Source organism: Bradyrhizobium xenonodulans (genome assembly GCF_027594865.1).
Classification (GTDB): domain Bacteria; phylum Pseudomonadota; class Alphaproteobacteria; order Rhizobiales; family Xanthobacteraceae; genus Bradyrhizobium; species Bradyrhizobium xenonodulans.
Genome location: NZ_CP089391.1, coordinates 7,738,943 through 7,793,707 on the forward strand (window position 1 = coordinate 7,738,943; position 54,765 = coordinate 7,793,707).

59 protein-coding genes and 1 tRNA gene (2 of these 60 only partly in view) are annotated in these 54,765 nt (G+C 65.6%); 18 read left to right on the forward strand and 42 right to left on the reverse strand.

All coding sequences use genetic code 11. The features are described 5' to 3' along the window. The 4 genes from hisD to I3J27_RS36525 form a co-directional block, all read right to left on the reverse strand. A protein-coding gene (hisD, locus tag I3J27_RS36510; protein WP_270163644.1) for a histidinol dehydrogenase crosses the window boundary here: on the reverse strand, positions 1-10 show its 5' portion. The gene continues 1,286 nt to the left of window position 1, outside the view; 10 of the gene's 1,296 nt are visible here — the first part of the coding sequence; it begins with the start codon at positions 8-10; its stop codon lies beyond the left edge, outside the window. Positions 11-154: 144 nt separating this feature from the next. Then, positions 155-604 carry a DUF2948 family protein gene (locus I3J27_RS36515; protein ID WP_270163645.1) on the reverse strand — a complete coding sequence of 150 codons (450 nt, stop codon included), beginning with the start codon at positions 602-604 and terminating at the stop codon, positions 155-157. Positions 605-683: 79 nt separating this feature from the next. Next, a complete protein-coding gene (locus I3J27_RS36520) occupies positions 684-1,343 on the reverse strand; it encodes an NAD(P)H-binding protein (RefSeq protein ID WP_270163646.1) in 660 nt (219 codons plus the stop codon). Positions 1,344-1,369: 26 nt separating this feature from the next. Beyond that, the gene (locus I3J27_RS36525) at positions 1,370-2,308 is read right to left on the reverse strand and encodes an SDR family oxidoreductase (RefSeq protein ID WP_270163647.1); all 939 of its coding nucleotides are present in this window, start codon (positions 2,306-2,308) and stop codon (positions 1,370-1,372) included. An 84-nt stretch (positions 2,309-2,392) separates the two neighbouring features. On the opposite strand from I3J27_RS36525, the gene I3J27_RS36530 reads away from it, so the two are divergent. Further along, a complete protein-coding gene (locus I3J27_RS36530) occupies positions 2,393-3,022 on the forward strand; it encodes a TetR/AcrR family transcriptional regulator (RefSeq protein WP_270163648.1) in 630 nt (209 codons plus the stop codon). 147 nt (positions 3,023-3,169) lie between these two features. Here the strand turns inward: I3J27_RS36530 and I3J27_RS36535 are convergent, their stop codons facing one another. The 5 genes from I3J27_RS36535 to I3J27_RS36555 form a co-directional block, all read right to left on the reverse strand. Next, a complete protein-coding gene (locus I3J27_RS36535; RefSeq protein WP_270163649.1) occupies positions 3,170-3,994 on the reverse strand; it encodes an alpha/beta fold hydrolase in 825 nt (274 codons plus the stop codon). Positions 3,995-4,117: 123 nt separating this feature from the next. Beyond that, entirely contained in the window at positions 4,118-4,627 is a 510-nt protein-coding gene (locus I3J27_RS36540; protein WP_270163650.1) for a hypothetical protein, read from the reverse strand. 227 nt (positions 4,628-4,854) lie between these two features. Then, on the reverse strand, positions 4,855-5,163 hold the full coding sequence (locus I3J27_RS36545; protein WP_270163651.1) for an EthD family reductase: 309 nt from the start codon (positions 5,161-5,163) through the stop codon (positions 4,855-4,857). Between the two features lie 215 nt (positions 5,164-5,378). Further along, entirely contained in the window at positions 5,379-7,085 is a 1,707-nt protein-coding gene (locus I3J27_RS36550; protein ID WP_270172976.1) for an FAD-dependent oxidoreductase, read from the reverse strand. 57 nt (positions 7,086-7,142) lie between these two features. Then, complete coding sequence (locus I3J27_RS36555; protein WP_270163652.1) at positions 7,143-7,331, reverse strand: hypothetical protein; 189 nt, start codon at positions 7,329-7,331, stop codon at positions 7,143-7,145. A gap of 317 nt (positions 7,332-7,648) precedes the next feature. On the opposite strand from I3J27_RS36555, the gene I3J27_RS36560 reads away from it, so the two are divergent. Continuing rightward, positions 7,649-7,723: transfer RNA gene (locus I3J27_RS36560), tRNA-Thr, on the forward strand. 1,589 nt (positions 7,724-9,312) lie between these two features. On the opposite strand, the gene I3J27_RS36565 is transcribed toward I3J27_RS36560, so the two are convergent. The 3 genes from I3J27_RS36565 to I3J27_RS36575 form a co-directional block, all read right to left on the reverse strand. Continuing rightward, positions 9,313-9,789 carry a Crp/Fnr family transcriptional regulator gene (locus I3J27_RS36565; RefSeq protein ID WP_270163653.1) on the reverse strand — a complete coding sequence of 159 codons (477 nt, stop codon included), beginning with the start codon at positions 9,787-9,789 and terminating at the stop codon, positions 9,313-9,315. 162 nt (positions 9,790-9,951) lie between these two features. Next, positions 9,952-10,581: a ferric reductase-like transmembrane domain-containing protein gene (locus tag I3J27_RS36570; RefSeq protein WP_270163654.1), complete on the reverse strand. Its 630-nt coding sequence runs from the start codon at positions 10,579-10,581 to the stop codon at positions 9,952-9,954. A gap of 12 nt (positions 10,582-10,593) precedes the next feature. Next, positions 10,594-11,097: a peptidase associated/transthyretin-like domain-containing protein gene (locus tag I3J27_RS36575; RefSeq protein ID WP_270163655.1), complete on the reverse strand. Its 504-nt coding sequence runs from the start codon at positions 11,095-11,097 to the stop codon at positions 10,594-10,596. A 290-nt stretch (positions 11,098-11,387) separates the two neighbouring features. Here I3J27_RS36575 and I3J27_RS36580 point away from each other — a divergent pair, with 290 nt between their 5' ends. Beyond that, positions 11,388-12,395: an LLM class flavin-dependent oxidoreductase gene (locus I3J27_RS36580; protein ID WP_270163656.1), complete on the forward strand. Its 1,008-nt coding sequence runs from the start codon at positions 11,388-11,390 to the stop codon at positions 12,393-12,395. Here the strand turns inward: I3J27_RS36580 and I3J27_RS36585 are convergent, their stop codons facing one another. The 7 genes from I3J27_RS36585 to I3J27_RS36615 are packed head-to-tail and all read right to left on the reverse strand — an operon-like array spanning position 12,396 to position 17,600. After that, the gene (locus tag I3J27_RS36585; RefSeq protein WP_270163657.1) at positions 12,396-12,941 is read right to left on the reverse strand and encodes a hypothetical protein; all 546 of its coding nucleotides are present in this window, start codon (positions 12,939-12,941) and stop codon (positions 12,396-12,398) included. It lies immediately after the preceding gene. A gap of 50 nt (positions 12,942-12,991) precedes the next feature. Continuing rightward, positions 12,992-13,870 (reverse strand): amidohydrolase family protein, encoded by an 879-nt coding sequence (locus I3J27_RS36590; RefSeq protein WP_270163658.1) that lies wholly within the window; start codon positions 13,868-13,870, stop codon positions 12,992-12,994. A 13-nt stretch (positions 13,871-13,883) separates the two neighbouring features. Next, a complete protein-coding gene (locus I3J27_RS36595; protein ID WP_270163659.1) occupies positions 13,884-14,276 on the reverse strand; it encodes a RidA family protein in 393 nt (130 codons plus the stop codon). A 24-nt stretch (positions 14,277-14,300) separates the two neighbouring features. After that, positions 14,301-15,104, reverse strand: a complete 804-nt coding sequence (gene hpaH / locus I3J27_RS36600) for a 2-oxo-hept-4-ene-1,7-dioate hydratase (RefSeq protein ID WP_270163660.1) — start codon at positions 15,102-15,104, stop codon at positions 14,301-14,303. A gap of 4 nt (positions 15,105-15,108) precedes the next feature. Further along, a complete protein-coding gene (locus I3J27_RS36605) occupies positions 15,109-15,969 on the reverse strand; it encodes a fumarylacetoacetate hydrolase family protein (RefSeq protein ID WP_270163661.1) in 861 nt (286 codons plus the stop codon). 44 nt (positions 15,970-16,013) lie between these two features. Then, positions 16,014-16,631 carry a flavin reductase family protein gene (locus I3J27_RS36610; protein WP_270163662.1) on the reverse strand — a complete coding sequence of 206 codons (618 nt, stop codon included), beginning with the start codon at positions 16,629-16,631 and terminating at the stop codon, positions 16,014-16,016. Between the two features lie 3 nt (positions 16,632-16,634). Continuing rightward, entirely contained in the window at positions 16,635-17,600 is a 966-nt protein-coding gene (locus I3J27_RS36615) for a Bug family tripartite tricarboxylate transporter substrate binding protein (protein WP_270163663.1), read from the reverse strand. A 129-nt stretch (positions 17,601-17,729) separates the two neighbouring features. Here I3J27_RS36615 and I3J27_RS36620 point away from each other — a divergent pair, with 129 nt between their 5' ends. From I3J27_RS36620 to I3J27_RS36635, 4 genes are all read left to right on the forward strand, one after another. Beyond that, positions 17,730-18,524 (forward strand): IclR family transcriptional regulator, encoded by a 795-nt coding sequence (locus tag I3J27_RS36620; protein WP_270163664.1) that lies wholly within the window; start codon positions 17,730-17,732, stop codon positions 18,522-18,524. 125 nt (positions 18,525-18,649) lie between these two features. Beyond that, positions 18,650-19,945 (forward strand): O-acetylhomoserine aminocarboxypropyltransferase, encoded by a 1,296-nt coding sequence (locus I3J27_RS36625; protein WP_270163665.1) that lies wholly within the window; start codon positions 18,650-18,652, stop codon positions 19,943-19,945. Positions 19,946-19,949: 4 nt separating this feature from the next. Beyond that, complete coding sequence (locus tag I3J27_RS36630) at positions 19,950-20,732, forward strand: alpha/beta fold hydrolase (protein ID WP_270163667.1); 783 nt, start codon at positions 19,950-19,952, stop codon at positions 20,730-20,732. A 69-nt stretch (positions 20,733-20,801) separates the two neighbouring features. Continuing rightward, complete coding sequence (locus I3J27_RS36635; protein WP_270163668.1) at positions 20,802-21,305, forward strand: DUF6496 domain-containing protein; 504 nt, start codon at positions 20,802-20,804, stop codon at positions 21,303-21,305. Here the strand turns inward: I3J27_RS36635 and I3J27_RS36640 are convergent, their stop codons facing one another. Further along, complete coding sequence (locus I3J27_RS36640; RefSeq protein ID WP_270163669.1) at positions 21,306-21,509, reverse strand: hypothetical protein; 204 nt, start codon at positions 21,507-21,509, stop codon at positions 21,306-21,308. A gap of 392 nt (positions 21,510-21,901) precedes the next feature. Between I3J27_RS36640 and I3J27_RS36645 the strand changes: the two genes are divergently transcribed. Continuing rightward, on the forward strand, positions 21,902-22,633 hold the full coding sequence (locus tag I3J27_RS36645; protein ID WP_270163670.1) for an SDR family NAD(P)-dependent oxidoreductase: 732 nt from the start codon (positions 21,902-21,904) through the stop codon (positions 22,631-22,633). A gap of 180 nt (positions 22,634-22,813) precedes the next feature. Here I3J27_RS36645 and I3J27_RS36650 read toward each other — a convergent pair whose 3' ends face one another. The 9 genes from I3J27_RS36650 to phnG all read right to left on the reverse strand — a co-directional run bounded on the left by I3J27_RS36650 (position 22,814) and on the right by phnG (position 29,883). Further along, complete coding sequence (locus tag I3J27_RS36650; protein ID WP_270163671.1) at positions 22,814-23,425, reverse strand: pyridoxamine 5'-phosphate oxidase family protein; 612 nt, start codon at positions 23,423-23,425, stop codon at positions 22,814-22,816. A gap of 120 nt (positions 23,426-23,545) precedes the next feature. Continuing rightward, positions 23,546-24,142 (reverse strand): phosphonate metabolism protein/1,5-bisphosphokinase (PRPP-forming) PhnN, encoded by a 597-nt coding sequence (phnN, locus tag I3J27_RS36655; protein ID WP_270163672.1) that lies wholly within the window; start codon positions 24,140-24,142, stop codon positions 23,546-23,548. Beyond that, positions 24,139-25,296 carry an alpha-D-ribose 1-methylphosphonate 5-triphosphate diphosphatase gene (locus I3J27_RS36660; RefSeq protein ID WP_270163673.1) on the reverse strand — a complete coding sequence of 386 codons (1,158 nt, stop codon included), beginning with the start codon at positions 25,294-25,296 and terminating at the stop codon, positions 24,139-24,141. The genes phnN and I3J27_RS36660 overlap by 4 nt, the downstream gene beginning before the upstream one ends. An 11-nt stretch (positions 25,297-25,307) precedes the next feature. Then, complete coding sequence (gene phnL / locus I3J27_RS36665; RefSeq protein WP_270163674.1) at positions 25,308-26,006, reverse strand: phosphonate C-P lyase system protein PhnL; 699 nt, start codon at positions 26,004-26,006, stop codon at positions 25,308-25,310. 21 nt (positions 26,007-26,027) lie between these two features. Continuing rightward, positions 26,028-26,819: a phosphonate C-P lyase system protein PhnK gene (gene phnK / locus I3J27_RS36670; RefSeq protein WP_270163675.1), complete on the reverse strand. Its 792-nt coding sequence runs from the start codon at positions 26,817-26,819 to the stop codon at positions 26,028-26,030. Next, a complete protein-coding gene (locus I3J27_RS36675; protein WP_270163676.1) occupies positions 26,812-27,702 on the reverse strand; it encodes an alpha-D-ribose 1-methylphosphonate 5-phosphate C-P-lyase PhnJ in 891 nt (296 codons plus the stop codon). The genes phnK and I3J27_RS36675 overlap by 8 nt, the downstream gene beginning before the upstream one ends. Beyond that, the gene (locus I3J27_RS36680) at positions 27,699-28,802 is read right to left on the reverse strand and encodes a carbon-phosphorus lyase complex subunit (protein ID WP_270163677.1); all 1,104 of its coding nucleotides are present in this window, start codon (positions 28,800-28,802) and stop codon (positions 27,699-27,701) included. The genes I3J27_RS36675 and I3J27_RS36680 overlap by 4 nt, the downstream gene beginning before the upstream one ends. 3 nt (positions 28,803-28,805) lie before the next feature. Further along, a complete protein-coding gene (gene phnH, locus I3J27_RS36685; protein ID WP_270163678.1) occupies positions 28,806-29,414 on the reverse strand; it encodes a phosphonate C-P lyase system protein PhnH in 609 nt (202 codons plus the stop codon). A 4-nt stretch (positions 29,415-29,418) separates the two neighbouring features. Beyond that, positions 29,419-29,883 (reverse strand): phosphonate C-P lyase system protein PhnG, encoded by a 465-nt coding sequence (phnG, locus tag I3J27_RS36690; protein WP_270172977.1) that lies wholly within the window; start codon positions 29,881-29,883, stop codon positions 29,419-29,421. A gap of 119 nt (positions 29,884-30,002) precedes the next feature. Between phnG and phnF the strand changes: the two genes are divergently transcribed. Next, a complete protein-coding gene (gene phnF, locus I3J27_RS36695; RefSeq protein WP_270163679.1) occupies positions 30,003-30,731 on the forward strand; it encodes a phosphonate metabolism transcriptional regulator PhnF in 729 nt (242 codons plus the stop codon). A gap of 129 nt (positions 30,732-30,860) precedes the next feature. Here the strand turns inward: phnF and phnE (I3J27_RS36700) are convergent, their stop codons facing one another. From phnE (I3J27_RS36700) to phnC, 4 genes are all read right to left on the reverse strand, one after another. Further along, positions 30,861-31,709, reverse strand: coding sequence for a phosphonate ABC transporter, permease protein PhnE (phnE, locus tag I3J27_RS36700; protein ID WP_270163680.1), 849 nt, complete (start codon positions 31,707-31,709; stop codon positions 30,861-30,863). Then, complete coding sequence (gene phnE / locus I3J27_RS36705) at positions 31,706-32,590, reverse strand: phosphonate ABC transporter, permease protein PhnE (protein WP_270163681.1); 885 nt, start codon at positions 32,588-32,590, stop codon at positions 31,706-31,708. The genes phnE (I3J27_RS36700) and phnE (I3J27_RS36705) overlap by 4 nt, the downstream gene beginning before the upstream one ends. 85 nt (positions 32,591-32,675) lie before the next feature. Further along, complete coding sequence (phnD, locus tag I3J27_RS36710) at positions 32,676-33,611, reverse strand: phosphonate ABC transporter substrate-binding protein (RefSeq protein ID WP_270163682.1); 936 nt, start codon at positions 33,609-33,611, stop codon at positions 32,676-32,678. A gap of 63 nt (positions 33,612-33,674) precedes the next feature. Beyond that, complete coding sequence (phnC, locus tag I3J27_RS36715) at positions 33,675-34,484, reverse strand: phosphonate ABC transporter ATP-binding protein (RefSeq protein ID WP_270163683.1); 810 nt, start codon at positions 34,482-34,484, stop codon at positions 33,675-33,677. A gap of 173 nt (positions 34,485-34,657) precedes the next feature. Here phnC and I3J27_RS36720 point away from each other — a divergent pair, with 173 nt between their 5' ends. Genes I3J27_RS36720 through I3J27_RS36730 form a run of 3 tightly spaced genes read left to right on the forward strand, consistent with a single transcriptional unit; the run spans position 34,658 to position 37,227 of the window. Further along, positions 34,658-35,320, forward strand: coding sequence for a transferase hexapeptide repeat family protein (locus I3J27_RS36720; protein WP_270163684.1), 663 nt, complete (start codon positions 34,658-34,660; stop codon positions 35,318-35,320). Beyond that, a complete protein-coding gene (locus tag I3J27_RS36725; RefSeq protein ID WP_270163685.1) occupies positions 35,317-36,510 on the forward strand; it encodes an alpha-D-ribose 1-methylphosphonate 5-triphosphate diphosphatase in 1,194 nt (397 codons plus the stop codon). Before I3J27_RS36720 ends, I3J27_RS36725 begins: the two co-directional genes overlap by 4 nt. Before the next feature lie 18 nt (positions 36,511-36,528). Further along, entirely contained in the window at positions 36,529-37,227 is a 699-nt protein-coding gene (locus I3J27_RS36730) for a DUF1045 domain-containing protein (RefSeq protein WP_270163686.1), read from the forward strand. Positions 37,228-37,230: 3 nt separating this feature from the next. On the opposite strand, the gene I3J27_RS36735 is transcribed toward I3J27_RS36730, so the two are convergent. From I3J27_RS36735 to I3J27_RS36765, 7 genes are all read right to left on the reverse strand, one after another. Continuing rightward, the gene (locus I3J27_RS36735) at positions 37,231-37,824 is read right to left on the reverse strand and encodes a hypothetical protein (protein ID WP_270172978.1); all 594 of its coding nucleotides are present in this window, start codon (positions 37,822-37,824) and stop codon (positions 37,231-37,233) included. Between the two features lie 83 nt (positions 37,825-37,907). Continuing rightward, positions 37,908-39,308, reverse strand: coding sequence for a selenium-binding protein SBP56-related protein (locus I3J27_RS36740; RefSeq protein ID WP_270163687.1), 1,401 nt, complete (start codon positions 39,306-39,308; stop codon positions 37,908-37,910). 319 nt (positions 39,309-39,627) lie between these two features. Continuing rightward, positions 39,628-40,566 carry a dihydrodipicolinate synthase family protein gene (locus I3J27_RS36745; RefSeq protein WP_270163688.1) on the reverse strand — a complete coding sequence of 313 codons (939 nt, stop codon included), beginning with the start codon at positions 40,564-40,566 and terminating at the stop codon, positions 39,628-39,630. Positions 40,567-40,684: 118 nt separating this feature from the next. Further along, on the reverse strand, positions 40,685-42,760 hold the full coding sequence (locus I3J27_RS36750) for a methyl-accepting chemotaxis protein (protein WP_270163689.1): 2,076 nt from the start codon (positions 42,758-42,760) through the stop codon (positions 40,685-40,687). Between the two features lie 141 nt (positions 42,761-42,901). Then, positions 42,902-43,672, reverse strand: coding sequence for an enoyl-CoA hydratase (locus I3J27_RS36755; RefSeq protein WP_270163690.1), 771 nt, complete (start codon positions 43,670-43,672; stop codon positions 42,902-42,904). Positions 43,673-43,684: 12 nt separating this feature from the next. After that, on the reverse strand, positions 43,685-44,134 hold the full coding sequence (locus I3J27_RS36760) for a MarR family winged helix-turn-helix transcriptional regulator (RefSeq protein ID WP_270172979.1): 450 nt from the start codon (positions 44,132-44,134) through the stop codon (positions 43,685-43,687). Between the two features lie 148 nt (positions 44,135-44,282). Continuing rightward, positions 44,283-44,942: a TetR/AcrR family transcriptional regulator gene (locus I3J27_RS36765; RefSeq protein WP_270163691.1), complete on the reverse strand. Its 660-nt coding sequence runs from the start codon at positions 44,940-44,942 to the stop codon at positions 44,283-44,285. Positions 44,943-45,033: 91 nt separating this feature from the next. On the opposite strand from I3J27_RS36765, the gene I3J27_RS36770 reads away from it, so the two are divergent. Both I3J27_RS36770 and I3J27_RS36775 read left to right on the forward strand, forming a co-directional pair. Further along, positions 45,034-46,281, forward strand: coding sequence for an HlyD family secretion protein (locus tag I3J27_RS36770; RefSeq protein ID WP_270163692.1), 1,248 nt, complete (start codon positions 45,034-45,036; stop codon positions 46,279-46,281). After that, the gene (locus I3J27_RS36775) at positions 46,229-47,842 is read left to right on the forward strand and encodes a DHA2 family efflux MFS transporter permease subunit (protein WP_370691919.1); all 1,614 of its coding nucleotides are present in this window, start codon (positions 46,229-46,231) and stop codon (positions 47,840-47,842) included. The genes I3J27_RS36770 and I3J27_RS36775 overlap by 53 nt, the downstream gene beginning before the upstream one ends. A 122-nt stretch (positions 47,843-47,964) precedes the next feature. Here the strand turns inward: I3J27_RS36775 and I3J27_RS36780 are convergent, their stop codons facing one another. After that, the gene (locus I3J27_RS36780) at positions 47,965-49,635 is read right to left on the reverse strand and encodes a tannase/feruloyl esterase family alpha/beta hydrolase (RefSeq protein ID WP_270163693.1); all 1,671 of its coding nucleotides are present in this window, start codon (positions 49,633-49,635) and stop codon (positions 47,965-47,967) included. 302 nt (positions 49,636-49,937) lie between these two features. On the opposite strand from I3J27_RS36780, the gene I3J27_RS36785 reads away from it, so the two are divergent. The 4 genes from I3J27_RS36785 (at position 49,938) to I3J27_RS36800 (ending at position 54,420) form a co-directional block, all read left to right on the forward strand. Next, on the forward strand, positions 49,938-50,999 hold the full coding sequence (locus I3J27_RS36785; RefSeq protein WP_270163694.1) for a toxic anion resistance protein: 1,062 nt from the start codon (positions 49,938-49,940) through the stop codon (positions 50,997-50,999). 65 nt (positions 51,000-51,064) lie between these two features. Further along, positions 51,065-52,654, forward strand: a complete 1,590-nt coding sequence (locus I3J27_RS36790) for a substrate-binding domain-containing protein (protein ID WP_270163695.1) — start codon at positions 51,065-51,067, stop codon at positions 52,652-52,654. Beyond that, the gene (locus I3J27_RS36795) at positions 52,655-53,311 is read left to right on the forward strand and encodes a 5-bromo-4-chloroindolyl phosphate hydrolysis family protein (protein ID WP_270163696.1); all 657 of its coding nucleotides are present in this window, start codon (positions 52,655-52,657) and stop codon (positions 53,309-53,311) included. Continuing rightward, positions 53,311-54,420, forward strand: coding sequence for a hypothetical protein (locus I3J27_RS36800; RefSeq protein ID WP_270163697.1), 1,110 nt, complete (start codon positions 53,311-53,313; stop codon positions 54,418-54,420). The genes I3J27_RS36795 and I3J27_RS36800 overlap by 1 nt, the downstream gene beginning before the upstream one ends. Positions 54,421-54,517: 97 nt before the next feature. Here I3J27_RS36800 and serA read toward each other — a convergent pair whose 3' ends face one another. Then, positions 54,518-54,765 carry the end of a phosphoglycerate dehydrogenase gene (serA, locus tag I3J27_RS36805; protein WP_270163698.1) on the reverse strand. Its footprint extends 997 nt past the window's final position, so 248 of the gene's 1,245 nt are visible here — the last part of the coding sequence; the start codon falls outside the window, past its right edge — the gene reads right to left on this strand; it ends in the stop codon at positions 54,518-54,520.

The following is a 54,765-nucleotide window of genomic DNA, read 5'->3' on the forward strand; positions in this document are numbered from 1 at the left end:
GAACGGGCATTTTCGGCTTGGCTTCCGGCTGGTCTTTGGGGCGGATTGGCGTACCCGGCCCCTGCTCAATGGCGCGGCGGGGAAGCTGCGTCAACCCTCGCAGGGTGCCGTTCCGGCAGGAGCCCGAGCCGGTTGGGTTGGTATACAGGCAACCTCACGCCTCCCCCTCGATCCCCGGTCCCGTTCCCAGTTGGTCCGCCCCCAGATCGGTCAGCTCGCATTCCAGGCATTCGACATCGAGGCGGATGGCGCCGCCCTGGGCGAACAGCAGCAGAGCGCTGCCGCCGGGCTCCTCGTCGCGGCCATCCTGGGGGTGAAACTCGATGCCGACGAGGTCCAGCACCTTGTCCGGCGCGCCGAGGTCGATGTTGCGCGATTTGCAGGCGAGCACGCGGTCGAAGCGGAGTGCGGCGACCAGCCGGCGCGGCTCGGCCTCGCCGTCCAGCGTCTGCTCCCAGTCCAGCCGGCTCATGCCGACCACCAGCCGCTTCTCGCTCTGCCGCCAGACGATATCGGCGGCCTGGACGCGGGCGTCCTGCACATGGGTCGAGATCACGGCGAGGTCGTCGGCGTCGAGCGCGATCAGCTTGAGCTGGGGAGACATCACCGGTACTTCTCCTCGAGGGCGGATACGGCTCAACGCGCGCGGCCACGGAAATTTCCCTGACTAACGGTCCGGCCGGCTAGAGGCTATTGATATCCTCCATCTCCAGCACCTTCCGCGGGTACCCCTCGCGGGCGACGTGGATCATGGCCCGGCCGATCTGCTCGGTCGAGGTGACGAGCCGCGGCGAGATCCGGCGCAGCACCGACCACAGCGGCCAGCTCACGTCGTAGACGGCCTGCACCCAGGCGGTCTTGGAGCGGGCGCCGTGCAGCGGCTGGATCGCGCCGGGCCGGAACATGTAGGCCCCCTTGAACGGCAGCTTGAGCAGGTCGTTCTCGGTCTTGCCCTTGATCCGCGCCCACATCCGCGAGCCCTGCTCGGTGGAATCGGTGCCGGCCCCGGTGACATAGGTGAATGTCATCTGAGGATTCAGCCGCGCCAGCGTCGTCGCAGCGGCCAGCGTGATGTCGTAGGTGAGATGGCGATAGCGCTCCTCGCTCATGCCGATCGAGGAGACGCCGAGGCAGAAAAAGCAGGCATCGAAGCCGGTGAGCTGCGCTTCGATCGCCGAATAGTTCGTGAAATCGCCGTGTGTAATCTCGGTGAGCTTGGCGTTGCGCACGCCGGTCGGGCTGCGGCCCACCGCAACCACGCGCTCGATGCCGGGATCGATCAGGCACTCGCGCAGCACTCCCTGCCCGACCATGCCGGTCGCGCCGAAGATGATGACTCGCATCGGAACGTCCCCAACAGCGTCGCGGCTCATGCGGCGGCCGCGATCTCGTCGAAGGATACACCGGTCAGCGTCGCCGAGACATCCCACAGCATCGCTGCGGCGGCGAAATCCTTCGCCTGCCGCATGATCCTCGCAGCCACGGGCGGCCCCTTCAATTCGTAGAACCAGTTCGGACCGTAATAGCCGCCGGGCTCGGCGGCCGGCGAGGTCGCGGCGAACAGGGTCGGCAGCGCGCCCTCGGCGGCGGACTGGCTGATCAAGGGCTGGAGCCAGCGGCTCACACGCGACTGGAAGGAGCGCGTGCCCGGGCCGTTCGGAATGAGATCGGTGCGCGCGTAGCCGGGATGGGCGGCAAGGCTCGTCAGTCCCCAGCCGGCGGCGAGGCTGCGACGCTGCAATTCCAGCGCAAACATCAGCATCGCCAGCTTGGACTGGCAGTAGGCCCGCCACGGACGATAGGAATGCTTGGCTTGCAGATCGTCGAAATTGATCGCGCCGGAGCGGTGCGCGAGGCTGGACAGATTGACGACGCGCGCGGCCTTGGCGCGACGAAGCTGCGGCAGCAGGCGCGCCGTCAGCGCGTAATGGCCGAGATAATTGGTGCCGAGCTGCATCTCGAAACCATCCTCGGTCTGCTGCCGCTTCGGCAGCGCCATCACGCCGGCATTGTTGACGAGGAGGTCGAGCTGCTCGTTGCTGGCGGCGAAGCGCCTGGTAAAATCGGCGACGGAGGCAAGGCTGGCGAGGTCGAGATGCTCGTAGGCGATCAAGGCGTTGGGAAACCGCTCGCAAATGCCCTCGATCGCCCGCAGGCCCTTTGCGTCGTTGCGCCCGGTGAGTATGACAATGGCACCGGCGCCCGCCAGCGCCATCGCCGTCTCATAGCCGAGGCCGCCCGTCGCCCCCGTAATGACGACGGTTTTGCCGCTGAGAGAGGGGATGTCTGCCGTGCTCCAGTCGGTCATACCATGTCTCCGTTCGGGGCTGGAATGAGGCCCGCGGCCTGTCTAAATGTGCACTGAGTGCAACTTTGCAAGAGGTGAAACAATTTGAAGGCTTCGAAGGTTGCCCGGAAATTGCCCGCGGACGGAAAATCCCCCGATGTCACCGGCTTGCGCCAGCGCAAGCGGCAGGAGACCCGCGCGCGGCTGACCCGGGCGGCGATGGCGCTGTTCCTGGAGCGCGGCTTCGAGGCCACGACCATCGACGACATCGCGGTCGCGGCGGATGTGTCGCGCCGCAGCTTCTTCCATTATTTCGCGTCCAAGGAGGACGTCGTCGCCGCCTGGCAGGAGGGCGCAGCGGCTGCGTTGGTCGCCGAGATCATCGCGCGGCCTGCGGGCGAATCCATGCTGACCGCGGCCGAGAATGCGATCGCCGGAGCAATCAAGCGGATCGATCCGGCGGAAGCTGCGGCCATGTCGCGGCTCAAGCGCGACAACCCGGCGCTGCAGGCGCGCGACCAGCTCAAATACGAGAAGCTCGAGCGCGCTCTGGCCGAAGGGCTCGCCCAGCGCGCCCGAACCAAATCGGACAGGCTGAAGGCCCGCCTCGTCGCCATGATCGCCACCGGCGCGATGCGCGTCGGCGGCGAGAGCTGGATCGGCGAAGGTGCGCGGGAGAAGCCGGAGGTCTTCGTGAAGCGCACCTTCGACGCGATCAGGGCGATCTTGAAATAGCGCTCTTCCCTCTCCCTTGCGGGAGTGTCGTAGGGTGGGCAAAGCGAAGCGTGCCCACCACCTCTTGCGGGGTTGGATCGATGGTGGGCACGGCGCAAGTGCGCCTTTGCCCACCCTACGATCCCGGTCTCGCGGAGAGAGACCGCCTCATTCCTTGAAAAATGCCAGCAGGTCCGCGTTGATGGTTTCGGCGTGCGTGGTCGGCATGCCGTGCGGAAAGCCCTTGTAGGTCTTCAGCGTGCCGTTCTTGAGCAGCTTGGCCGACAGCGGCGCGGAATCGGCGTAGGGCACGATCTGGTCGTCGTCGCCGTGCATCACCAGCACGGGCACATTGATCTTCTTGAGGTCCTCGGTGAAGTCGGTCTGCGAGAACGCGACGACGCCGTCGTAATGCGCTTTCGCACCGCCCATCATGCCCTGGCGCCACCAGTTCTGGATCACCGCTTCCGACGGCTTTGCACCGGGACGGTTGTAGCCGTAGAACGGGCCGGCGGGGAGATCGCGATAGAATTGCGTGCGGCTGGCGGCGAGCTGGGCCTGGAGGCCGTCGAACACGCTCTTTGGCAGGCCGCCGGGATTGGCCGCGGTCTGCACCATCAGCGGCGGCACCGCGGAGAGGATTGCGGCCTTCGCCACGCGGCTCTCGCCGTGACGCGCGATGTAGTGCACCACTTCGCCGCCGCCGGTGGAATGGCCGACATGGATGGCGTTCTTGAGGTCGAGATGCGCCGTCAGCGCGGCGAGATCGTCGGCATAATGATCCATGTCGTGACCATCGGAGACCTGCGCCGAACGGCCGTGGCCGCGGCGGTCATGGGCGATGACGCGATAGCCCTTCGCGACGAAGAACAGCATCTGCGCGTCCCAGTCGTCGGCCGAGAGCGGCCAGCCATGGCTGAACACGATCGGCTGGCCACTGCCCCAGTCCTTGTAAAAGATCTCGACGCCGTCTTTGGTGGTGATGGTGGGCATGGACTGCTCTCTTTCGATGAAAACGTGGCACGCGAACGAGCACGCGCCGATGATCCGCAGATGGTGATGCGACGTCCGCAATGCGATGCCTCGCATCGATCCGGAACGTTGAGAATCGTGTGATCAGGCAAATGCCATCGGCCTGAAGCGGCGCCAGGCACCGATGGTCAGCACCACGAAGAACACCAGCACGACGCCCTGCACCACGGCGAAGACGGGGCCCGACGGCGGTGCCGGCGGCACCGCGGGTGCGAGCGCGGCGAGCGCCGGCACCTTCAGGAACGACTGGATCACCAGCACGAAGACGTTGAAATAGAGCGAGATCATCGCGGTCACGATGTAGACCGGCCGCCAGACGCCCGCGAGCTTCATGCCGTAGAGCGCGACGCAGGCGATCGCGAGCAGCACCAGCGAGATGATGCCGATGATGTGCGAGGGCAGCAGCTCCTCGAACGGAAACAGGAAGCCGGTGGCGCTGGTGAGGATCGTGAAAGCTAAGAAGATCGCGGTGAGGCGCGGCATCGGCTTGGAGCCGAGCAGGCCGAACATCACGACGAGGCCGGCGGCGATGGCGATCAGGCTGATGATGACATGGACCATCGTGAAGGCGGGCAGGCTCAATCCGAGCATCATCTCACTCTCTCCATCGGAAAACGGCGAGATGGTATTACGGCCCTCATCGAATGGCTACACGCAGCAACGTCACAGGCGCTTGCGGAGCCATGCGTCATCGTGCGAATCCGCAAAACGCATGGCTGATTTTTTTGCACCGCTGTCACAAACGGCGGCAGGCTTTCGACGAAAGTTGAATCGATCGCCGCAACATCGGCCCGCGCTTGGCGGGCCGATGCGAAGCAACGTCAGACTTCCTTGGTGTCGAAGATCAAGAGGTCGGCGCCGCCGCTCGCGAATTTCGGCACGTCAGCGCCGGTCGCCTTGCCCTCCGGGCTGCCGAATGCCGCCTGGATGTCGGCCACGCTGTCGAAGGTGAGGATCGCGACGAGATGGATTCCGGAAGGGCCGGCGGGCGAAGCGACCGGTCCCTTGCTGACGGCGTATTTCTTCAGGCCGGGAAGTTTCTTGGCGAGCGGAATGTGCGTCTCGGCATAGTACTTGTCGAAGGCCTCAACATCCTTTGGCGTTTTGTAGAGCACGACGATTTCAGCCATTTAGTCCTCCCGTTTGAATCTTGTTCTATGTTGCCCCTCATGGTGAGGAGGCGCGTCAGCGCCGTCTCGAACCATGCAGGCCCGGCTCGACGTTCCGGGCCTTCATCCTTCGAGACGCGCGCCAAGGCGCGCTCCTCAGGATGAGGGGATACTCCGCAGGATGAGGCGCAATGGCAAGTGGCATTCCACTTGCCGTTCCCTTGCCTTCTGCTTGACTAAAGCGCCGGTTTTGCGGCGTCGCCGAGATAGCCGTGCAGGGAGGCCACGACCTGCGCGCCCTCACCGATGGCGCCGCCGACGCGCTTGACCGAGCCGGAGCGGACATCGCCGACGGCGTAGACGCCGGGCACGGAGGTCTCCAGCGGGGCCACGAGCCGGCCCTGGTTCTGCTCGGACTGCGCGCCCGTCACGACGAAACCGCCGCGATCGAGCGTAACGCCGCAGCCATCGAGCCAGCTGGTGGCGGGATCGGCGCCGACGAACAAAAAGAGATTGCGGATGTCGGCAAAATCCTCGTCATCCGACAGCCGGCTCTTCCAGCGGATGCGCCGCAGCAGCGAGGCCTCGTCGCCCTCGAGCGCGGTGATCTCGGTGTTGAACATCAGTTCGATGTTCGGCGTCGCTTCGATGCGCTCGATGAGATAGCGCGACATGCTGGCGCCCAGTCCGCCCCCGCGAATGATCATCAGCACTTTCTTCGCATGACCCGACAGGAACACGGCCGCCTGCCCCGCCGAATTGCCGGCACCGACCAGCGCCACTTCCTCGCCGGCGCACAGCTTCGCCTCGACTGGGGAGGCCCAGTACCAGACGCCGCGCCCCTCGAACGTGTCGAGGTTCGCGATCTCAGGCCGGCGATAGCGCGCGCCGCTCGCGACCACCACCGCGCGCGAGCGCAGGGGATCGCAGCCGTCAAGCGCCACGGAAAACGCGCCGTCCTTGCGCGTGCAGTCGAGCGACTTCACGGTGACAGGAATCATGATGTCGGCGCCGAACTTCTGCGCCTGGGTGAACGCACGCGCGGTCAGCGCCTGGCCGGAGATGCCGGTCGGAAAGCCCAGATAGTTCTCGATGCGCGCGCTGGCGCCGGCCTGGCCGCCAAAGGCGCGGATGTCGAGCACGGCGACCGACAACCCTTCGGAGGCCGCATACACGGCGGTGGCGAGCCCCGCCGGTCCGCAGCCGACGACGGCGACGTCATAGATGCGGTCGTCCTTGGCCCCGCCGATCATGCCGATGGCGCGGGCAAGCTCGGTCTCATTGGGGTTGCGCAGCACCGCGCCGTCAGCCGCGACGACCAGCGGCCAGTCCTCCGGCTTCGGCGAATAGCGCGCGATCACCTCCGCGGCGTCGCGGTCGCGCTCGGGGTCGAGCAGATGATGCGGCTGGCCATTGCGGGTAAGGAAACCCTGCAGCCGGACGACGCCGACCGAATGCGACGGACCGATCAGCACCACGCCGCCGACGCCGCCCTGGAGCAGATTGACCCGGCGCAGGATCAGCGCGCGCATGATGCGCTCGCCGAGCTCGGCCTCGGCGACCAGCAGCGCGCGCAGGCGATGCGGCGCCAACAGCAGCGTCTCGACATCGCCTTCGGCGCGGCCGTCGACCAGCGCCGGCTGGCCCGAGAGCTGGCTGAGCTCGGCCAGGAATTGTCCCGGCCCCTGGTCGATCAGCGGCGTGACGTTGCCGAGCCCGTCGCGCTGCGTGATGGCGACATGGCCCTTCAGCACGACGAACATGCCCGGCCCGGGCTTGCCGGTCTCGAACAGGAATTCGCCGTCGACGTAGGAGCGGACCTCGCCGAAATGCCTGATACGCTCGATCTCGGCGGGCGTCAGCGTCGGGAAGGTCTGCTCGGGGCGGATGAACCGCGCCATCTGCGCGTCACCGCCGGTTCGTTGCTGTCCGTCCTGCCCCATTGCCACTTTCATGCACTCCAAAAATTCCGGTCGCCGGATCTCAATTGCCGGCGGACTTCAAACACCGGTCTTGCCAGCGGTCCCCTCATCTAGGGAACCATCGTCGTTCTGCGAGGGGTCGGTGCTTGCGGCGCGTTCGCGCGCCTGCAGCTTCCGTCGCTTCAGGTTTTCGCGCAGCGCCGATTTCAGGCGGTCGTCGCGGGACGATCTCGCCTGTCTCGTGCTCTTGTCGTTCTCGTCAGCCATCACAGGTCCAATACAGCGGTCAGGGATAACATGACCAGGGAATGCGGCAGCTCAAGAGGCCCGCGTGAACGGATCGTGCGAAACGCGAAATGGACCGAATCCGGGACGTGTGCCAACTGGCCAGTTGGCCGGGGATATCAGGATCAAAATCCGTAGAAAGCCGGCCGTTTCCCGCCAGATCGGGCATTTTGGGCCTGATATCGCCCTGATTTTCTCGTTTTGGCCTGCCTTGCAAGCTTGCACAGGAGGGGGGCTTGTGGCAGATATCGGCCCGCTTGGTAGGCCCCTCGTGGCGGCCGATTCTTGTCCCAGCACATGCTGCCGTAGCTCAGTGGTAGAGCACTCCATTGGTAATGGAGAGGTCGACAGTTCAATCCTGTCTGGCAGCACCATTTTTCGGGTTCAATCACGCACAGATCGGCAGTCTCGCGGCGGCAAACGCCCGAGTTTTGCTTCCGTCTTGCGCCCTCTCTGGTGAAGAGGGCGCAGGGAAGGCCGGGTGCCGGCTGGCACCCATGATCCGCTGCGCCAAGACTTTGCACACGCAAATGCGCCAGCGGGACAACAGGTGGGCCGGAAAACACCCGGCCTTCCCTGCGCGATGGGTTGACGGCTTATGCGCGCTCTCCCCGGAGCCGAGTTCCTTCTGGCCTCCGTCGCCTCGCGAATTGGCGATGCATCGAGACCCGGTAGAGCCTCAAAGCATCTCCGCAAGGCTTGACCGTAGCAACGACGGTCAGGACCACACGGTTTCGCCGTACGCAGCGGTCCGGCTCCGCCCCGCAGGGCTTCGCCAGACACAGGCGCCGTCCGTTCCGCAGGGAGGAAGGACCTCACGAGGTTCATCTCGCCCTGGTCCCGCCTTCCCATGCCCGGCGCTGCCGCGTCCACCGCACCCCGGCCCACGTTCGTTGCGACGTACGATCGCCCCTCTCCCTGGGTCGGGATGCGCGGATAGTGCCGCAAATCCGAATTTCGGTAAAGTGGAATATTTTTGTGGAGGAGGGTTGACGAGGTTTTGGGGCGGCGGGTGTTTTGCCCGACGGGTCAGATCGGCGCCGGCGATAGGATGGTTCGAGCGAAGCGACGCGGGCAAATTCCAATTCAGAACGGCGATGGGTTTCGCCGCGCTCCAGCCGTCCTACACGCCGGATCGTACCGACGCGATTGACCCGAGGCAGAAATTGCCTTCGTTGGCGCCGAGAGGGCAAGAAGTTGAACTTGGGGCCGCGCGTGATATCGTGATTGGATCAGCAGGAGGAAGTCTTGCCAGTATTCATTGCCGCAATCGTTGCATTTCTTTTGAGTATCGCAGGCGCAAGCGCAACCCCTCGTCAGCTTTACGGTAAGGGAATTGAAATCCAATACAGCGTGACGGCAACGGCAGAAACGCCGCGAGGCCTCCGTAGTGTCGGATCAAGCGTTAATCGTACCATCTATGTCAGTAGCACCGGGCGGCTTTTCGAACGGGCCGTCTGGGTAAAGCCGGGCGGCCTGGGTACAGGGGTTTCGGACAACGTTCCGGGCGCGACGACCAATAAGGCAGGCGAGGCGCGCGGAATGTCCTTCCGAGGAAACGATCTTGTCGCCCACGTTGCTTATACATCCGGCGCGGGACAGATGACGATTCACTTTGACCCGACCTTCTCGACTTGCGAAGGATCCGTGAGGTTCGGAAGCGAGGGAGGGAGCAAAGCAATCTCTCGGCAAATCAATGGACAAATCCGTCAGGCCCACTCGTTGCAAGCATCCAACGTGACTTGCAGAGTGACATCAGGCAATCCATTGCAATAGCGGGATTACTCCGAGGGATGGAAGCCACGGCGCGACCGATTCCGGGCATCCGCGATCTCGCATCGAAATGAGCGCATCGAGGGCGGAGCTTTAGGATCGAAGCTCGTAGGATGGGTTGAGCTCTTGCGAAACCCATCACGTCGGCGGTTGAAGATGATGAGTATCGCACCACCCATCCTCCGCTCTATCAATCGTCGTCACCCACCCGCTGCCCCGTAAACCGATTGTCGGCGCGGCGCAGCCGCCGGCAGAGCTCGCGATTGATGTTCTGCAGTACGATCACATAAGCGTGGATATCGGCCTTGTAGCAGGCGTAGAGATTTTGCGCGGTCAGCTCGTACAGCACCGTCGGTGCCTCTGCGACCACCGTGGCGGAGCGGTTCTGCATTTCGATCAACGACATTTCGCCGAAGAAATCACCACGCTCCAGAACGGAGATCGGGATGACGCGCCCCGCATGCGCCCGTTTGCTCACCGCCAGCCGGCCGGATTCGACGATGAACATCGAACGTCCTGGCTCGCCCTCCGACACGACGGTCGCGCCGGCATCGAAGCGACGCTGGACCAGCATCGACATCAGAAGGTCGAGGCCTGCGTCCGGCAGACCGCCGAAGAACGGCGTCGCGAGCAGGAACGCTTTCAGGTCGGGGGTACTGACAACCATTGCGAGAGGATACGCCGCGTCGCCATCTGCGACAAGCAGGGCGTTGACGACACCAAACGTCTTTGAGCAAGGCGGTCAGCGAAAGCTTCGTAGGATGGGTAGAGCCCTTGCGAAACCCATCATGCTTCCGCGTAGACAAAGTGTGATGGGTTTCGCTTCGCTCTACCCATCCCACGCACTGCTGCTGCGCAGCGACCGCTTTCGCCAAAGATCCGCGATCACTTTGACGACCGCAGCAAAGACCAGCGCGCACAGCACGGCTTTCGACATCGTCTCCATCGTGCCCTCGATCAAGAGGCAATGGACCACACTGCCGGCGACGATGACGATGGCGAGAGGAATATGGACGATGCGCCAGGTTCGCAGGCGCAGGCCCAATCGCCGGCGCAGCAGCGCCAGCAGTGCGACGGCGAAGATGGCCCACATCGCGGTGACGCCGAAGGGGGAGAACGGCGTCGGCGATGCATAGGTCAGCGCGTCGATCATGTCGGGCGGACTGGTGATCCAGAGGCCGGCGACGTGGATCAATATCGCCGCCACCAGTGCGCCGCCGATCCAGTGATGGGCGCGCCGGCCGCGATAGGCGGACAGGCCCGGCAGATATCCGCCGATCAGCAGGGGCTGAACGAGCACGAGACCGAGGGCGATGATCCCTGCGAAGCCGGCGAGGATGTAAACCGGGCCGCGCCAGGCGAGCTGCTCGCTTGTCGCAGCAAGCGCGATGGGCACACCAATGGCCAAGGCGAGGGCGGCCCAGATCAGGGTCGCCTGAACCGCTCTTCCCTCGCTCATTCGCTGGCCCGGTCAGGCCGACTGAAGGACGAAGTGCGCCTCGAGGCTGGTTTCCTTGGCGCTTCGCATCACCGGCCGCAGGAAGACCGTTCTGAATTCGCCGCTATCATAGGCGAGATGGCCATGCGGCTGGCCGAAGATCGGAATGATCTGCGGCATCTCGAGCCGGAATTTTCCGTCCTTGTCGGTGAGCGTGGCGCCGTGACTCTGCGGCTCGTGCTCCTGACCTTCGACCGTGTGCGCCCAGATCTGGATGCGCTGACCGGCGAGCGGAGCCCCGTCACCGGCGCGGCGTACGGTGCCGCTCATCCAGAAGCCGCCCTTGCCGATCCGCTCAACGACCGCCGCGCCCTTGCGGTAGTTGTTGGCGCCGCCCGACATCGTCTCGGTCGGTGCGATGCCGTCCGCGCGGGCGGGCAACAGCAGGCCGGACACGCCGGCCGTCAGAACGCCGGTTGCGAGGACGGAGCCGCCGGCAGCGAGGAGATTGCGGCGGTTGAGTACGACGATGGTCATGTCAGTTCCTCCTGGCGAGCGTGCAGGGTGTTGCCGAAGGTACAACACCAGGCGCAAAACGCCCAGTTGCGAGGAAGGGCGCCACAGGTCGCAATAACAGTGTTGTGAACGGAGTGCAGGCCATTCGAACAGCATCGCAGGATGGGGCCAGCGAAGCGAACCGATCGATGCCTCGTTCGAGGGCGAAACATGATGGGTTTCGCAAGTGCTCTACCCATCCTGCGCGCGGACACTACATGTGATGTTTCCAGACGCGCATCATCGCGCAGACCTTCACTCCGGTACCCCGCATGATTCCCTTCTCCGTGCTCGACCTCGCGCCCATCCGACAGGGCGGCGACGCGTCACAGGCGTTCCGCAACTCGCTCGATCTGGCGCAGCATGCCGAGGCGTGGGGCTACAAGCGATTCTGGCTGGCCGAGCACCACAACATGACCGGCATCGCCAGCGCGGCGACGTCGGTGGTGATCGGGCATGTCGCGGGCGGGACCAAGACGATCCGGGTCGGGTCCGGCGGGGTCATGCTGCCGAACCATTCGCCGCTCGTCATCGCCGAGCAGTTCGGCACGCTGGAATCGCTTTATCCAGGGCGGATCGATCTCGGGCTCGGCCGCGCGCCCGGCACCGACCAGTTCACGGCGCGGGCGCTGCGCCGCGACCTCGCCACCAGTTCAGAGAACTTTCCGCATGACGTGCTGGAGTTGCAGGCGCTGCTCGGCGATGTGCAACCGAATCAGGCGATCCGCGCCGTGCCCGGCATGGGCACGAAGGTGCCGCTCTGGATCCTTGGGTCGAGCACCTTCGGCGCGCAGCTTGCGGCGATGCTCGGCCTGCCGTTCGCGTTCGCCTCGCATTTCGCGCCGCAGATGATGATGCCGGCGTTGCGCGAATATCGTGCGCGCTTCGAGCCCTCGGCGCAGCTCGACAAGCCCTACGCGATGGTCGGCGTCAATGTGTTCGCCGCGGACAGCGATGCGGAGGCGCAGCGGATGTTCTCCTCGCTGCAGCAGCAGTTCATCAATCTGCGCCGCGGCACGCCGGGGCCCCTCCCGCCACCGACTGACGACATGGACGCGCTGTGGTCGCCGGCGGAAAAGGCAATGGTCGGCCAGTCGCTGTCCTGCTCCGCGGTCGGCTCGCCTGATGTCGTCGAGGAGAAGCTGAAGGCGCTGATCGCCGAGACCGGCGCGGACGAGCTGATGACCACCGGCCAGATCTACGACCACGCCGCGCGGCTGCGCTCCTTCGAGATCGCGGCCGACGTGCGCGACAGGCTGGCGGCGCAGCCGGCCGCGTGATCACTGGCCGAACACGTTGCCCTGGCGGACCTGGCACGAGGTGTTGGTCACCTCGATGCGGATCAGCTCGATCGGCCGGTGCGACGTCAGGCCGGGATAACGGATCGGCGCACTGCCTTCCTTGCCGTGAATGACACGGAGCGTGCAGGAGGATGCGTCGTCGCCGAACGAGACGACGATGCGCCTTGCACCCGAGCCGGCGAACTTCTGGTCGGCGGCAATGCTGCGGCCCTCGAAGCGCCAGTTCAGCACCGACTTTCCCTCGCCCGAGACGGCCGAATTGACCAGGCGGTTGTTACGCCCTTTCCCGACCCTGTTGAAGCGGCTGAAAAAGCGGCCCTGGTCGCTGATGTAGAGCTGAACCTCCGATGTCTGGTGGCCCGGCTTTTCCTCGCCGGTATCCAGAAATTTTTCGGTCCGGCTGTCCGTCCATGACAGATCGACCGAGATGCCGCGCAGCGGCGCCGGGGCAGCGAAAACCTCAGCCGGAGCCAGTCCCGGCAGGACGAGGAGTCCAACAGCGAGTCGCGCGGTCCACCCCTGCATGATTGCCCCTCTGCCGGTCGCCATCTCCTCCGCAGGATATCCCGATTCGTTTACTCGTCCGGAAAGCCGAACAGCTTCGCCGGATTGTGCACCAGAATCTTCTCCAGCTCGGCCTGATCGGGCGCGTAGCGGTACATCAGCTCGAGCAGGTCGGCGTCGTTCGGCGGCTGCTTGACCGACACCGGATGCGGCCAGTCGCTGGCCCAGACGCAGCGGTCAATGGCGGCCTCGATATAGGCGCGCGCGATCGGGATCACGTCGTCGTAAGGAGCACCGGCCTTCGAGGTCTTCTCGCCGAGCGACAGCATCACCCAGAAATTGCCCTTGGCGAGCAGCTCCAGCATCTTGCGCAGGTTCGGATCGTTCCTAGCGGCCTCGGGGTCGGGCCGGGCCATGTGGTCGATCAGCACGGGCACGTCGAGATTTTCGTATTTGGCCACGCTGGACATGATGCCGTCCTTCTCGGGCTGGATCTTGACGTACCAGCCGAGCTCGCGGATGCGCGCAATCGCGCGGGCAAAGTCCGCATCCGACAGCACCGCGCCGAGCTCCTGGCGGAAGCTGAAGCGCGCGCCGCGCACGCCGGCGTCATGCAGCGTGGCAAGATAGGAGTCGCTCGCCTCGGCGAACACCAGCGCGTTGGCGCAGCCGCGATAGTTCGGGCCCATGGCGGCGAGACCGTCGAGCACGACGGAATGATCCGCGCCATAGGTCGTGGTCTGCACGATGATGCCGCGCTCGATGCCGAGCGTCTTGTGGACGCGCAGCGCCGCTTCCCAGGTGGCCGTCGGCATCCGGTAGGCCGCGCCGGGACGCTCCGGATATTTGTCGATGGGACCCAGCACATGAAACTGGCTGTCGACGGTCTTCGGCGGCGGTGCCTTGACCGGGCGGCGCGGATTGGGATCGAACGGCAGATAGGTCGGCATGCGCTACGCTCCTTCAGTCGATCATTGCGGTGAAGTCGCACTGCACCAGCGCGCCGCCGTCCATGTTGTCCATCGGCAGGGCGTGGCGCGCCGGGCGCGAATGCTCGTCCGGAAACATCTTGAGCCATTCGACATTGACCGGGCCGCGCTGCGTGCGGTCCTTCAGCCATACCGTCATCTTGATGATGTCGTCGGTGGTGCCGCCGGCGGCCTCCACCGTCGCCTTCATATGCGCGAACATGTTGGCGCATTGCGCATCCAGGCTCTCGGGCATCACGCCGGCCGCATCGCGGCCGAGGATGACGCCCGACATCACGAGATTGCCGATGCGGCAGGCGTTCGGGATCGGATTGGCGTGCTTAAAGCCGCCGATATGGATGCTCTTGCGCCGCGTTTGACCTGTCATGGTGCGCTCCCTCTTATTGTTGGTTCAGACGAACTGACACGACACCGAGCCGAACGCGCCGTAATCGGCATGAAACGTGTCGCCGCGGCGGATGTCGACCGGACGCGTGAACGATCCCGCCAGCACGATTTCGCCGGCCGCCAGATGCTCGTCATGCGGCGCGAGGCGGTTGGCGAGCCAGGCGATACCATTGGCGGGGTGATTGAGCACGCCGGCGGCAAGCCCCGTCTCCTCGACCTCGCCGTTGCGGAACAAGAGCGCGCCGATCCAGCGGAGATCCGCATCCAGGGGGCGGAACGGCCGGCCGCCGAGCACCAGCGCGGCGTTCGCCGCATTGTCCGAGATCGTGTCCATGACCTTTCGCGTCTTGCCGGTCTCGGGATCGACGCGGTGCATGCGCGTCTCCAGGATTTCGAGCGCCGGCGTGACGTAATCGGTGGCGTTGAGCACGTCGAAGATGGTGCAGTCGGGCCCGCGCAGCGGCGCCTTCAGCACGAAGGCGAGCTCGACCTCGATCCGCGGTGCGTGGAAGCGGTCGAACGGAATCGGCGTGGCGTCGGCATAGAACATGTCGGCGAACAGCACGCCATAGTCGGGCTCGGAGATGCCGACCGCGTTCTGCATCGCCTTCGAGGTCAGGCCGATCTTGTGGCCCTTGATGATGCGGCCGCGCGCGAGCTGGAGTTTTGTCCAGGCGCGCTGGACGGCATAGGCATCCTCGATGCTGAAATCGGGATAGTCCTTCGTGAACATCGGGATCAGCGCCTTGGTGCGCTCGGCCTCATCGAGGCGCGCGGCCAGGCGTTCGATCGTGGCGGCATCCAGCATGGGTTTACTGCTCCGCGGCGACGACGTTGCGCAGCACGCCGATGCGGCGCGACTCGACCTCGACGACGTCGCCAACTTTCAACCAGCGCGGCGGATCGAAGCGCACGCCCGCCCCGGTGGGCGTGCCGGTCACGATCATGTCGCCGGGCTTCAACGTTGCGAAGGTCGAGAGATACGAGATCAGGAAGTCGAACGGAAACATCAATCGTTCGGTGGTGTCCTGCTGCCGCACCTCGCCGTTGACGCGGGTGACGATGTCGTGCGGCCCGCGCGGATCGAGCTCGTCGGCCGTGACGAGCCAGGGACCGATGCTGCCGGAGCGATCGAAATTCTTGCCCTGGGTGACGTTGAACTTGCCGTGGCGCAGCCAGTCGCGGACCGTGCCCTCGTTGCATAAAGTCATGCCGAAGATGTGCGAAAAGGCCTTTTCGCGCGGGATGTGACGGCCGCCCTGCCCGATCACGATGACAAGCTCGCCTTCGTAATCGAGTTGCTCGGAGACTTTGGGCTTCTCGAGCGGCTGGCCGGAGCCTGTCATCGAGGACATGCTGCGGACGAACAGGCTGGGATATTTGGGCAGGTCCGAATTGTCCTTATATTCGGCATTGCGCTCGGCGTAGTTGACGCCGATGCACCAGAGCTTTTCCGGCGCCAGCACCGGCGGCAGCAGGACGAGGTTTTCGAGTGCGTAGTCCGGCTTTTGTCCGGCCACCGCCTCCTGCGCATCGGCGAGCGCGTTAGCCGCGATCAGCGCCTTGACGTCTGAATAGTCACGGCCGATCCGCTTGGTCAGATCGACGACGCCGCCTTCGATCGCCGCGCCGTAGCGGGGCTCACCGTCCACCAGATAGCTTACGAGTCGCATGATCGTTCTCCAATAGTCTGGCGGCGCGGCCCAGGGCTGCGCGCTCAGTCTTTCGATTTGGGCGTCTGGAACACGGTGTTCAGCGTCACGATCTCGCCGAGTGTGGCGTAACGCGGCCCGCCGATGCGCGCGATCGGATCGAGCGCCTTGGTCTCGACCTTGCCGTCATTCACGAGGCCGTCGCGGATGTGGAACATCACGACCTCGCCGACGATCAGCCGGCTGCGGGCCTCGCCGAATTCCAGGCACTGGCGGAAGACGCACTCCATCGCGACCGGTGCCGCCGCAAGCCGTCGCACCTTGATACGCTCGCAGGGCAGCGTCTCCAGCCCGAGATGCTCGACCTCGCTCACCTCGGGCGGATGCTCGACCGAGCTGTCGTGCACCGCGGACATCAGCGGCGTATCGGCGATGTGGATCACATATTCCTCGATGTCGAGGATGTTGTGCGCGGTGTCCTTGTAGTCCGCGCCTTTGCGGCCGACGCTGATGGCGAGCATCGGCGGCTTCTGCGAGACGAAGGTGAAGGCGCTGAACGGCGCGAGGTTGAGCACGCCGGAGCGCGACAGGCTCGTCACCCACGCGATCGGGCGCGGCACCACGATGCCGGTCATCAGCCGGTAGATGCGCTCCGCGCCGAGCTCGGTGGGATCGATCCGCATCGCTCAGTCAGCCTTGATGTTGGCCTTGCGCACGACCGGAATCCACTTGGCGTCCTCGCGCGCGAGATAGGCCTTGAACTCGTCGGGCGTCATCGGCGTGGCTTCGCCGCCGAGCTTCTCGAACTTGTCGATGACGGCGGGGTCCTTCAGGATCGCGACCAGCGTCTCGTGCAGCTTGTCCACGATCGGCGCCGGCGTGCCGGCAGGCGCGAACAGGCCCGTAAAGGTCTGGCCGTCAAAGTCCTTGTAGCCGAGCTCGGCGAAGGTCGGGACATCCGGCAGCGATTTCAGGCGATGCGGGCTGGTGACGGCGAGCGCGCGGAACAGGCCGGCCTTGATGTGCTGGAGGCTGACCGTGAGCTGGTCGAAGGCGAACTGCACCTGGCCGCCGAGCAGGTCGTTGATCGCCGGCGCGTTGCCGCGATAATGCGCGGTGACCCATTGCAGGTCGAGGTTCGACTGCATCAGCTCGCTGAGCAGATGGTTGGTGGTGCCGGGGCCGGGCGAGGCCATCGTCAGCTTGCCGGGCTCGCGCTTGGCGAGATCGATGAATTCCCTAAAGGTGTTGGCCTGCACCGACGGATGCACCTCGAGCACCAGCGGCGTCATCGAGATGGTCGAGATCGGCAAAAAGTCCTTCTTCCAGTTATAGGCGTCGCGCTTGTTGATCTCGGTCGCGAACAGCACCGGACCGTTGGCGCCGACGAACAGCGTGTAGCCGTCGGGCGCCGATTTCGCGAAGGCCTCGCCCGCGATCATGCCGCCGGCGCCGGCCTTGTTCTCGATGATGAAGGGCTGGCCGAGCTTTTCCTGCAGCTTGTCGGCGATAATGCGCGCGGCGCTGTCGACGTTGCCGCCGGCCGGATAGGGCACGATCAGCTTGACGTTGCGCGCCGGCCATTGCTGGCCCGAGGCGGGTCCCGCCAGCATCGCGGCTGCGGCAGCTATGGCAATCCAGATTAATCTCATGTTAACCTCCCGGCGGCGCTTCCAATTCCATATCGAGTGCCCTGACGTCGCGCATGGCACTCGATCGCGGCGCAATCTCCAGATGAGCGCTTGTCCTGTCGAGTGAATTGTGGCGTTGTTGTCCATATTATGGACAAGACATCCGCCAGATCCACCCGCGTGACAGAACCGCGACAAGGCGCGCAGGCGATCCGGCGCGCGCTCGCCGTGCTGCGCATTCTTGCTGCCGGCCGCGAGGACGGTGTGCCATTGGCCGAGGTGGTGCGGACGACCTCCCTCACCCGTCCGACCGTGCATCGCATCGTCCACGTGCTGATCGAGGAAGGCATCGTCGAACGGCACGGCAAAACCGGTCGCTACGCGATCGGCAACCAAGTGCCGGAGCTCGCGCTCGCGCGTCCGCGGCCCTCGCGGCTGCTGATCGCCGCCAATCCGTCGCTGCAACGTGCCTCCGCCGAGATCGGCGACACGCTGTTCCTCACGGTGCGGACCGGCAACGACACGCTGTGCGTCGATCGCAGGATCGGAATCTATCCGATCCAGGTGCTGTCGATCGAGGTCGGCGCCCGCCGGCCGCTCGGCGTCTCCAGCGCGGGTGTCGCCATCCTCGCCGCGATGCCGGCGCAGGACGCGCGGAAGATCGTCGCGGCCAACGAGAAGAGGTTCGAGTCCTACCGGACCGACGTTGCGACGGTGCTCGGCGAGGTCACCGCCGCGCGGCGGCTGGGATATGGCATGAGGGAGATCGGTCTCGTTCAGGGCACGAAATCGATCTCCACCTGGATCAAGACCCCGGACGGCCGACCCGCTGCCGCGATGACCGTCTCCGCCGTTCGGACGAGGCTCGGCCCGCGCCGAGAGCAGGAGGTCGTAGAGATTCTGCTGCGGGAGGCGCGGATCATCGAGCAGGCGATCGGCGGCTAGCTTCGCCTCTCCCCGTAAGAACGGGGCGAGGGGGCGCACCGCCGTTTCGGCGCTGTCAATGGGCTGACGTCCCGCGCCGTTTTGTGGCACAAGAGCCGCCTCGCGACCGACCAACGAGGCCACGCATGCCCGCGCCAAAACCGCCTGCCTTCGAGACCCTGAGCCTGCATGCGGGCCAGCATCCGGATCCCGCGACCGGGGCCCGCGCGGTGCCGATTTACCAGACCACGTCCTACGTGTTCCAGGATTCCGACCACGCCGCCGCGCTGTTCAACCTCGAGCGCGCCGGCCACATCTATACGCGCATCTCCAATCCGACCACCGGCGTGCTGGAGGAGCGGCTGGCAGCGCTCGAAGGCGGCGTCGGCGCGATCTGCACCGCGAGCGGCATGGCCGCGCTGCATCTGGCCATCGCGACGCTGCTCAACGCCGGCGACCACATCGTGGCGTCGAGTTCGCTCTATGGCGGCACCATCAACCTCCTGGCGCACACGCTGCCGCGCTTCGGCATCACCACGACCTTCGTCAAGCCGCGCGACCTCGACGCGTTCCGCGCGGCGATCAAGTCGAACACCAAGCTCGTGATCGGCGAAACCATCGGCAATCCCGGCCTCGAGGTGCTCGATATTCCCAAGGTCGCGGCGATCGCGCATGAGGCAAAGATTCCGCTATTGATCGACAACACTTTTGCCACGCCCTATCTCAGCCGGCCCATCGAGTTAGGGGCCGACATCGTGATGCATTCGGCGACCAAATGGATCGGCGGTCACGGCATCGCGATCGGCGGCGCCATCGTCGACGGCGGCCGCTTCGACTGGCGCGGCTCCGGCAAATTCGCCGTCCTGACCGAGCCCTATGGCGGCTATCACGGCATCGTCTTCGACGAGCAGTTCGGCACGGCGGCCTTCATCATGCGCGCGCGCACCGAAGGCCTGCGCGACTTCGGCGCCTGCCTGTCGCCGACCAACGCGTTCCAGCTTCTCCAGGGCGTCGAGACGTTAGGGGTGCGCATGGACCGCCACATGCAGAACACGCATCTGGTGCTGGAGGCGTTGAAAGCCAACAAGGCCGTCGACTGGGTGCTGCATCCTTCGCTTGAGGACCACACCGACTATCAGCTCGCAAAGACCCTGCTGCCGCGCGGCGCCGGCTCGATCATCTCCTTCGGCATCAAGGGCGGACGGCCCGCGGGGCGCAAGTTCATCGAGTCCCTGCGCATGATCAGCCATCTCGCCAATGTCGGCGACGCCAAGACGCTGGTGATCCACCCCGCCTCGACCACGCATCAGCAGATGGACGCCGCGCAGCTCAAGGCGGCCGGCATCGGCGAGGAGCTGGTGCGGCTGTCGGTCGGCATCGAGACGGCCTCTGACATCATCGACGATCTCGCGCAGGCGCTGCGCATCTCGCAAAAGGTCTGACGCCATGAAGCTTTCCGTCAACGGCCTTGAGGTGTTTGCCGCAACGGGCGGCCGCGACTTCGACAAGTCGCTGCCCGCGGTCGTCTTCCTCCATGGCGCCGGCTTCGATCATTCGACCTGGGCGCTGCACACGCGCTGGTTCGCCCATCACGGCTTTGCCGTGCTGGCGCCTGATATGCCCGGCCACGGCCGATCTCCTGGGCCTTCACTTGGCAGTATCGCCGAAATGGCGGACTGGACGGCGGCGTTGCTCGATGCCGCGGGGGCCGCGAAGGCGCATCTGATCGGCCATTCCATGGGATCGCTGATCTCACTGGAGACCGCCGCGCGGCATCCCGACAAGGTCTCCGCGCTAAGCCTGATCGGCACGGCCGCAACCATGACGGTCGGCCCTGATCTGCTGAAAGCGGCTGAGGCCAATTCGCAGGACGCAAACGACATGGTTTCGATCTGGGGCCTTGGCTTCAACGCCGAGCTCGGCGGCAGCCTCGCGCCGGGCCTGTGGATGCACGGCGGCGCGCAGGCCGTGCTTCAGGCTTGCGAACCTGGCGTGCTGTTCAGGGATTTGACGGCCTGCAACGCTTACGCAAATGCGCTCAACGCTGCCGCGAACGTGAAGGTGCCGACGACCCTCATCCTCGGCGAGCGGGACATGATGACACCAGCGAAGGCGGGCAAGGCGCTCGCGGCGGCGATCCCGCATGCGAAGACTGTCGTGGTGCCGGGCGCTGGCCACATGATCATGGCCGAGCGCCCGGATGAATTGCTGGCGGCGCTGCGGAACTGAAAAGGATCAATCGTCGGCCTTACGCGTTGCGCCGAGACATCCCTCTGATTTTTGAAGGGAACTCGACTCATGCCAAGGCAGAACATCATCCGCAAAGCCAGGCAGGACAAGCGCGCCGGAAAATCAGCCAGCACGCAAGCCGGCGAATTCGTCAAGGACGAGATCGACAGGATCCGTAAAGGCAAGCACGGCGCACGCTCGACGAAACAGGCCATCGCCATCGGCCTCTCCGAGGCGCGCCGCGCCGGTGTCGATCTGCCGCCGCCGCGCAAGGGACGCACCAAAAAATCGACGCGCCGCAGCGCCAAATACGCTTATGACGTCGGCCAGGGCAAACGCACCCCGAAGCGCCGGCCGCGCGTGTCGCGCGCCGTCGAAGGCGTGTTGAAGAAGGGGCCGCGCTCGACCGCATCGCGCAGCGCGCTGTCGAAACAGGCGAAGAACGCCGCCAGCCGGCGAACCGCGGCATCGCGTTCGGCCGCCGCGCGCAAGGCAAGCCACACCAAGGGTGCCAAGGTCCGCTCCACCGCCGCAAAGAAGGCGGCGCGCACCAGGGCGCGCCGCCGGAGCTGATCAGCTTGGACGACGGCTCCGCTCGGAGAACACGGCGTGGGCGGCGCGCTCAGCTGCGCGCGCCGAGCGGAACTGGCGGCCTTCGAGGCTGTCGAACAGACGTTCGGAGGAGAAGAAGCGGAAGCCGCGCTCGTCTCGCGTGACGATGCCGGCGGCGCGGTCGTGGATTTCGATAATGTAGGCGTTCGACTGGGATTGGGACATGACTGCTCGTTCGCCAAAGTTCGACGTTCCTGTCTTGAGGATTTGGGCTGCGTGAAAAGTTGCTGGGACGCGGTCAGCAACGACAACAGGCGCCCGTAGCCGCCGAGAAACAGCGCCGCGCCATGCACGCATGCATGTCGTTCTGATTGCGCTGGTGATCGGTTCTCATTGCGGCATCAAGCTCAAGGAGCAGTTTCAATGCTCCGAATATCGAGCGATCGGCGCGTCTGGTCAATGAAATGGCTATCCATATTCGAGATGAGCACGCAGGGGCGCTTCTCCCGCCGCGAGCGCTGACAGCCGGATTCATCTCGCGATGAGTTCAACACCGGCGCGCGGATCGCATGATACGCTGCAGCAGCCACCAGGCAGACAATTCGGGAGGACCGGACATGGCGGATGACTTGAAGGGACGCACGGCGCTCGTCACCGGCGGCTCGCGCGGGATCGGCGCGGCTGTCTGTCGTGCACTCGCGGCATCAGGCGCGGCCGTGGCAATCAATTGCCGCGAGCAGATCGGACAAGCCGAGCAACTGGCGAGCGAGATCGTCAAGCAAGGTGGCCGTGCCATCGCAATCGCTGCCGACGTGTCGCGACGCGACGCCGTGGCCGGCATGGTCGAACGAATCACGGCCGAGCTCGGCCCCATCGACATCCTGGTCAACAATGCCGGCATCGCCATCACGCGCAGCCTCGACGACCTCACCGAGGAGGATTTCGACCGCACCATGCTGGTCAATCTGAAATCGGTCTTCCTGTGCACGCAAGCGGTGCTGCCGGCGATGCGCGCCCGGAAATGGGGCCGTATCGTCAACATCTCCTCCGGCGCGGCGCGCGGCGGCGGCTCGATCGGGCCGCACTACAACGCATCCAAGGCCGGCATGGAGGGCCTCATGCGAGGTTATGCGGCGCGGCTGGTCAAGGACGGCATCACGGTCAACGCGGTGGCACCGTCGCTGATCGAGACCGACATGATGAGCGGCCAGAAGCAGCTCGTCAGCCGCATCCCGCTCGGACGCTTCGGCACGGCGGAGGAGGTGGCGAAAGCGGTGATGCTGCTGGTCGACAACGCCTACATGACCGGGCAGACGGTCGCACTGAGCGGCGGGATGGCGTTTAACTGAGAGAACAGTATCCGCGGCGCGCGCCCTCTTCACCTCGCCCCGCTTCCGGGGAGAGGTCGACGCGCTCGCAGAGCGCGGCGGGTGAGGGGGTACAGGTCTCTCGACGAGCTCTCATGCGGAGAGAGGCCCCTCGCCCCGCCCTCTCCCCGCAAGAGCGGGGAGACGGGAGAGCGCGGACCATCACCACATCGTCGCAGCAGCCCGCTCCGGCCAGGCGCGATCATAGTCCGCACCGCCGACTGTGTTCGCACTCATCTCTGCAAGAATCTGGCCCGGCGTCGGCAGCGTCTTCGGATCGATCCGCTTGTCGGGATTCCAGAGGTCGGAGCGGACGATGGCGCGAGCGCACTGGAAGTAGATTTCGTCCACACGCATCACCATGACGCTGCGCGGCGCCTTGCCCTCCACCTTGAACGAGGCCAGCAGCTCGGGATCGACGGAGAGATGCGCGCGGCCGTTGGCGCGCACCGCGTTGCCGGAGCCGGGGATCAGAAACATCAGCGACACCCTGGGGTCGCGCACGATGTTGCGCAGGGAATCGACGCGGTTGTTGCCGCGGCGATCCGGCAGCATCAGCGTCTTCGGGTCATGGATGCGGACGAAGCCGGGGAGATCGCCGCGCGGCGAGCAGTCGATGCCTTCGGGCCCGATGGTGGCAAGCGCCGCAAACGGCGCCTTCTCGATGTAGATCCGGTAGAGCGGCGTGACATGGTCGGCAACTTTGACGGTCGAGGCGTCATTGGTGACGCCGTAGATGGCCTCGAGCTGTTCGACCGTTTCAATCACCGACATTCCGTGCTCCTGGTTACACTGGCTAGAGCTCTGTTCCGATGGGATCGGAACGAAGCTCTAGATTCTTGTTTTGACGCGTTTTCTTAACGCGAACCGTTATCCACTTCGCTTGAAAACGCTCTAGTCTTGCCAGCCTTCGTTCCTGATCACCCGCACGAGGTGGCGGCTGTGATAGTCCGCGCTGCCCGCATTGAGGATGGTGACATCGGCTTGCGCGGCCATATCGTCGACGCTGCGTGCGAGGCGGTCGGCGATGTTGCCGTCGCTGTGCCGGGCCCGCGCGGCAAGCCGCTGCGCCAGCACATCCGGCGGTGCCGTGATTGCGACCACGACGACGTTGGCATAGGCTTGGCGCAGCGCGCCGATCACGGTGCGCGAGACATTGGCGACGACCGCGCGCCCGGCCCGGATGTCGTCATTGATGTCCAGCGGCAAAGCATAGGAATGCCCGTGCGCCTCCCAATGCACGGCGAAATCGCCGTGCTCGCGCGCGCGGCGGAAGTCGTCGTGACTCATCGCCAGATTGTCCTCGTCGGCGGAGGATTCGCGGGTCACGACACGGCGCGGGAAGACGACATTGTGATCATCGATGCAGGCGGTTTGCGCGAGCCGCAACAACGTGTCCTTGCCGGCGCCGCTGGGACCGACCACGAGCACGAGCCGCCCGGGTCCGATCCGGCCAGCTTCGTCCTGTGCCATGGTCGCGGTCTCGCTCATGCGACGCGGCTTCCCTCACGCCAGACGCTGCGGACGACGGGAACGCTGCCGGCAATGTGGACACGGATCAAATCGGCGCGCTTGCCGATTGCGACCTCGCCGCGGTCGGTGAGGCCGACCGCCTCGGCCGGCGCCTTGGTCACGGTGCGAACCGCCGCGGGGAGGCTGATGGCGGGAACATGCTCGGGCAGTTGCAGCGCGGCCATCAGCAGGCTCGACGGGATGTAATCCGACGACAGGATGTCGAGCAGGCCTTCGCGGGCGAGATCGACCGCGGCGATGTTGCCGGAGTGCGAGCCGCCGCGCACGACGTTCGGCGCGCCCATCAGGATGTCGATGCCGGCCTGGTGCAGGCCGCGCGCGGCCTCCAGCGTGGTCGGGAATTCCGCCACCGAGACGCGATCGCGCACGGCGTCCGCGACGTTCTCCTCGGTGGTGTCGTCGTGGCTGGCGAGCGGAATTTTGTACTCATGCGCGAGCGACACGATCTCGCGCATGTTGGCCGCAGCATAGAGCCTCTGATATTCGAAGCGCTTGGCGAACAGCTCGTCGAGCTCGACATCGGTCTTGCCGCCGCCCTTGCCGCGGTAATAGTCGCGCAGCTTGACCTCGTCGCGGAACTGGCGCTGGCCCGGCGTGTGATCCATCAGCGACATCAGCTTGACGTCGGGCCGGTCGATCAGCTCCCTGGCCTCCTCGACCACGCTCGGCATCGGGATTTCGCAGCGCAGATGCAGGAAGTGATCGGCGCGCAGCAGGTCGGCCTCGCGCGCGGTCGTGATCGCGGCGGCGAGCACGCCGGCGCGGCCGTCGACTTCCTCGGCGCCGTCCTCGCGCCAGACCCGGAGCGAATCGAACACGGTGGTGATGCCCGACGTTGCGAGCTGGCCGTCATAGGAGATCACGGCTGCGACCGGATTCCAGAACACTTTTGGCCGCGGCACGTAATGCGCTTCGAGATGATCGGTGTGGAGCTCGATCAGGCCGGGCATGATCAGGTCGCCGCCGGCATCCTCTGCGCCCGCAGGCGCCCTGCCCTCGCCGATCTCGGCGATGCGTCCATCGGCAAGAGCGAGCCAGCCCTGCTCGATCACCCGGTCCGCCAGCACGATCCTGGCGTTGGCGATCAATGATTCCTTCGGCTTGGCGTTCATTTCAATTTCCTTCAGGCCGCGGCGGCAAAGCTGGTGACGTCGACGATACGGTCGGCAATCAAATGGCGGATTTCGTCGTCATGGACAATGGCGACCATGGCGACGCCCTGGCGCTTCTTTTCAGCGACCAGCTCGACCACCACCGCGCGGTTGGCGGCATCGAGCGAAGCGGTCGGCTCGTCCAGCAGCAGGATCGGCAGGTCCGAGATGAAGCCGCGCGCAATGTTGACGCGCTGCTGCTCGCCGCCGGAGAAGGTCGCGGGCGGAAGCTGCCAGAGCCTTTGGGGGATATTGAGGCGGTGCAGCAGCTCGCCTGCGCGGACTTGCGCATCGGCGCGTGCCATGCCGTTGACAATCAGCGGCTCGGCGACGACGTCGATGGTCGCAACGCGCGGCACCGCGCGCAGAAACTGGCTGACATAGCCGATGGTCGCGCGGCGGATGTTGAGGACCTGCCGCGGCTCGGCGGCGGCGAGATCGACCACTGCGCCGCGATGGCGGATGCCGATGCGGCCGGAGTCGCAGCGGTAATTGCCGAAGATCATCTTCAGGATCGACGATTTGCCGGCGCCTGATGGCCCCGACAGCACGACGCACTCGCCGGGATTGACGTGGAAGGTCACGCCGCTGACGACAGGCAGCTCGATGCCACCCTGCAGATGCATCGTAAAAGTCTTTTTCGCGTCGGCAATTTCGATCATGGCGGTCATTGGCTGGCTCATGTTGTAAGCTTATGGCGGCAGGATCGAGGAGACGAGGAGCTGGGTATAGGGCTCGCGGGGATCGTCGAGCACCTGGTCGGTGAGACCGGTCTCGATGACACGGCCGCCCTTCATCACCATCACCCGGTGCGACAACAGCCGCGCGACCGCGAGATCGTGGGTGACGATGATGACGGCGAGATGCAGCTCGGCGACGAGGCTGCGCACGAGGTCGAGCAGGCGCGCCTGCACGGAGACGTCGAGGCCGCCGGTCGGCTCGTCCATGAACACCAGCCGCGGCTCGGTGACGAGGTTGCGGGCGATCTGGAGGCGCTGGCGCATGCCGCCGGAATAGGTCCGCGGCGCATCATCGATGCGCGCGATGTCGATCTCGACGCGGGTCAGCCAGTCGGAGGCGCTGTCGCGGATGCGGCCATAGTGATTCCAGCCCACCGCCATCAAGCGCTCGCCGACATTGGCGCCGGCCGACACCGCCATGCGCAGGCCCTGCGCGGGATCCTGGTGCACATAGCCCCAATCGGTGCGGAACAGGAAGCGCCGCTCGGCTTCGCCGAGCGTGGTGAGATCGCGGGTGATTCCGTCGCGCATCCGATAGGAGACTTGGCCGGCGCTCGGCGCGAGCTGGCCCGACAGCATTTGCAGCAGCGTCGACTTTCCCGAGCCCGATTCGCCGACGATCGCCAGCACTTCGCCGGGATAGAGCGCGAACGACACGTCGCGGCACGCGGCGATGCGGCCATAGGACTTGCTGAGGGAATTTGCGACCAGCAGCGGCTGATCGTTTTCGAGAGCATCAGCCATGGGAGCCCGCCTTCTCCTTGTATGGCGCGGCGCTAAGGCTGCCGTGATGGCCGGCGGCCTGACGACCCTCGCAATAATCCGTGTCCGAGCAGACGAACATGCGCCCGCCCTGGTCGTCGGTGACGATCTCGTCGAGATAGGAATTCTCGGCGGCGCACAGCGCGCAGGGCGCGTTGAAGCGGTACGGCTCGAAGGGATGATCCTCGAAATCGAGCGACACCACCTGCGTGTAGGGCGGGATCGCGTAGATCCGCTTCTCGCGGCCGGCGCCGAACAGCTGCAGCGCCGAGGAATTGTCCATCTTGGGATTGTCGAATTTCGGCGTCGGCGACGGGTCCATCACGTAGCGCGCGTTGACCTTCACCGGATAGGCGTAGGCCGTCGCGATGTGGCCGAAGCGGGCAATGTCTTCATAGAGCTTCACATGCATCAGGCCGTATTCGGCGAGCGCATGCATGCGCCGCGTCTCGGTCTCGCGCGGCTCGAGGAAGCGCAGGGGTTCCGGGATCGGCACCTGATAGACCAGAACCTGGTTTGCGTGCAGCGACGTCTCGGGGATACGGTGGCGGGTCTGGATCACGGTCGCGTCTTCGGTCGCCGTCGTCGTGGCAACGCCCGCGGTCTTGGCGAAGAACTTTCGGATCGAGATCGCATTGGTGGTGTCGTCCGATCCCTGGTCGATCACCTTCAGCACGTCGTCGGGGCCGAGGATCGCGGCGGTGACCTGCACGCCACCGGTGCCCCAGCCATAGGGCATCGGCATCTCGCGGCTGGCGAACGGCACCTGATAGCCGGGGATCGCGATCGCCTTCAGGATGGCGCGGCGAATCATCCGCTTGGTCTGCTCGTCGAGATAGGCGAAATTGTAGGCGGGCGCGTTCATTCCGCGGCCTCCTTCATGGCATCGGGCGCATTGGCCTCGGCAAATTCCTTGCGCAGCTTGCGGAGCAGGCCGAGCTCGGACTGGAAGTCGACATAGTGCGGCAGCTTCAGATGCTCGACGAAGCCGGTCGCCTGGACGTTGTCCGAATGCGACATCACGAATTCTTCATCTTGCGCGGGGGCCACGGCCTCTTCACCGAGCTCGCGGGCGCGCAGCGCGCGGTCGACCAGCGCCATCGACATGGTTTTGCGCTCGCTCTGGCCGAAGGCGAGGCCATAGCCGCGGGTGAAGCACGGCGCTTCCGTCGCAGAACCCTTGAACTGGTTGACCATCTGGCATTCGGTCAGCTCGATCGAACCGAGCGGCACGGCGAAGCCGACGTCTTCGGCGAAAAACTCGACCTCGACCTCGCCGAAGCGGATCTCGCCGACGAAGGGGTGGTTGCGGCCATAGCCGCGTTGGGTGGAATAGCCCATCGCCAGCAGGAAGCCCTCGTCGCCGCGCGCGAGATTTTGCAGGCGCAGGTCGCGATCAGCCGGAAAGTTCAGCGGTTCGCGGGTGAGATCGCCGACGCTGGCGCCGTCCTCGGCTTGCGGCGAGGATTCGATCAGCCCGTCGCGGCCGAGAATATCGGTGACACGCGGCGTCGGCGCGGTCGATGCATCGGACGTCGCGGGCACCTCAGGCACGAAGCCTTCGGCCAGCGAAGGATCGAGCAGGCGATGCGCGTAGTCGAAGGTCGGCCCGAGGATCTGGCCGCCGGGAATATCCTTGAAGGTCGCGGACACCCGCCGCAGCACGCGCATCGCGCCGGTGTTGACAGGCTCGCTCGCGCCGAAGCGGGGCAGCGTGGCGCGGAAGGCGCGGACCAGGAAGATCGCCTCGATCAGATCGCCGCGCGCCTGCTTGATCGCCAGCGCCGCGAGCTCGCGGTCGTAGAGCGAGCCTTCGCTCATGACGCGGTCCACCGCGAGGCCGAGCTGCTCCGAGATCTGGTCGAGCGTGACCTCGGGAACGGTCTGGTCGCCGCGCCGCGCATGGGCGAGCAGGCGATGGGCGTTCTCGATGGCGCGTTCGCCGCCTTTGACTGCGACATACATGCTTCAGCTTTCCTTGCTCACGACGCGCGTGGTGCGGGGGATCGCGACCACGGCGTCATCGGCGACCAGCACCACGTCGATGCCGCGCGGAAACAGCGCCTCGTTCATGCGCAGACGCTCGAACAGGTCGAGAGGCTTGACCGAGGCCTGGAGCATTGCGACGCCGTCGATGCCGGGGCCGCGCAGCTCGAAGCTGCGCCCTGAATCAAGGCTCTCGATCTGAATGATCACCGTGGTCGAACGATCCGGATATTCGTTGGTGCCGAGCGCGAAGCGCTCGAGCGTCGGCAACAGGACGCCATCGCTGATCAGCGCGAAGCTCGCGATCGAGGAGTCCTGCACGACCGGCGCGCCGGTGTGGAACTTGAGCCATTTCACGACGTCGGGGCTTTCGGCCATCCGTGCGTCGAGCCACAGCGGCGTGTCGTGGTCGAACAGCGTCAGCGCGATCGCAGCGGTGCCGCGCATCATCAATCCGGGCGCTCCCGCCATCGGCACGATGCGCTGGACCGAGCCCGGTCGCGCCATCGCGTCCATGACCGAACGAAAGGTCGATTGCGCCGACAACACCTTGTCGGCGAACCCCGGCGGCAATTCCGCAATCGTGGTCATGATCTCACCCCTCACCGCGCACCATGGTGTAGAAATCAACCTTCGTCGCAGCGGTCTCGGCCGCCGCCTGCTTGCGCTTGACCATAAGCTGCTCCCGTAACGGCGCGATCACGTCGCGCTCCACGGCCGTTTCAAAATCCCGCGACTGCGCCAGCGCGTCGCACAATGCGATCAGCCGCGCCTTCTCGCCATCGCGCCCCAGCGCATAGCCGAAGCCGACCTCGCCGCTGGCGAGCCGCACCGCGGCGCGCGACACCGTCGCTTCGCCGAGATTGAACGGCGCGCCGTCGCCGCCGACCCGGCCGCGCAGCATGACGAGGCCGTTTTCCGGCGCGCGCAGATCCTGATGGGCCGGGAGAGCGAGAGCGCGGAGGCGAGCGGCGATCTCGCCCGCCTCCGCGTGCGCCAGCACGGCCATCGCGGCCTGGCGCTGGGCTTGCTGGTTGTTGTGCTGGGTCACCAAATCCACCGAGCTTGTGACAGAACTTGCCGAATCCAAGTTGTCTATGATACTAGACAACTTGATACGCAAGCGCCATGACTGTTTCGTGACAAAGGCGTGATTTCTGGGCTAGGCTGACCGGCGATATGAGCATGCAAGACACTGCATCGTCGGGCGTCGCGCTGTGGCGCCTCGTTGCCGACGGCATCGAGCGCGGCATCGCCGACGGCCGCTTTGCGGCCGGCGACAAATTGCCGGGTGAGGTGGAGATCGCCGAAACCTATCGGGTGAACCGCCACACCGTGCGGCGCGCGCTGGCAGCGCTTGCCGAGCGCGGCCTCGTGCGCGCCGAGCGCGGCAGCGGAACCTATGTCGAGGCGCAGAAGCTCGCCTATCCCTTGCGCTCGCGCACGCGCTTCTCCGAGATCGTCGGCGCCGACGGCCGCGAGCCGCAGGGCCGGCTGATCGAAGCGTCCGACGACGTCGCGACCCGCGAACTGGCGCGGGAACTGGGATTGAGGACCGGCGCGCCGCTGGTGCGGATCGAGGCGATCCGCCTCGCCGACCGCACGCCGATCTGCGTTTCCACCACTTGGCTGTCAGCGGAACTATTTCCTGGCGCGGGCGAGGTGTTCGCGGCGACGCGATCGATGACGAAAATGCTCGAACATTACGGCGTGCGCGACTATCGCCGCGGCGCGACCCGGATCACCGCCGGGATCGTGGACGCGACGGATGCCGCACGGCTGGATCTTCCGCTGGGACGACCGATCCTGGTGGTCGATGCGACCGACCACGGTCTCGACGGCAAGCCGCTGGTGACGAAGCATTCGCGGTTTGCGGCGGAGCGGGTGGAGTTTTTGGTGGAGCCGTGAGGGCGCTCTCTCCGCGATACCGGGCTCGTAGGGTGGGCAAAGCGAAGCGTGCCCACGACTTTGATCATGTCGGAGAAATTCGTGGGCACGGCGCTGACGCGCCTTTGCCCACCCTACGGGCACCTTTGATCAGGCCACCGCCCTGCGCCCAATAATCGCGAAGCGCAGCTTGCCCGAGATGAAATCGATCGCGGCGACGGCGACCAGGATCATCAGGATCAGGAACGACACCTTCTGCCATTCTAGCACGCGGATCTGCTCGGCGAGCTGGAGGCCGATGCCGCCAGCGCCGACGATGCCGATGATGGTGGCCGAGCGCGTGTTGGATTCGATGAAATAGAGCACCTGGCCCGCGATCACGGGCAGAACCTGCGGCAAGAGTCCGAAGCGGATCTCGTGCAGCGGGCTGCCGCCGGAGGCGCGGATGCCTTCGACCTGCTTCTGGTCGGCGCCCTCGATCGCCTCGGAGAACAGTTTGCCGAACGCGCCGAAATCCGACACGGCGATGGCGAGCACGCCGGCGAACGGGCCGAGCCCGACCACGTTGATCCACACCAAAGCCCAGATCAGCGTATCGACGCCGCGGATCGAATCGAGAAAACGTCGCACGGGAAAGCGCAGGATCTGCGAGGGGATGACGTTGCGCGCAGCCAGCAGGCTGACCGGCAGCGCGAACACCGCCGCCAGCGTGGTGCCGAGCAGCGCGATCGACAGCGTCTCACCCAGCGCCTTCAGATAGATCGGCAGCGAGGAGCCGGGATCCGGCGGGATCATCATCAGGCTGATCCAGCCGAGCTGGCTGAGGCCGTTGAAGAATCGCGACGGCGAGAAGTCGAGATCGACGAGGCCGTAGACCAGGATTGCGAAGGCGGCGACGATCATCGCCGGCATGGCGAGCCGCGCCGAAGCCGGCCGGTCGAACACGTCGGGGTAGCGCGCACGAAGCGCTGCGGTGTCGACCTCCTGCGGCCCCGTCACGTCCGCGCCTCCTTGCCGAACAAGCGGCCGCGCAACCAGCCGGTGGTGATGTCGATGATGAAGACCGTCACGATGATGGTGAGAAGGATCGCGCTGACGTCCGAATAATAGAACTTGCGGATCGCGACGACGAGCTCCTGGCCGATGCCGCCGGCACCGACAAAGCCCATCACGGAGGCCTCGCGGACGTTGATCTCGAAGCGCAGCAGCGCGTAGCTGGCATAGCCCGCGGTGACCTGCGGCACGACGGCGAAGCGCATGCAGGACAGCCAGCTCGCGCCGGTCGAGCGGATGCCCTCGACCGGCTTCATGTCGGCATTCTCGACGATCTCCGAGAACAGCTTGCCGAGCGCGCCGGTGGAATGGATCGCGATCGCGAGCACGCCGGCCATCGGGCCGAGCCCGAAGGCGATGACGAAGATCAGTGCGAAGACGATGCCGGGAACGGTGCGGGCGAATTCCAGCAGGCGCCGCACGACAAAGCGCAACCAGGGCGCCGGCGAGGTGTTTTCAGCCGCGAAGAAGTTCAGGCAAAACGCGAAGGTCGCGCCGATCAGCGTGCCGACATAGGAAATCAGCAGCGTTTCGCCCAGCATCCTCAGCCATTTGCGCCAGCCCCAGAGCCACTCGCCGACATCGGTCCAGACCCGCTGGCCGCTGTCGAGCGTGAAGATGCGGTCGAAATAGCTGAGAAAGTTGCCGAAATAGGTGAACAGCGTGCGCAAATTCACTTCGGCGCCAACCGCGGCGAGCACCAGCGCGGCAGCAAAGACCACAATGCCCAACAGGAGGCGCCATCGCCTGCGCGCGACCGCCTGGCGATAGGCGGCGTTGAGCACGGCGAGTTGTTGCTCGGGGAGGATCGAAACCGCGACGGTCATCGGATCAAAAAGAGTGGCCGATCAAAAGGTCAAAAGAGAAAGAGCCGGGTCCATCGACCCGGCTCGAGGTGCTCGTCCCAAAAACTCAGGACGCCTTCTTCTTACGCAGTGCATCGACGAACTTGATCAGCTCGATCGTGCCATCCCAATCCTTGGTGGTGGCGGAATGAAAACCCTTCTTCTGGCCATCCTGGAGGCGATCGAAGGCCACCTTGTCCTTGGCCGGCGCATCGAAGAACGCCTTGGTGATCGCCGCCTTGGCGTCGTCCGGCAGGTCGGAGTTATAGGCATAGGGGCCGTTGATGATCGCCGCCGACTTGTGGATGATGCGGAAATCGTCCTTCTTCATCGGCGAGCCGTCGGCGTTCTTCAGCATGCCCTTGGTCAGCATCTGCGCCAACGTCGAATCGTCGTCGCTGGTCCACTGGTTGGCGGCGACGTCGACCGTGCCCTGCGCCAGCGCCAGCATCGCGTTCTCGTGGCTGCCGGTGAACACGACCTTGCCGAAATAGCCGTCAGCGTCGGCGATGCCCATCTTGTCGAGCTCGAAGCGCGGCACGTTGTTGCCGGAGGTCGAGTTCGGATCGACGAGGCCGAGGTTCTTGCCCTTGAGCTGGTCGATGCTCTTGTAGGCGCTGTTCGCCTTGACGAAGAACACGGAGTAATAGCCGGTCGAGCCGTCGGCGTTGATGTCGTTGGCAAAGGCATCGGTCTTGACGCCGGTCAGGCGGGCGCGCGCGAACGAGGCCGAGCCGTAGCTCGCGATGTGGATATTGCCGGCGCGCTGGCCTTCGATGACGGCGGCGTAGTCGTTGGCGATGCGCAGCGTGACCTTCACGCCCAATTCCTTGGAGAGATAGCTCATGAACGGCGCCCAGCGCTCGGTGACGCCGGAGGCGTTCTCGGCCGGAACAACTGCGAAGGTCAGCTCGGGATATTTGACTTTCCAGTCTTCGGCGGAAGCGGAGGCGGTGAAGGCAAGCGCGGCAGCGCCGGCGAGAACTAATCTGCGAGTGATCATGGTACCCTCTTCATTGGTTGGGGTCGGTTGACGCAAAACTTGCAACAAAACAGGTGGCGCGGCTTAGGCCGCCGCGGCCGTTCCAAGTGCCGGCACGCCCTCGGGCGCCGGGACCGGCATGCCGCCCATGACATCGGTGGCTTCGAGATCGTAAAGCTCGCGCGCGACGTGATCGGTCAGCGCGGCCGGCGCGCCGTCGAACACCACACGACCCTGCGCCATGCCGATCAGGCGGTCGCAATAGCTGCGGGCCAGATCGAGCGAATGCAGATTGCAGAGCACGGTGATGCCGAAATGCTTGTTGATGCGCAGCAGCGCATCCATGACGATCTTGGTGTTGCGCGGGTCGAGCGAGGCGATCGGCTCGTCGGCGAGGATGATGTCGGGCTGCTGCACCAGCGCGCGGGCGATCGCGACACGCTGCTGCTGGCCGCCGGAGAGCTGGTCGGCGCGCTGGGCGGCGAGCGAGGCGATGTCGAACTGCTCGAGCGCGGACATCGCCAGCGCCTTGTCGTGCTCGGGCCAGGTCTGCGTCAGCGAGCGCCAGGCCGGCATCGTCGCGAGCCGCCCCATCAGGACGTTGGTGAGAACGTCGAGCCGGCCGACCAGGTTGAACTGCTGGAAGATCATCGCCGAGCGCGCGCGCCACTGACGTAATTCCTTGCCGCGCAGCGCCGTGACGTCGAGGCCGTCGAACAGGATGCGGCCCTGCGTCGGCGTCGCCAGGCGATTGATCATGCGCAGCATGGTCGACTTGCCGGCGCCGGAGCGCCCGATCACACCGACGAAGCCGCCGGGGGAGACTTGAAACGAAGCGTCGTCCACCGCGGCTTTTGCGCCGAAGCGGCACGTCAGACCTTCAACCACCAGCATGCAGGACTCCAGAGTAGCTGGAGCCAACCGCTAACGCCGGCGCTTGACACTTGTGTGACACGTGCATTGCGGTGCGGCGATCCAACACACGCCATCCCCTGTCATCGCGGCGTCATGACATCGTCATCAAGCCGCTCGAAGAGAAGCGCTCGCCCCCGCGTTTCGGATGCAACATGGCCGCCAAGCTCCTTTCGGTCCAGCCGACCATCGATCCCACGGCGAAGCTCCATGAGACCAGGCTCGGCGCCTATACCGAGGTCGGCGCGCGCACCATCCTGCACGAAGTGGCCATGGGCGATTACTCCTATGTCGTGAACGATTCCCAGATCACCTACACCACCATCGGAAAGTTCTGCTCGATCGCAGCCATGACGCGGATCAATCCGGGCAATCATCCGATGCACCGCGCGACGCAGGCGCATTTCACTTATCGTTCGAGCACCTACTTCGAAGGTGAGAGCGACGACGCCGAGTTCTTCGACTGGCGCCGCCAGCATCATGTCCATATCGGCCATGACGTCTGGATCGGCCATGGCGCCATCGTGCTGCCGGGCCGTAACATCGGCACCGGCGCAGTGATCGCGGCCGGCGCCATCATCACCAAGGACGTGCCGGCCTACACCATCGTCGCCGGCAATCCGGCGCGCATCGTGCGGCGGCGGTTCTCGGAGGAGATCGCCGGCCGGCTCGCACGCCTCGCCTGGTGGGACTGGGATCACGACAAATTGCGTGCAGCGCTGCCCGATTTCCGCCGGCTCGGGATTGAAGATTTCCTCGCGACATATGAAGCACGGACAAATTCCTCCCGCAGCAGCAAGAAAAGCGCCATCGCGTGACAGACATTTTCCTTGAAGGCGGTCGGGCTCTGATCGGCGCCGAGCTCGTCGAGACCTCGATCAGCGTCTCCGGAATGGACATAGCGCAGGTCGATGCCTCCCGCGGCCGCGCGCGCCTTGCGATCGACGCACGCAACCTGCTGGTGCTGCCCGGCATCGTCGATCTGCACGGCGATGCCTTCGAGCGCCAGATGATGCCGCGCGCCGGCGTCGACTTCCCGATCGACGTCGCGCTCGCCGACAGCGACCGCCAGGCGATCAGCAACGGCATCACCACTGTATTCCACGCCACGACCTGCTCGTGGGAGCCGGGCCTGCGCAGCACAACCAACGCGCGCGGCCTGATGGAGGCGATCGAGCGGCAGCGCCCGCAATTCGCCGCCGACACCCGCTTCCATTTGCGCCACGAGACCTACAATCTCGACGCCGAGCAAGAGATGAGCCAGTGGCTCACTGAGGGCCGCGTCGACCTGTTCGCCTTCAACGACCACATGGACGGGGTCGTTGCCGACATCTCCAATCCGCGCAAGCGCAACCGCATGGTGGAGCGCACCGGGCTGTCGAGCGAGGATTTCGACCGGCTGGTCGAACGCGTCGTATCCCGCGCTGCGGATGTGCCGGCTTCCGTTTCGCGGCTGGCTGCTGCCGCCCGCGCCGCCGAGGTGCGGATGCTCTCGCATGACGATGCGACGCCGGCGATGCGCGGGGAGTATCGCGCCATGGGCGCGCTGATCGCGGAGTTTCCGATCAACGAGGAGACGGCGCAGGCGGCGGCAAGCCACGGCGATGCCATCGTCTATGGCGCGCCGAACGTCGTGCGCGGCGGCAGCCACACCGGCTGGACCAGGGCTTCCGACATGATCGCCAAGGGGCTCTGCTCGGTGCTGGCGTCGGACTATTATTATCCGGCGCAGCTTCTCGCTGCGTTTCGCCTCGCCGCCGATGGCGTGGTGCCGCTGACGAAGGCCTGGGATCTGGTCTCCGGGGGGCCGGCACGCGCGACCGGCCTGACTGATCGCGGCGTGCTCGCCGAAGGATACCGCGCCGACATCCTGCTGGTCGATGACACCGTGAAGCTGCGGCCGCGGCTGATCGCCGTGATATCCGGCGGCAAGCTCGTGCATCTCACCGATGCGGCACGGCTGCTCGCAGCGGCGGCGACGCCGCGCGAGGCTGTCGTCGCGGCATAAATTGGTTATGCTGAGGTGATGACAGGTTTTCCCCGCTACGCGATCTATTTTGCCGCAGGCAGTGACAGCGCCCTCACCCGTTTCGGCGCTGAGCTGCTCGGCTACGATGCCTATACGGGCGACGAGGTTTCGTTTCCGCATGAGGCACTGCATGTCGCGCCGGACTGGCGCGACATCACCGCCGATCCCCGCAAATACGGCTTTCACGGCACGCTGAAGGCGCCGATGACGCTGGCGTCCGGCAAGACTGAGACCGAGCTCGCCGCGGTCTGCGCGGCATTCGCCGGCAAGGCGCGGCCGATCCCGGTGGTCCGGCCGGTCGTCGATTCCATCAGCGGCTTCATCGCCGTCATTCCGGCCGAGCCCGTCGGTGCGCTGCAAGAATTCGCCGCCGAGTGCGTTCGCGAATTCGACTCTTTTCGTCCAGACCTGACGGCCGAGGACCGTGCGCGGCGCAAGCCCGACAAGCTGAGCGAACGGCAGCGCGATTATCTTGACCGCTGGGGCTATCCCTACGTGATGGAAGAATTCCGCTTCCACATGACGCTGACGGGGCGGCTGGATGCGGAACGGCGCGGGCCGATTCTGGAGATGCTGAGGGCGCGGTTTGCGGCGTTGCAGCTCGATGCGCTGGCGATCGATCGGCTCGCGCTGTTCAAGCAGGACGATGCGACGGCAAGATTCCGCATCATCGGCGAGTGGGCCTTGGCGCAGTAGATATCAGCGCCAGCTCGCGAGATTGAAGGCGAGCGCCACCGCGCCGACCAGAACGAGGCTGGTTGCCCAGACCGCATCCAGATTGAACCAGCTTCGCGAGACGAACTTCAAGCCCAGATAGCGGTAGACCAGCCACGCCAGACATCCGCCGGCGCTGACCATGGCGGTCACGTGCACCAGGGACACCAGCACCGCCGTCCCGAAGCTTGCCTTCATCAGCGCGCCCGCCGCCTCATGGCCAGCATCGAGCTGGAGGGCCTGACAGAGCCCGAGGTAGATCGGCACGAGCATCAAGGCGGCGCCGTGAGCAATGGCGACGGCAAACGACCAGAGTGCCAATTGCGTTGGCGGAATTCGTGTTAGCGCGCGGGGATGGCGCCGCGCGATCAACCGATAGACGCCGAAGCCGATGACGAGAAGGCTCGCGACGAGCTGGATCGAACGCTGCCACTCGGCCAGCACGAGCAGGAACGCGAATGGCAACAGTACGAGAAGTGTTGCCAGGAGATGTCCGGCCGCCAGGGCCCACAACGCACGAAAGAGCGCGCGCGGACTCTTGTCCATGAGCCCGGCCGAAACGGCGAGCGGCCATCCCATTCCTGGATTGACCCCGTGGTAGAGACCGCTCGCAACAAGTGCGAGCCACAGCCAGCCAAGCGCCGGGCTCGCATGCCCCCAATCTAGACCGACGGGTAGCAAAAGGAGTCCGTCGAACAATCGCCGCCCTCCAGCCTGATCTGGTGCGCACGATACCCGTCGGGGAAGCTGACGAAATAGTCCTTGTCGAGCTCGAGGCCGCCGTTGTGACCGACATTGGCCATGACCTCCACGCCAGGAACCCCATCGGGATAGAACTGGTCGTCCCAGGTGGAATAGAGCGAATTGGTCCAGTACACGCGCTTGCCGTCGCGGCTGATCTCGACCATCTGCGGACCTGCCGCAAAGGCCTTGCCGTTCGGATGCGGCGTGCGGCGCGCGATGCCGCCGATATGAACCGAGCCTGCAAGCTTCGGCTTGCGCGGATCACTGACGTCGTATTGGCGCATTTCACCCGTGCCCCAGCACGAGACATAGAGAAACCGGTCGTCCATCGACAGGTCGATGTCGGTCACCAGCGGCGGCACGGCGCCAAATCCCTGCAGCAGCGGCGGGAGCTTCTCCTTATCCGCGGGTTCGGGCGGGATCGTCGCCGTCTTCTCGGCATGGAATTTCCCGCCTTCGCGCCACCAGGTCCAGATCGATGCTTCGAGGTTGGTGGTGTCGACCACGACGCCGACGAAGCCGTATTCGCGAACCGGATCGTGCGCGGGCCGCACCTCCAGCGCCATCTGATGATTGGCGCCGAGGTCGATGGTCTGCACGTTGCGCCGGGCGCGGAGATCCCAGAAGTGGAGGCAATGGCCATATTTGTTCGACAGCAGATCCTCCGGGACGATCCCGTTCTCGAACTGCGGCGGCAACGCCCATTCGCTCGTCACCATGTAGTCGCGCGGCAGGTTCCACCAGAAATCATAGTGCCGCGTCTGCGGACCGCGGTCGATCTCCCATCGTCCAAGGACCTCGAACGTCTCGCAATCCATGATGAAGACGCCTGGAGGTCCGTCGGTGCCGTCCTTGCCGCCGCCACCCAGCGTGCTCACATAAATGCCGTCCGGCCCGCAATGGATGGTGTGCGGCCGCGAGTAGCCGGTCTTCTTGAAGACTTCCTCGGGCTCGATGATCTTGTGGATCCTGGCTTGGGTCGGATCGGGCTTGGTATCGATGATGTAGATCCGCGACGAGCGCAGCCCGGGGATGATGAGATAGCGCCGCTCGATGAACGCGTGTCCGGCGAGCGGAGACAAGGCGGAGGAGCAGGCATTCCAGCCGAAATGATGAAACTCATCGCCCTTGTTGGGCATCGTCACGGTGTGGACGATCTGGCTGTAGGTCGGCGATCCGGGCTTGACGTCGATAACCGCGAGAGCATCCGGCTTCGAGAAATCCGGACTGAGCAACAACGTGTAGGCAAAGTTCTCCGCAGGTGCTTCCATCGCGAGCCTGGGCGATGCGTGAAAGGTGGGATCCGGCCTCATCGTCATGGCACTGCCTCCCTGTTCTGTCGGTTCGCGCCAACCTGACTCGGGATAACGGCATAATGAAGTTGTTACGCGATGGTTCGAGATGCTCCGCAGGGCCTGGTTGGCCGGCGTACAATATGTCATCGCCGGGCTGCGGGAAACCGCCCAAGCCGCGCTAATTCGACGCCTTCAGCCGAAATGGGCAGACCCGTCATTGCGTGCCAACGGGTCCGCGCGATGCGCGGCCCGATGACAGGCTTCGCGAAGCAATCCAGATTTCTTGCACGGAAACAGTCTGGATTGCTTCGTCTGTCCGCCCTCGCAATGGCGGCGGAGAGAGTTACTTGCCCCACCGCAGCGCCAGCGCGTCGCGCTCCTTGGCGAGCTCCAGCAATCCCGCGCGCGTCGCCGGATGCAGCGGCTGCAGGGGATGCCGCACGGCGTCCGACTTGATCACGCCGCCGGCCTGCATCATGGCCTTGCAGGCGATCAGGCCGCATTGACGGTTCTCGTAATTGATCAGCGGCAGCCAGCGCTCATAGGCGGCCTTCGCCTCCTCGCGCTTGCCTGCAAAATAGGGATCGATGATCTGGCGGATGCCGTCGGGATAGCCGCCGCCGGTCATGGCGCCGGTGGCGCCGGCGTCGAGATCGGCGAGCAGCGTGATCGCCTCCTCGCCATCCCAGGGACCCTCGATGTCCTTGCCGCCCGCCTCGATCAGGCTGCGCAGCTTCGACGCCGCGCCCGGCACCTCGATCTTGAAATAGCGGATGTTGGAGAACTCGCGCGCCAGCCGCGCCAGCAGCTCGACCGACAGCGGCGTGCCGGCGACCGGCGCGTCCTGGATCATGATCGGAATATTGATCGCGCCCGACAGTACCTTGAAGAATTCGACGATGCCCTTCTCGGGCACGCGGAAGGTCGCGCCGTGGTAGGGCGGCATCACCATCACCATCGCGGCGCCCGCCGCCTCGGCCTGCTGGCTGCGCGCGGCGCAGACGGCGGAGCTGAAATGCGTGGTGGTGACGATGACGGGCACCCGTCCCGCGACATGCTCCAGCACCGCGTGCATCACGCTTTCGCGCTCGGCATCGGTGAGCACGAACTGCTCGGAGAAATTGGCGAGGATGCAGAGGCCGCTCGAGCCGGCATCGATCATGAAATCGATGCAGCGGCGCTGCCCGTCGAGATCGAGCTCGCCACGCTCGTCGAAGATGGTGGGAGCGACCGGGAACACGCCGCGATAGGGGCGCTGGGCCTTGTGTGGGGTGACCGGCATCGAACTCTCTCCATCCCTGATGCGTCTGTGGCTGCACGCGCGCAGCGGCACAGATGTACCCGCCGCGCGGAGCGGCGGCAATGCCCGCGCGGCGTCAGAATGGAGCGACGAAGCGAAACTATGCGGTCTTCACGGCTCCCAAAAAGCCCTCGACCGCGACGCGGAGACGATCGGCGTCGGCCGACATCTTCTTCACGGATTCCGACAGCACCGAGCCGGCGTTCCCGGTCTCCTGGTTGAGCCTGGCGACGCTGCCGATGGTGTCGGTGACCTCGCGGGTTCCCTGCGCCGCCTGCTGGAAGTTGCGCGAGATCTCGGTGGTGGCCGCGCGCTGCTCTTCGACGGCGGCGGCAATTGCCGTCATCTTCTCGTCGATGCCGCTGATGGCGCCGCCGATCGAGCGGATCGCGGTCACGGCCTGGCCGGTCGCGCCCTGGATCTCCTCGACCTGGCGGGAAATTTCTTCCGTCGCCGTTGCGGTCTGGGCCGCGAGACTCTTGACCTCGCCGGCGACCACGGCAAAACCGCGGCCCGCCTCGCCCGCACGCGCGGCCTCGATGGTGGCGTTGAGCGCCAGGAGGTTGGTCTGGCCGGCGATGGCGTTGATCATCTTCACGACCTCGCCGATCCGGCTCGCGGTCTGGTCGAGGATCTCGACCGTGGCGTTGGTCCGCTCGGCCTGCGAGACGGCCTCGCGTGCTTCGCGGGCGCTGGACTGCACCTGCGCGGAGATCTCGCCGACGGACGCGGAGAGTTCTTCGGTCGCGGCCGCAATGGTCTCGAGATTGTTGGTGGCCTGCTCGGCGGCGGAGGAGACTGCCGCGGTCTGGCTGCTCGATTCCGACACCAGCGTGCGGACATCGGTCGCGGTGGCATCGAGCTCCTTCGCCGACGCTGCGACGCTGTGGATCACCGCCTGCACGGCGTCGTCGAAGGTGCGGCAGGCCTCGTCCACGGTGCCGGAGCGGGCGAGCTGCAAGGCCTGTTGCGATTCGCGCTCCTGGCCAAGACGCTCGGCGGTTGCCGCGCTCTCGCGCAGGCTTTCGAGCGCCGCGGCCATGGTTCCGAACTCGTCGGGATGCCGGGATTGCGGCACCGGCGTCGCATAGTCGCGGGCACCGATGCGTGCGATGGCGTCGAGAATGGCGCGGACCGGGCGCATCAGGCGATTGCGCACCACATACACGCCGGCCATGGTCACGGCGAGCGCGAGCAGGAATGCGAGCGACTGCACGACGAGATTGGTGAGCGCCTTGGCCTGCACGGTCTCGGCCCGCGCGATCGACTGATCCAGCGCCTTGTTTGCGACCCCGACAATGAGCGGGAACGGCGACTGGCACAGCGTGTTCCAGTCCGCGGCGGACATCGCGGGCTTGCCGCTGCCGTCGAAATTCTTCGTGAGGTCGCCGATCTGCTTCAGGACCCCGTCGGTCTTGGCCTTTGCGTCCGCTGCCGCCGTCACCAGCTCCGCCGTCACGTCGGGCGCAGCCAGCAGCTCGGCCATGCCAGCCCAGCCGGAGGTGATGGTGCCATCCCATTGCGCCACGGATCGCTTCTGGGCGTCGTCGAGCGGCCTGCTGGCATTGACGTTCGAGCGAAGCGACGAGCAATGGATGCCGTAGCGATCGCGCACCTGCCAGGCGAAGCGGCGGACCTGGATCATGCGGGCGATGTAGGGATCGTTCATCCAGGCGCGGTTCGACACCGCGGTGGAGGCGAGGTTGGCGGTGTCGATGACCTTGGTGACGGCATCGTACCAGGAATTGGTCCGCTCGATCTTGCGCTCGGCGCGGGGACGCTTGGCCTCGTCATAGAACAGCTGGAATTGCGGCGCGGCATCGCCCCAGCGCTGCTTCAGCGTGCTGGCGAGTTCGTCGCGGCGGGCGAAATCGACGGTTGCGAGCGCGACACCAATGGCGTCAAAGCCGGCCTGCTCGGCCTTCTCCGCCGCTTCGAGCTTGGCGCGCGGATCGTCCTCGCCAAGGATCGCGCTCTGGGCATCGCCGCGATTGTTGCGCAGCGACAGTACGCCGTGGAAGATGGCCTTGTCGGCGGCAGCAAGCCGTGCCGTTTCGAGACTGTCGCTGTAGCGGCCGAAGGCCCCGGCCATCTGGAACGCCGTAGAGGCCAATGCGCCGGCGGCCAGCAGGGCCATCAACGTCAGGAGAAGCGAGCTTACCGATTTCTTAAACATTGCCGTTCTTGAACATTGTCTGGGTCACAAGGGGCCTACTCTCACGAGGGGCCACCTTGCACCGCGAATGCCAATGTTTCGTTAAGGTTGTAGGCAAATACCAGCTTTCCCGCCGGCCGCGCACCCGCCGGCCAAGCCTCCTTACGCCACCTTGGTGAAATCCGGCGGCCGCCGTTCCGCAAACGCCGTGAACGCTTCGCGCGCCTCGGCGGTACGCAGACGCTGCGCAAACTGCTCGCCTTCCGCATTCATCTGCGCGACCAGTGCCTCGCCGTTGCGCATCAGCTTCTTGGTGGCGGTGAGCGCGCCGGCCGGCTGGCGCGCCAGGCGCTGCGCCAGCGCAAGCGCCTCGGCATCGAGCTTGTCGAGCGGCACCACGCGGTTGGCGAGACCCCATTCCAGCGCGGATTTGGCCGGCACGGTCTCACCCAGCGCGAACATCTCGTAAGCGCGGGCATAGCCGATGCGCGCCGGCATCAAGAGGCTGGAGGCGGCTTCCGGCACCAGCGCGAGGCTGACGAAGGGCGTCGACAATTGCGCGTTGTCGGCGAGCACGACGAGGTCGCAATGCAGCAGCATCGTGGTGCCGACCCCGACGGCGCGGCCCTGCACGGCCGCGACCAGCGGCCGGGTGCAGCGCGCCAGCGACTGGATGAAGCGCACCACGTTGCGGCTGCCTTCCGACTTGCCGCTCGCCACCGCCGCGAACTCGCCGACATCGTTGCCGGCGGTGAACATGTCGCCTTCGCCGCGGATCAGGATCACGCGGGCCGACGGATCGAGCTCGGCGGATTCGATGGCATCGGCGAGCTTGCCATACATCGCATCCGTCAGCGCGTTCTTCTTGTCGGGACGTGCCAGAGTCAGCGTGAGAATTCCACCGTTGTTCTCGATCCGGACGTGCTCGGTCATGGCTCTCTCCTTCTATTCATTTGGCTCTCTCGGAAACTTGTCCTGAATGCTGGTCAGCCAGCGCGCGACGATATCGATCTCCGCAGCAGTAAATCCTTCCGTCAGCGCCGCATTGACCTCCGCCGCCGACGCTTTCGCCTGCGCCAGCGCGGTGCGGCCCTTCGGCGTCAGCCACACGCGCCAGGCGCGCCCGTCTTCGCGATCGGCCCGCCGCTCGATCAGTTTAGCGGCCGTCGTGCGATCGACGAGGCCGGAAATCCCGGCGGGCCCCAGATCGAGCGCCGCGCCCGCCTCGCCCATCAGGACGCCGTCCTGCTTGCCGAGAATGAAGAGCAGCCCCGCCTGCGCCGGCGTCACCTCGCTCGAAGGCTGCGCCGCCATCCAGCGCTGCAAGCGCCGCTGCGCAACGCTCAACAGGTAGATCAGCCGATGATGCCTCGCGCCGGCCTCTTTATTTCGCATGCGAAATATATAGCCGAGGCGGACCGGATTGTCAAAAATGGGGGCTGCTAGGGCATGATCCGGAAAAGTGCGAAGCGGTTTTCCGAAAAGATGATGCTCAAACAACAACCTAAAGCGCGATGACGATTCATCGTAATCTCATCGTGCTTTAGGGCAATTTGGCGCGGCAGCCGTCCAGGAACAGGGCCGCGCAGGTCCTGACGCGGCGCTCGACCTGCTTGCGTGACGGCAGCGGCATGCCGCCATAGATCGCCGCGCGCTGCGGCGCCGATGCGACCATGCCGATCAGCATGCCGGCGACCTCCTCCGCATCGTCGATGGCGATGCGCCTGCGCTTGACCTGGATGCGCAGCCAGCCGGCGAGCGCCCTGACCGTGCGGGAGATGCCATTGTTGTAGAAATTGGCGGCGAGCTCGGGAAACGCGGCGGATTCCTGGAGCACCATGCGCTGCAATGCCACGACCTCCGGATCGAGCGCGAGATCGGCGCAGGCCATCAGCGCGGCGCGCAGGCCGGTTTCGATGTCGACCTCGTCGCTTCCTTGCAGATCGACCGCGGAGAGCAGCCGCTCGAGCCTGTCCGCGCACATCGCCTCGAACAGCGCGGCCTTGCCCGGGAACAGCCGGTACAGCGTCTTGGTCGAGATGCCGGCGCGGCGCGCCAGCTCCTCGGTGCTGGTCGCGGCGTAGCCCTCGACGGCGAAGGTGTGCCGCGCAGCTTCGAGGACGATTCGCGTCGTCTCCTCGTCGCTGCGCACCGGCGGCCGCCCGCGGGGGCGTGCTTCGCTGTCCGATTTTGCCTGAGCCATGCTTTTAAATGACGCCTGTCATTCCATTGACAATTCCAAAGCTAATCTCATTTTGGAAATTATCAAGTTTCCTAATTCAGGGGAGCCGGCCATGACCGTCCACACCACCCCAGCTGCAGCCGCCCAGACCGCCATTCCTGCGACCGCGCTGGAGGGCGCCCTGCCCGGCGCGCCAACCGGCGTCCGCCGGCAAAAGCTGAACCTTCGCAAACTGTTGCTGATGGGGGCGGCGATCGTCGCGCTGACCGGCGCGAGCTGGTACGGCAACGATTACTGGACCGTCGGCCAGTACCTCGTCTCCACCGATGACGCCTATGTGAAGGCCGACAACACCACGATCGCGCCGAAGGTCAGCGGCTATCTCGACCGGGTCATGGTCGGCGATAACGAGCATGTGAAGGCCGGCCAGGTGCTGGCGCGGATCGATGACCGCGACTTCCGCGTCGCGCTCGACCAGGCCAAAGCCGACGTCGCCGCCGCGAATGCGACGGTGACGAGCAAGGAAGCGCAGCTCGACGTGCAGGAGGCCGTGATCGCGGCGGCGCGCGCGACCATCGATGTCGACAACGCCGCAAAAGTCTTCGCCAGGCAGGAGAACAAGCGCTACACCGACCTTGCCGCCACCGGCTATGGCAGCCTGCAGAACGCGCAGCAGGCGCAGGCGCGCGACGCCGGCGCGGACGCAACGATCGCGCGCGACAACGCCAACCTGATCTCCGCCCAGAAGCAGGTCGATCTCCTCAAGGCCGAAATCGTGCAGGCCAGGGCCGCCGCCGCACGCGCGGCCGCGCTCCAGCGTCAGGCCGAGCTCAATCTCGGCTACACCACGATCGTCTCGCCGATTGACGGCGTCGTCGGCAACCGCTCCTTGCGCGTCGGTCAGTTCGTGCAGGCGGGCACGCAGCTGATGGCGATCGTGCCGACCGATGGCGCCTATGTCGTCGCCAATTTCAAGGAGACGCAGCTCACCCACGTTAAGCCGGGCCAGACCGTCGATATCGAGGTCGACACGTTCCCGGGCCAGGTGGTCCACGGCCGCGTCGATTCGATCGCGCCGGCCAGCGGCCAGGAGTTCGCCCTGCTGCCGCCCGACAACGCCACCGGCAATTTCACCAAGGTGGTGCAGCGCATCCCGGTCAGGATCGCACTCGATGCCGCGCATGGTCCCGCGATTGCGCTGCGTCCCGGCATGTCGGTGATCCCGACCATTGCAACACGTTCGACCGCGCCGGCCGCGAATACGGCCGCCGCGTCAAGAACGAAGCTCGTCTCCGGAGGGTCGTGCCATGTCAAACAGCCTCTCACTTTCGACGCAAGCAACATCGGCCGCGACATCTGATCGGCCGCTCGCCGATCCCAACCGCGCGAGCCTGGCGACCTGGATCGCCGTGCTGGCCGCCATGATCGGCTCGTTCATGGCGATCCTGAACATCCAGATCACCAACGCCTCGCTGGCCAACATCGAAGGCGGCATCGGCACCGGCGCCGACAATGGCTCCTGGATCTCGACGTCGTATCTGATCGGCGAGATCATCGTGATCCCGCTGACCGATTATTTGAGCCGCGTGTTCACGTTCCGCCGCTACATGCTGGCAAGCGCGACGCTGTTCGCGGCGTTTTCGGTGGCCTGCGCCTTCACGCACGACCTGCCGTCGATGATCGCGATGCGCGGCCTGCAAGGCTTCGCCGGCGGCGTGCTGATCCCGATGGCGTTCACGCTGGTGCTGACCAAGCTGCCGAAGCCGCAGCAGCCAGTGGGCCTTGCGATCTTCGCGCTGTCAGTTACGTTCGCGCCCGCGATCGGCCCCACCATCGGCGGCTATCTCACGGAGACCTATGGCTGGCGCACGATCTTCTTCGTCAACGTGATCCCGACCGCAATCATGGTGGCCGCGCTCTACCTGACGCTGGAACGGCAGAAGATGCAGCTCGGCCTCCTGAAGGAGGGCGACTGGGCCGGCATCGTCACCATGGCGATCGGGCTGTCGGCGCTGCAAGCGGTGCTCGAGGAGGGCAACAAGGACGACTGGTTCTCCTCGCCCTTCATCGTCAAGCTCGCGATCATCGCGGCCGTCAGTCTGACGCTGTTCATCGCAATCGAGCTCACGATCGAGAAGCCGCTGATCCGGCTGCGCCTCCTGACGCAGCGCAATTTCGGCTTCGGCACCGTCGCGATGACGATGGTCGGCTTCGCGCTGTTCGGCTCGGTCTACATCCTGCCGGCCTATCTCGGCCAGGCGCAGGGCTACAATGCCGAGCAGATCGGCAACGTGCTGGCCTGGACCGGCCTGCCGCAGCTGGTGCTGATCCCGCTGATCCCGATACTGATGAAGCGCTTCGACACCCGCTATATCGCGATCACCGGCCTGCTGATCTTCGCCTATAGCTGCTTCATGAACACGGCGATGTCGCCGGACTATGCCGGCGATCAGCTCTGGATCCCGAACATCGTGCGCGCGGTGGGCCAGGCCATGGTGCTGACACCTCTCACCTCGGTTCTATCAGGCGGCATCGCGCCGCAGGACGCGGCCGCGGCTTCCGGCATCAGCAACATGTTCCGCAATCTCGGCGGCGCCATCGGCACGGCGACGCTCGCGACCATCATCACCAAGCGCGAGCAGTTTCACTCCAACATCATCGGCCAGTCGGTCACGCTCGGCCGCGAGGAAGTCCGCACCCGCATCGCGCAGATGACGGACTACTTCACGGCGCATGGCGTACCCGACCCCCATGTCGCGCGCGAGCAGGCGATCATCGCGCTCGGCAAGACGGTGAAGCGGCAGGCCTTGGTGATGGGCTATTCCGACACGTTTGCGGTGATCGGCATCGTGCTGGTGCTCGCCGCGATCGCGGTGCTGCTGACACGGCGGGTGAAGGCGGCGGGCGGACCCGCGCATTAGGCCTTCACAGGACATCGTCATGCCCGGGCTTGTCCGGGCATCCACGGCTTTATTTTTGTGGTCGCGAAGAATGTGGATGGCCGGGACAAGCCCGGCCATGACGGTGCGGCAACGTCAGTGCCCTATGGCGCGCAGGTGAAGCTCGACGCCTCCGTCACCGGGCCGCTCTTGTAGTGCGGCCAGGCCGGCCAGCGGCACAGCGGCAGCGAGCGGGCAACCGCGAACGACGGCGCCTCGACTTTCTGCTCGCTGACTTCGAGATCGCCGGGCGCCTTGCCCTGCTCGACCCAGCCGACCAGCGCGCTCAGCATGTCGACGTTGGCCGGCGCGCCGGACCCGACATGATCGACGCCGGGCGCGGTGTAGAGCCGCGCGAACTCCGCGGTCTCGGCCTTGCCGAGCTTGCGCTCGACACTCTCGAAATAGCGGATGCCGGCGTAGGGACTCTGCGCGTAGTCCGCCATGTGCTCGAGCACGATCAGCCGGCCGCCGCGGGCACGAAAACGGCTGAGATCGGGATCGGTCGAATCCATCAGCTTCGAGACCTCGAGCAGCCGCGCCTTGTGCTCCTCCACCTTGTAGGTGGTGACGTCGAGCTTCGGATCGCGCGCGAACACATACTGAATGCCGCCGGCGCCGTAGATCCAGGCGATGCCGTTGTTGGGCGCAGGCGGCTGCGCCGGCGGCGCGGTGCCGAGCCACCAGGCGGTCCAGCCTCCGGTCGGGCCGATCGCCGGCGTGTCCTCGCCCGAGACGCCCCAGCCCGGATAGTCGTCGAGACCGTTGGCGAGCACGAAGGGGAATGTGTAGGTGGCGTGCAGCGTGTTCACGGCCTTGATCTGCGCCTCGGTGAGGCACTGATCGCCGCTCTGGCCCGCCGCACAGCGCAGCGTCTCGACCTTGAACGCCGCCTTGCAGGCGACGGGATCCTGCACCAGCGCATCGTCGGAGCCGTCGGCCTTGTCGCAAGCCGCCCGCACCGCCTCGCCCACGAGCTTGACCTGCGCCGGATTGATCCAGCCCTCACCCATGGTCACCAGCCCCGAACGGGTACCGGCATGCTGCAGGCCGACCCAGTTGATCACGGGCACGCGGGCGAAGATGCCGTCGAAATCATCGGGGTAGCGCTGCGCCATGGTCAGGCCTTCGCGGCCGCCCTCAGACGAGCCCATGAAGTACATTTTTTCCGGTTTCTTGCCGTAGGCGCGCTCCATCAGCGCGACGGCGGCGTCGCGCACCTTCTTGTAGGCGCGGTGGGCGAAATTCTCGAAGGCTTCGTCGTTCAGCGCGAAGACCTGTGGCGGCTCGCCTTGCTTGGTCTGGTGACCGGAATCGGTGCCGTAGGTGACGAAACCGCGCGCAAGCGGCGACGGCTTGTCGAAGGGATAGGCGGGAGGCAGCGCAAGTCCCGTGATCAGCACGCCGTTGAAGCCACCGCCGCCATATTGCAGCGAGCGGCCGTTCCATTCGACGGGCAGGTTGACCTGGAATTTGATCGGCGGTGCCTTGGGATCGACAGGATCGATATGGCCGAGCACCTTGCAGAAGCCGGGATTGGCCGGCGTGATGCGCCCCGACGGCGTCGGGCCGCGTTCGGCGATCGCCAGTTGCGATGGCGCCAGCAAGGCTGCGGAATCGATCTTCACGGCGTCGGCCCCGCCAATGAGCCCCTTGCAGACCGTATCCGCGTCTTCCGCCAGCGTTGCCGCCGACGCGGCGCCTACGCCCGTCACGGCCGCGGCACCCACAAGCCACGCACACAGCTTCACGACCTTGCGCACCATCGTTTCCATCCCCACTGCTTTGTTATCGCTCAACTGATAGGCCAACCAATTCAATGCAACTGACCGCCTGCCGTCAATCGTCGTGGCAGCACCAACCGCCACCACGAACCTGGCGGCTGGCTCACCGGATCCAGCAGGCCGCGCGCCCTGTAAAGAATTGAACTTAATGTGAAATTTTGTCCCACGGCCGAACGCGGACGGCCCGTCGGCCGACCAAGTCCACAGGCTGTCATCAATCTGTCAGATGAGCCGGGCTTTCCTGCCTGAGCGGCGGGGCATGCTATCCTGCGCCGGCAAGAACCAAGGAGCGAATGGTGAACGAAATCATCAATGTCCCGGCCCTGCCGACCGACGCATCGGCGGTCGCGCGCATCAAGTCCGAGATCGACATTTCGGATCGCTCGCGCCTGGTCACGTTCGGCGAGCGGGCCCAGCGCTCGGTGGTCGAGTTCGCCGACCGCATTCTCGCCCAGACCCAGAACCGCGAGCTCGGCGCCACCGGCAAGCTCTTGACGGACATCCTCGGCAAGGCCCGCGGGCTCGATCCCGCCGACCTCAAGGACAAGGGTTTTCTCACCCGCCTGTTCTCGTCGGCGGAGGCGCGGCTGCGCCGCTTCACCGAGCAGTTCAACGACGTCGCCTCGCAGGTCGACCGCGTCTGCGTCGAGCTCGACCGCAACAAGGAGGTCTTGCGCCGCGACATCGCCCTGCTCGACGACCTCTATGAACAGACACGGGGCGCGCTCGGCCAGCTCGATATGCACATCGCCGCCGGCAAGGCGTTCACCGAGGAATTCCGCGGCGGCAAGCTCGTCGAGATGGAGCGGGCTGCGAAGGCGCAAGGCGCGGGCAGCGACGCGATGCTGGCCGCGCAGACCTATCAGGATGCGGTCCAGGCGCTCGACCGGCTGGAGAAGCGCGTCTTCTATCTTCAGCAGGCACGCCAGATCGGCATCCAGCAGCTGCCGCAGATCCGCATCGTCCAGTCCGGCGACGAGACCCTGATCGAGAATTTGCAGGCCACGACCGAGCTGACGATTCCCGTATGGAAGCAGAAGATGATCCTGCTGCTCGGCCTGAACCGGCAGAAGTCGGCGCTGGAGCTGCAGAAGACGGTCACCGACGCGACCAACGAGATGATACGCCAGGCTTCCGAGATGATGAAGACCCAGGCGATCGAGATCGAGAAGCAGTCGCAGCGCGGCATCGTCGATATCCAGACGCTGGAGAAGACCAACCGGGATCTGATCGACACCATCGCCGGCGTGCTCAATGTGCAGGAGCAGGGCCGCACCAAGCGCGCCGAGATCGAGCACCGGATGGCGGAGCTGACGGACGAGTTGAAGACCGCGATATCCAAGGCTGCGCCTTGATGCGTACTTTGTAACGGTTTCTCGATGAAGCTTCTGCATAAGGGCTGCCGCATGAAGGCTCGCGCATGAGGACTTTCCGTTTCCTGCGGCGCCCGCTGGCGCTGCTCGCGGCAGTGCCGCTGATGGCCGCGCTGCTGTCGGGCTGCGGCGGGCCCGGGCCGCAATTCACCATTCTGTCGGGTTCGGAGAACGACATCCTCGAGCCGCTGGTGCAGGAGTTCTGCAAGTCGCGCAACGCGACCTGCACCATGCGCTATCAGGGCTCGCTCGACATCGCCCTGGCGCTGAAAGCCGGCGATCCCGGCGCCGACGCGGTGTGGCCGGCCGCCTCGATCTGGATCGACATGTTCGACACGACGCGGCGCGTGAAGATGGTCAAGTCGATCGTGCAGATGCCGGTCATTCTCGGCGTGCGCCGCTCCAAGGCGCAGGAGCTCGGCTGGATCGGCGCCAAGGTAACCGCCAAGGACATCCTCGCGGCCGTCGAGGGCGGCAAGCTGAAATTCCTGATGACGTCGGCGACGCAGTCCAATTCGGGCGCGGCCGCCTATCTTGCGATGCTGGCGGCCGGCATCGGCAAGCCCGACCTGATCGAGGCCGGCGATCTCGACAAGCCCGAGGTGCTGGCGACGGCGCGGGGATTGCTGAAAGGCGTCGAGCGCAGCGCGGGCTCCAGCGGCTGGCTCGCCGACCTCTACCGCGACGGCGAGCGCAGCGGCGCACATTACCAGGCGATCTGGAATTACGAAGCCGTCATCAAGGAAACCAACGACAAGCTGATCGCCGACAACCACGAGCCGCTCTATGCGATCTATCCCGCCGACGGCGTGGCGATTGCCGATTCGCCGCTCGGCTTCGTCGACCGCGGCCGCGGCAAGGACGTCGAAGGCTTCTTCACCGACCTGCAGGCCTTCCTGCTCAACGGCGATGCGCAAGGCAAGATCGCCAGGACCGGCCGGCGGGTCGAGATCGGCCGCGCCACGCCGCTGGCGGCCGATCCGAAGACCAATCTCGATCCATCGCGGCCGGTGACCGTGATCCGTCCGCCTGAACCGGCCGTGATCCAGAAGGCGCTCCTGATCTATCAGGAGGCGCTGCGCCGGCCGTCGCTGACTGCGCTCTGCCTCGACGTCTCCGGCAGCATGCAGGGCGCCGGCGAAACGCAATTGCTCGACGCCATGCGCTTCCTGCTCACGCCCGCCCGCACGCGCGAGGTGCTGGTGCAATGGACGAAGTCGGATGAGATCCTGGTGCTGCCGTTCAGCGACCACATTCTCTGGACGGCGCGGGCCAGCGGCGACGAGAACGAGCAGACCGGCCTGCTTGCACGTGCGCTCGAATTGCGGGCCAGCGGCGGCACCGACTTCTACACCTGCGGCGCGCAGGCACTCGCCGCCATGAAGCCGCAGCTCGCCGACGGCAAGCATCTGCCGGCCATCGTCATCATGACGGATGGCAAGAGCCAGGGGGCGCTGTCGACATTCGAGAGCGCCTGGCGCGCGGATGGTCATCGCGTGCCGGTGTTCGGCGTGACGTTCGGCTCCGAGGTCGACCGGGCCCAGCTCGACAATCTGGCGAAGCTGACCGGAGGTCGCGTGTTCGACGGTAGCAAGAGTCTCACCGACGCGTTCCGCGCCGTACGAGGATACAATTGAATGGCCGCAATGCCGTCCGGGCTTGGCTGGATCGCGGGTGGAGTGGCAGCCGCAGCACTGCTGCCGTCGCTCGCGATCGGGGTCGCGATGCCGTTCTGGATCGCGCTTGCGATCAGCGCGGTCGCCGGCGGCGGCATCGTCGTGGCGCTGGCGCCGAGGAACCGGTTCGCCGCGCTGGAAGCCAGCGGCGTCGCGCGGGGCAAGATCGAGTTTGCCAACGAGCTCTTGGCCGAAGCCGAGCCGCTGGCGGAACGCATGGAAGACACGGCGTCGGCGATCCGGACCCGCGCGGTCGCCGATCGGATCCGTCATCTGGTCAAAGTGGCCCGTGACATCTTCGCGGCCATCGAGCGCGATCCGCTGCGGCTCGACCGGGTGCGCCGGTTCCTGACCTATTATCTGCCGCGTGCCGCCGAGATCGCCGAGGCCTACCATGCGCTGGAGAAAAGCGCCGTGCCCGACACCGCGCGCCTTGCCGCCACCGGGGACATGATCGAGCGGCTCGACGGCGCCTTCACCCGCTATGCCGCCAATCTCAGGGATGCCGACCTCGACAAGCTGGACATCGAGCTGAAGCTGTTGAAAAGCTCGCTCGACGAGGACATCGGCCCGCCGCCGCCGGCAGCCCCGGTCGAGACCAAGAGAGGAACGTCCTGATGGCTATCTCGCGCCGCGCCTTCGGCATCGGCCTCGTCGCTGCGAGCGCGGCGGCGACCGGCGGCTATGTTTATCTGCGCGAGCATCCCGAAATCGCCGGCCGCTTCGGCGAGGCCAAGCGGCTGTTCGGCTTTGCCGGCGGCGAGAAGGAGGGTTTTCTCGCCAACGCCCGCGTCAAGAATACGCTGGAGCGCCGCTTCGGCCTGATCCTCGACGGCCGCCGCGCAGGCTCGGTCGAGATGGTCCGCGAGCGCGCGCTGCTCGACCAGAAGCCGCAATTCCTCTGGCCTTCCTCCTCCGTGCTGGTCGAAGTGGCGCGTTCGTCAGGCGTCAAGATCTCGCGCGACCAGGTCATCTTCAACTCGCCGATCGTGCTCTACTCCTGGGACCGCATCGCCGACGGGCTCGTGAAGGGCGGCATCGCCCAGCCTGCCGGCGGGCCGCGCTACACGGTGGATCTGTCGAAGCTGCTCAAGGCCATCATCGCCGGCGAGAACTGGTCTGCGATCGGCGTCGCCGACCTGTTCGGTCGTGCGCGCGTGGTCTCGACCGACCCGAACAAATCCAATTCAGGCTTCATGTTCGCAGGCCTTGCCGCGAGCCTCTTGTCGGGCGACGTGGTGATGCCGGAGACGCTGAGCAAGATCGACGGCGATGTCGCCACCGTTTTTCGCCGCATGGGTTTCAAGCCGCCGTCTTCAGGCAAACTGTTCGACGACTACGTCGCCGGCGGCGCGGGCGCACAGCCGCTGATCGTCGGCTACGAGAACCAGCTGGTCGAATGGGTGCTCCAGGACGCAGAGCGCTGGAAGCGGCTCGAGGCGAACGCGCCGGCCAAGCCTGTCATTCTCTATCCGCAGCCCACGGTGTTCTCGGCCCATCCGCTCATCAGCATCAACCGGCAGGCCGACGATCTCATCGAGGCCCTGACGAGCGAGAGCCTGCTCGAAATGGCCTGGGAGGACCACGGCTTCCGCGGGCCGCTCGGCACCATCGGCAAGGCGCGCAACGCGTTGTTGCAGTCGCGCCTGCTGGAACGGATCGACGCCGTGCTGCCGATGCCCGATGCGCCGGTGATGCTGGCCCTGCTCGACCGGCTGGCGGCCTAAAGCGCGATGAGATTACGATGAATCGTCATCGCGCTTTAGGTTGTTGTTTGAGCATGATCTTTTCGGAAAACCGCTTCGCACTTTTCCGGATCATGCTCTAATGCTCGAACACCAGCCGCGCGCCGATCGTGCCTTCCAGGCTGCGGATCTGCGCAAGCAATGCGCCTGAATCCTCGCCGCCGAGGTCGGCGTCGAGCACGACGTAGCCGAGGTCGCCGGCGGTCTCCAGATATTGCGCGGCGATGTTGATGTCGCGCTGGAGGAAAACCTCGTTCAGCCGCCGCAACATGCCCGGCACGTTGCGGTGGACATGGCTGAAGCGCGCCCCTGCGGGCCGCAGATGCA

Coding starts and splice junctions, on each gene's coding strand:
- I3J27_RS36515 (WP_270163645.1), bottom strand. CDS start 604: ATGTCTCCCCAGCTCAAGCTGATCGCGCTCGACGCCGACGACCTCGCC.
- I3J27_RS36520 (WP_270163646.1), bottom strand. CDS start 1,343: ATGCGAGTCATCATCTTCGGCGCGACCGGCATGGTCGGGCAGGGAGTG.
- I3J27_RS36525 (WP_270163647.1), bottom strand. CDS start 2,308: ATGACCGACTGGAGCACGGCAGACATCCCCTCTCTCAGCGGCAAAACC.
- I3J27_RS36535 (WP_270163649.1), bottom strand. CDS start 3,994: ATGCCCACCATCACCACCAAAGACGGCGTCGAGATCTTTTACAAGGAC.
- I3J27_RS36540 (WP_270163650.1), bottom strand. CDS start 4,627: ATGATGCTCGGATTGAGCCTGCCCGCCTTCACGATGGTCCATGTCATC.
- I3J27_RS36545 (WP_270163651.1), bottom strand. CDS start 5,163: ATGGCTGAAATCGTCGTGCTCTACAAAACGCCAAAGGATGTTGAGGCC.
- I3J27_RS36550 (WP_270172976.1), bottom strand. CDS start 7,085: ATGGGGCAGGACGGACAGCAACGAACCGGCGGTGACGCGCAGATGGCG.
- I3J27_RS36555 (WP_270163652.1), bottom strand. CDS start 7,331: ATGGCTGACGAGAACGACAAGAGCACGAGACAGGCGAGATCGTCCCGC.
- I3J27_RS36565 (WP_270163653.1), bottom strand. CDS start 9,789: ATGGTTGTCAGTACCCCCGACCTGAAAGCGTTCCTGCTCGCGACGCCG.
- I3J27_RS36570 (WP_270163654.1), bottom strand. CDS start 10,581: ATGAGCGAGGGAAGAGCGGTTCAGGCGACCCTGATCTGGGCCGCCCTC.
- I3J27_RS36575 (WP_270163655.1), bottom strand. CDS start 11,097: ATGACCATCGTCGTACTCAACCGCCGCAATCTCCTCGCTGCCGGCGGC.
- I3J27_RS36580 (WP_270163656.1), top strand. CDS start 11,388: ATGATTCCCTTCTCCGTGCTCGACCTCGCGCCCATCCGACAGGGCGGC.
- I3J27_RS36585 (WP_270163657.1), bottom strand. CDS start 12,941: ATGCAGGGGTGGACCGCGCGACTCGCTGTTGGACTCCTCGTCCTGCCG.
- I3J27_RS36590 (WP_270163658.1), bottom strand. CDS start 13,870: ATGCCGACCTATCTGCCGTTCGATCCCAATCCGCGCCGCCCGGTCAAG.
- I3J27_RS36595 (WP_270163659.1), bottom strand. CDS start 14,276: ATGACAGGTCAAACGCGGCGCAAGAGCATCCATATCGGCGGCTTTAAG.
- hpaH (WP_270163660.1), bottom strand. CDS start 15,104: ATGCTGGATGCCGCCACGATCGAACGCCTGGCCGCGCGCCTCGATGAG.
- I3J27_RS36605 (WP_270163661.1), bottom strand. CDS start 15,969: ATGCGACTCGTAAGCTATCTGGTGGACGGTGAGCCCCGCTACGGCGCG.
- I3J27_RS36610 (WP_270163662.1), bottom strand. CDS start 16,631: ATGCGGATCGATCCCACCGAGCTCGGCGCGGAGCGCATCTACCGGCTG.
- I3J27_RS36615 (WP_270163663.1), bottom strand. CDS start 17,600: ATGAGATTAATCTGGATTGCCATAGCTGCCGCAGCCGCGATGCTGGCG.
- I3J27_RS36620 (WP_270163664.1), top strand. CDS start 17,730: ATGGACAAGACATCCGCCAGATCCACCCGCGTGACAGAACCGCGACAA.
- I3J27_RS36625 (WP_270163665.1), top strand. CDS start 18,650: ATGCCCGCGCCAAAACCGCCTGCCTTCGAGACCCTGAGCCTGCATGCG.
- I3J27_RS36630 (WP_270163667.1), top strand. CDS start 19,950: ATGAAGCTTTCCGTCAACGGCCTTGAGGTGTTTGCCGCAACGGGCGGC.
- I3J27_RS36635 (WP_270163668.1), top strand. CDS start 20,802: ATGCCAAGGCAGAACATCATCCGCAAAGCCAGGCAGGACAAGCGCGCC.
- I3J27_RS36640 (WP_270163669.1), bottom strand. CDS start 21,509: ATGTCCCAATCCCAGTCGAACGCCTACATTATCGAAATCCACGACCGC.
- I3J27_RS36645 (WP_270163670.1), top strand. CDS start 21,902: ATGGCGGATGACTTGAAGGGACGCACGGCGCTCGTCACCGGCGGCTCG.
- I3J27_RS36650 (WP_270163671.1), bottom strand. CDS start 23,425: ATGTCGGTGATTGAAACGGTCGAACAGCTCGAGGCCATCTACGGCGTC.
- phnN (WP_270163672.1), bottom strand. CDS start 24,142: ATGAGCGAGACCGCGACCATGGCACAGGACGAAGCTGGCCGGATCGGA.
- I3J27_RS36660 (WP_270163673.1), bottom strand. CDS start 25,296: ATGAACGCCAAGCCGAAGGAATCATTGATCGCCAACGCCAGGATCGTG.
- phnL (WP_270163674.1), bottom strand. CDS start 26,006: ATGACCGCCATGATCGAAATTGCCGACGCGAAAAAGACTTTTACGATG.
- phnK (WP_270163675.1), bottom strand. CDS start 26,819: ATGGCTGATGCTCTCGAAAACGATCAGCCGCTGCTGGTCGCAAATTCC.
- I3J27_RS36675 (WP_270163676.1), bottom strand. CDS start 27,702: ATGAACGCGCCCGCCTACAATTTCGCCTATCTCGACGAGCAGACCAAG.
- I3J27_RS36680 (WP_270163677.1), bottom strand. CDS start 28,802: ATGTATGTCGCAGTCAAAGGCGGCGAACGCGCCATCGAGAACGCCCAT.
- phnH (WP_270163678.1), bottom strand. CDS start 29,414: ATGACCACGATTGCGGAATTGCCGCCGGGGTTCGCCGACAAGGTGTTG.
- phnF (WP_270163679.1), top strand. CDS start 30,003: ATGAGCATGCAAGACACTGCATCGTCGGGCGTCGCGCTGTGGCGCCTC.
- phnE (WP_270163681.1), bottom strand. CDS start 32,590: ATGACCGTCGCGGTTTCGATCCTCCCCGAGCAACAACTCGCCGTGCTC.
- phnD (WP_270163682.1), bottom strand. CDS start 33,611: ATGATCACTCGCAGATTAGTTCTCGCCGGCGCTGCCGCGCTTGCCTTC.
- phnC (WP_270163683.1), bottom strand. CDS start 34,484: ATGCTGGTGGTTGAAGGTCTGACGTGCCGCTTCGGCGCAAAAGCCGCG.
- I3J27_RS36720 (WP_270163684.1), top strand. CDS start 34,658: ATGGCCGCCAAGCTCCTTTCGGTCCAGCCGACCATCGATCCCACGGCG.
- I3J27_RS36730 (WP_270163686.1), top strand. CDS start 36,529: ATGACAGGTTTTCCCCGCTACGCGATCTATTTTGCCGCAGGCAGTGAC.
- I3J27_RS36735 (WP_270172978.1), bottom strand. CDS start 37,824: ATGGGATGGCCGCTCGCCGTTTCGGCCGGGCTCATGGACAAGAGTCCG.
- I3J27_RS36740 (WP_270163687.1), bottom strand. CDS start 39,308: ATGACGATGAGGCCGGATCCCACCTTTCACGCATCGCCCAGGCTCGCG.
- I3J27_RS36745 (WP_270163688.1), bottom strand. CDS start 40,566: ATGCCGGTCACCCCACACAAGGCCCAGCGCCCCTATCGCGGCGTGTTC.
- I3J27_RS36750 (WP_270163689.1), bottom strand. CDS start 42,760: ATGTTTAAGAAATCGGTAAGCTCGCTTCTCCTGACGTTGATGGCCCTG.
- I3J27_RS36755 (WP_270163690.1), bottom strand. CDS start 43,672: ATGACCGAGCACGTCCGGATCGAGAACAACGGTGGAATTCTCACGCTG.
- I3J27_RS36760 (WP_270172979.1), bottom strand. CDS start 44,134: ATGCGAAATAAAGAGGCCGGCGCGAGGCATCATCGGCTGATCTACCTG.
- I3J27_RS36765 (WP_270163691.1), bottom strand. CDS start 44,942: ATGGCTCAGGCAAAATCGGACAGCGAAGCACGCCCCCGCGGGCGGCCG.
- I3J27_RS36770 (WP_270163692.1), top strand. CDS start 45,034: ATGACCGTCCACACCACCCCAGCTGCAGCCGCCCAGACCGCCATTCCT.
- I3J27_RS36775 (WP_370691919.1), top strand. CDS start 46,229: ATGTCAAACAGCCTCTCACTTTCGACGCAAGCAACATCGGCCGCGACA.
- I3J27_RS36780 (WP_270163693.1), bottom strand. CDS start 49,635: ATGGAAACGATGGTGCGCAAGGTCGTGAAGCTGTGTGCGTGGCTTGTG.
- I3J27_RS36785 (WP_270163694.1), top strand. CDS start 49,938: ATGGTGAACGAAATCATCAATGTCCCGGCCCTGCCGACCGACGCATCG.
- I3J27_RS36790 (WP_270163695.1), top strand. CDS start 51,065: ATGAGGACTTTCCGTTTCCTGCGGCGCCCGCTGGCGCTGCTCGCGGCA.
- I3J27_RS36795 (WP_270163696.1), top strand. CDS start 52,655: ATGGCCGCAATGCCGTCCGGGCTTGGCTGGATCGCGGGTGGAGTGGCA.
- I3J27_RS36800 (WP_270163697.1), top strand. CDS start 53,311: ATGGCTATCTCGCGCCGCGCCTTCGGCATCGGCCTCGTCGCTGCGAGC.